Origin of the sequence: Paenimyroides viscosum (assembly GCF_003858535.1) — a bacterium.
Classification (GTDB): Bacteria; Bacteroidota; Bacteroidia; order Flavobacteriales; family Flavobacteriaceae; genus Flavobacterium; species Flavobacterium viscosum.
The window spans coordinates 1-42,334 of sequence record NZ_RQTJ01000023.1; the positions used below are offsets into that span (position 1 = coordinate 1).

The window sequence follows — 42,334 nt, forward strand, 5'->3', positions numbered from 1 at the left end:
AAACCAAAGTTATATAATTAATTTCTTAATTTCACTCCAGCTTTATAGGGGGCTAATATACTTCGTCACCTTTTTCTGATTTGACCATTTCACTCATTACATCTTTTAAATCGTCAGGTGTATTTTTACTAAACTCAACAATACCATCTTCATTACGTTTATAATCTATCGCTTTTCCGTCTGTACCTGGTATCCATTCTGCTTCCATTCCTGTGGGGTCAACCATATTCACAGGGTTGTTATGTACATAATGGTATGGTGTCCAACCTGGATACTTCTCCGCGAGTGGATCCACACTTACAAATATACTAATTCTTGGGTCATAATAACGTGCGCCGTAATAATACATTCCCGTAGCATCATCTAACTCTTTTCCGTTGAATTTATATTTGTTGCCGTAACCTACACCATTATTAGCACTTTGGTTATGTTCTACCATCATCTCCCCAAACGGCAGTGTTTCGTAGTAATGGCTTGGGCGTCCAAAGTTGTCTGTTAAGTATGTACTGCTTCCTAAATGGTCGGTATGATACCACCAAATTGGTTTGCGCTGGTCTTCATCGTAATCGTCTCTGTCCGGTAAATCGTTGTTACCGCCTTCTATAGGGCTTGGTAAATCCAAATGTGGAAAAATAATGGGTGTTTCTGGTCTTACTATTTCAGGTGTATAACATTTAAAATTATCTTGTACATACGCAAGCACTGCACAGGCATTGTTTGGCTCAAAGGTTAAATGTTTACGTATATAATTTAACGCTTGTTTGTAACAATCTAGTTCTGTACCAAAATCATAGCAGCCACAATCGGTCATTACTTCTTCGCAGCCTTCCATCCAGACGCCGTTTTCTAGATAATAATCGTAACATTCGGTAGCACGCGGATTTGGGCAGTCTTGAACACAGTTGCGTATTTCCTCTTCTTCTTCGCCGCCACCGCCTTCTTCTTCACGACAACCGCATGCTATGCTGATATCATTACATTCTGTTGTCCAAACTCCTGTTTCCAAATACCTTTCAACACACAAAGTGTTTTATAGTAAAACAGCCTCAATACGTGTATAAAGAGGCTGTTGTGTTGTATAAGTGCGGATTGTAAATCCGCGCATCGGGATTAAAAAGTCACGGTTTAGAAGCATTGTAAATTCTATCAACACATCTACATTACCAAAAACCGTTACAGATTTAATTCAGTAACGGTTTTTTTTATGTATTGTAAGTACTTAAACGCTTATTGCGCTTCCATGTCAACAGTTGTTTCTGAAGCGATTTTTTTATAAGTTCCATCTACTAATTTTCCACGAATAGCTTCAAAAGATGATAGTGTTTGATCGATATCTTCAAAAGTATGTGACGATGTAGGAATTACACGTAACAAAATGATTCCTTTAGGGATTACAGGATATACTACAATTGATAAAAAGATTCCGTAGTTTTCACGTAAATCATTCACCATTATCATAGCTTCTGGAATAGATCCTTCTAAATAAACCGGAGTAACACAAGTGTTTGTATCACCAATATTAAATCCCCGATCTTTTAAACCATTTTGTAAACGGTTTACGTTCTCCCATAATTTATCTTTTAAACTTGGGTTTTCTCTTAACAATTGCAAACGTTTTAAAGCTCCTTTTACTAAAATCATCGGTAATGATTTAGCAAACATTTGCGAACGTAAGTTATATTTTAAATAATCGATAATATCTTGATCTGCAGCAATAAATGCACCTATAGAAGCCATTGATTTTGCAAATGTAGAAAAGTACACATCAATACCATCCTGACATTCCTGCTCCTCGCCTGCTCCTGCTCCTGTTTTTCCTAATGTTCCAAAACCGTGTGCATCATCAACTAATAAACGGAAATTGTATTTTTCTTTTAAAGCAACAATTTCTTTTAATTTACCTTGTTGACCGCGCATACCAAAAACACCCTCGGTAATAACTAAAATACCTCCGTTTTGTTCTTCTGCCATTTTAGTAGCACGTTGTAAATTCTTTTCTAAAGATTCTACATCATTATGTTTGTAAGTAAAACGTTTCCCCATGTGTAAACGAACACCATCAATAATACATGCATGCGAATCAACATCGTAAACAATTACATCGTTTTTAGTAACCAAAGCATCAATGGTAGAAACCATTCCTTGGTAACCAAAATTCAATAAATAAGCAGCTTCTTTTTGTACAAAAGTAGCCAATTCGTCTTGTAATTTTTCATGCCAATCTGTATGTCCAGACATCATACGTGCACCCATTGGATAGGCTGCACCAAATTCTGCTGCTGCATCAGCATCTGCTTTCATTACTTCGGGATGTGTAGCTAAACCTAAATAGTCGTTAATAGACCAGTTTAAAACTTCTTTTCCTTGAAATTGCATTCTAGGCCCTAATTTTCCTTCTAATTTAGGAAACACAAAGTAACCCTCTGCTTGTGAAGCCCATTTACCTAATGGACCTTTATTATTGTGAATTCTTTCAAATAAATCTTTAACCATTTTATTTGTTTTTTTAAACCGTGCAAAGTTAGTGAATTTTTTATGTAATATGTTCTATAATATTATAACACTTAAAATTTTAAATAATGTAGAAATGTTATTCCCACAACTAAATAACTGTAAAGTACTATTATTAAAATTATGTATGCTGTTTTTTGATCTTTTGTATTACTGGATTTTAATGCTGTTACTAATTGTTTAAATTTAAATATACAATAAATGTTGAGTATTACAAATAAAAAATAAGTTATTAATAAAGCTATTTGAAAGCCTACCGAATGTCTTAAGGCAAAAGCATCATTTCCCTTAAATATTTTCATTTTTTCTTTAGAAGGATGCTGGTAAAGGTTAATTGCCTTTTTATCTATTAATTTATTTAAACTGCGATTGTGAATATAATCTAATTCCTTTTCTATTCTATCTTTACGAATCAAAGGTTCAAAACCTAAAATAGCATAGTGTTTAATTTCCTCCGTTTTTACTTTAAATTCCCCTTTATCATCTAAGTAATTAATGCGGATTGATGTGTAAGCTTTCTCTAAAAAATTGAAAGATGTAGAAACTTTTTTAGATGTTTCTTTATCTACGGATACAATTTCTAGTTTTTCCCAACGTGGATGTGATATTTTAAATTCAACAGATCTAAAAAAAGGCGAAAAAGTATAAAACAGTGTAAAAATCGATGTAAAAGTTAAGAACAGATTTAAAAACTGCGTGTCGGATCTTTTACGTGTTCCAAAAAAAGCGCGATCTATAATAACAATTATAAAACTTATTACAAAACCGTAAATAAATAAACGTATGCTGTTTAGTAGTACAAAAACTAAAAACAACACCCAAATAATAATTTTAAACGGATTGTATTTCATTATACATTAATAATTTATCAAATATAAAAAAAAGCACCTAAATAAGGTGCTTTATGTAATAGAAACTATTTATGATAAAGTAAAAAAATAAACGATTAACAAGTTAGTCTTTAATCTTTCGTCTATTTTCTCTTATCTGTTTAGTATAAACTTGGATATTTTTTTGGATTAGCTTCACCCATAATAGCATAAACTTTTTCGAAAACATCTTCTACAGATGGTTTAGAGAAATAATCACCATCGGTTCCATAAGAAGGTCTGTGTGGTTTTGATGCTAATGTTTCAGGTTTGCTGTCTAAGAATTTGTACCCTTCTTGAACATCTACAATTTGTTGTAAGATATAAGCCGATGCACCACCTGGAACATCTTCATCTACCACCAACAAACGGTTTGTTTTTTGAAGCGATTTTACACAATCGTGGTTTCTATCAAAAGGTAATAAAGATTGCGCATCGATAATTTCAACATCAATACCAACTTCCATCAACTCTTTTGCGGCTTGTTCTACAATTCTTAAGGTAGATCCGTAAGATACAATTGTTAAATCGTCACCTTGCTTTATGGTTTCAACCACACCAATTGGTGTAGTAAATTCGCCAATATTATTAGGCATTTTCTCTTTTAAGCGGTATCCGTTCAAACATTCAATAACTAATGCAGGTTCATCGCCTTTTAACAAGGTGTTATAAAAACCAGCAGCTTTTGTCATACTTCTTGGAACCAAAACGTGCATACCGCGAATGGCATTAATGATCATTCCCATTGGTGAACCTGAATGCCAGATACCTTCCAATCGGTGCCCACGCGTACGAACAATAAGCGGTGCTTTTTGTTTACCTGCAGTTCTGTATTGAACGGTTGCCAAATCATCGCTCATAATTTGTAAAGCGTACAATAAATAGTCTAAATACTGAATTTCTGCAATTGGACGCAAACCGCGCATTGCCATACCAATACCCTGACCTAAAATGGTTGCTTCGCGAATTCCCGCATCGGAAACTCTAGCTTCACCGTATTTTTCCTGTAATCCTTCCAAACCTTGGTTTACATCGCCAATGTTTCCAGAATCTTCTCCGAAGATTAATGTTTCAGGATAGGTTTCAAATATCTTATCAAAATTATCGCGAATAATTAAACGTGCGTCTACCATTTCTGAATTATCATCGTAAACAGGTAAAATTTCTTCTACATTTTCTGCTTTGTTTGATGATTGTGACATTAAATGCGAACTGAATTTCGGCTGAATTTCGTTTGTATAATTCTGGATCCAAGTTGCTAATGCATGCTGACCTGTTTCGCCAATAACCATACGTAAAATTTTACGTGCAGTGGTTAAATTGTCTTTACGAATTGGTTCTTTGATGCTGTTTAAATCGGCAATCATTTTTTCGATAAACACTTTGTTTGCCGATGCTGCTGCAACCGAATTTAAAACTTCAACTAACGTAGTTCTTTCTTCTTTTATAGGATTTAAATAGGCTTCCCAAGCTGCTTTTTTACCCGCTAAAACCTCTTTTTTCAATTCGGCATCTAACGTATCTAATTCTTCGCTTGTAGCAATATTGTTATCAATCATCCAAGAACGCATTTTAACAACACAGTCAAAATCGCCTTCCCACTGTAAGCGGTCTGCAGATTTATAACGCTCGTGCGAACCAGAAGTAGAGTGACCTTGCGGTTGCGTTAATTCTTTTACGTGAATTAAAACCGGAATGTGGTTTGTGCGTGCAATTTGCGCTGCTTTTGCATACGTATCAACCAACGCAGGATAATCCCAACCAAGAACGGTTAAAACTTCGTATCCGTTTGTATTTTCTTCTTTTTGGAAACCTTTTAAAATTTCAGAAATACTTTCTTTTGTAGTTTGATGACGTGCGTGAACCGAGATTCCGTACATATCGTCCCAAACACTCATAACCATTGGTACTTGCAATACACCTGCTGCGTTAATTGTTTCAAAAAACAATCCTTCAGAAGTTGATGCGTTACCAATTGTTCCCCAAGCAACTTCGTTTCCACTAACAGAAAACATATTGTTTTTATCTGCATTCGGGAATTCACGATATATTTTTGATGCTTGTGCCAAACCTAATAAACGAGGCATTTGACCTGCAGTTGGAGAAATATCTGAACTTGAATTTTTTTGTTGTGTAAGATTTTTCCACTCACCGTTTTCGTCTAAACTATGGGTTGCAAAATGCCCACCCATTTGACGACCACCAGACATTGGATCTTGTGTAATATCGGCATGACCGTATAAACCTGCAAAAAACTGCTGAATATTTAATGCGCCAATAGCCATCATAAAGGTTTGATCGCGGTAGTAACCCGAGCGGAAATCTCCGTTTTTAAAAGCCTTTGCCATTGCCAGCTGTGGAACTTCTTTTCCATCGCCAAAAATACCAAACTTTGCCTTTCCGGTTAAAACCTCTTTACGACCTAATAAACTACATTCACGTGAAATACGTGCTGTTGTATAATCGTTTAAAACCTCTTTTTTAAAGTCTTCAAAAGTTAAAGCTTCCTTTGTAGTTGCCTGATTCATAATATATAGAAACTGTTTGAAACAAAATGTAATAATTTACGAAATTACGCAATCAATCGCTAAAAAACTAATTTTATTAAAATTTATCGTTCTTAAAATCGTTTTTTATTATTGTATTGATAAAAACAAAAGTCGCTCCGAAAAGCGACTTTTGTCATTATAAGTTAGAAAAATCAGTTGTTACTCTGCTTCTTCTATATTTCCTTCTTTATTCTTTAAAGCAGCAGCACGTTCACGCTCTGCCGACCCTTTGATAGTATCAACTAAAATTGGTGTTGATATAAATAAAGATGAGTACGTACCTACACCAATACCTAATAACATTGCAAATACAAATCCACGGATTGATTCACCACCAAAAATAAACATGATTAATAATACCACAATTACTGTTGCAGATGTATTAAATGTTCGTGATAACGTAGTGTTGATAGATTTATTTACTACTTCTTCAAAAGATCCTTCTGTATCACCTTTAATGTACTCACGAACACGGTCAAATACAATTACGGTATCATTTAAAGAGTAACCAATTACGGTAAGCAATGCTGCTACCAATGACTGATCTACCTCCATATTAAACGGTGCAAATTTGTAGAAGAACGAATAAACTCCTAAAACAAACAACGCATCGTGTGTAACTGCTGCAACCGCACCTAACGAATACTGCCATCTACGGAATGATATTGCTAAGTACACAAACACTATTAACAATGCACCACCTACTGCCCAATAAGCATCGGTTTTTACGTCTTTTGCAACTGTTGGTCCAACTTTCGATGCTTGCACAATTCCAAAACCACCTTTACCAGGAGTAACAAATTCTTCGTATGTTAATGGTGTTTTAAAGTAAGGTTTTAAATTGTTGTACAATACTTGATTTACTTCTTGATCAACTTTAATGCCTTCTTCTTCAACACGGTATTTTGTAGTAATTTTTAACTTATCGTTTTTACCAAAAATTTTAGCTTCTACATTGCTATCAAACTCTTTTGACAATGTGTTAGAAACCGAAGAAGCATCAACTTCATTATCAAATTGTACTTGGAACGTTCTACCACCGGTAAAATCGGTTCCGTAGTTTAAGCCGTTAAAAAACAACGTAGCCACACAAGCAAGCATTGTTATTGATGTAAATATATATGCAATTTTCTTTTTACCAATAAAATCGAAATTCATATTAGTAAACCAATTGCGCGTAATTTTTGTACTAAACGCTAATTTAGCATCTTTAGCTGCAGCTGAATCAACCAAAATTCTGGTAATAACAATTGCAGTAAATAATGAAGTTACAATACCAATTAATAAGGTAACAGCAAACCCTCTAATAGGTCCTGAACCAAAAATAACTAATACAATACCTGTTAAAGCTGTTGTAACGTTAGCATCTACAATTGCAGACATTGCTCCACTCCAAGAGAACGAATGCTTTATAGCTTCTTTAGCGGAATGACCTTCTCGGAGCGATTCTTTTACCCTTTCATAAATAAGAATGTTTGTATCTACAGCCGTACCAATTGTTAACACGATACCTGCAATACCTGGCAAGGTTAATACAAAACCAAATGCTGTAAATACGGCAAATAAGAATAATAAGTTAACTGCTAATGCAATATTTGCAAACCAACCTGCTTTTCCGTAGAAGAATACCATCCACGCAGCAATAATAAACATTCCAACTAAAGATGAAGTGATACCAGCATCGATAGCAGCTTGCCCTAACGATGGTCCAACAATCTCAGATGAAACAATTGCAGCAGAAGCTGGTAATTTTCCAGCCTTTAAAATATTAGCTAAATCTTTTGTTTCTTGAACATCAAAATCTCCTGAAATACTAGATCTACCTCCTGAAATTGCTCCCGTAGTAACACCAGGTGCTGAGTATACAACATTATCTAAAACAATAGCAATGTTAGACTGTTGTGAATATGCTTTACCTGTTAAATCTTCCCATGATTTTGCACCACTTGCATTCATTTGCATTGATACAACTGGTTTACCTGAAACTTGGTCATAATCGTCACGAGCTTCTGTAACAACAGATCCAGATAAAGGTGCAATATTTTGAGAGTTACCTTTTAAGGCATATAACTCAACAATATTTGAATTCTTTTTTGCTTTACCCCATGCAAATTTCACATGACGTAATTCACCACTTAACAAACCTCTTACCTGCGGATCTTTTAAGTATGTATTAACTTGTGCCGTATCTTTAGTAGCAAAAAAAGCAATAATTGGCGATCCTTGATAACCAGGCGCTTGTATTAAAGATACAATTGGTCCTAAATCTTCTGTAGCTGCAGCAGCCGTATCTTTAGAAACACCCGTTAACAATTTATCTACATCGTTTTTAGGCGCTGTATTTGCCACCGTATCTGTTGTAGTTGGTTGTTTAACCTTATCTTTTAAAACGTTGTTAGCAGCCATTAAAAACTGACCAACTTCTTCGCCTTTATAGGTTTCCCAAAACTCTAATTGTGCTGTAGATTGTAAAAGGTTTTTAATACGATCGATATCTTTTGCACCAGGTAATTCAACTAGAATTCTACCTGATTCTCCAACCATTTGAATAGTAGGCGAAACAACACCAAATTGATCAATACGCTCACCAATAACTTTGTAAGCACTTTCTATTGATTCTTTTACTTTTTTGTTTAGGATGTTTTTAACCTGAGCATCACTCATTGAAGTGTTGATCTCTTGCAAGTTTCTGTTAGCAAAAATCTCTGATGAAGCCAACTTCACATTTCCTGCCGAAATTTTTTCAAAAGATTCATAGAACGATTCTAAAAATGTTTGATTTCCATCACGATTTTTTTCTGCTTTTGATAAAGCCTGATTGAAAACTGCATTTTTGGAATTGTTAGACAATCCTTTTAAAATGTCTTTTACAGAAATTTGAAGCATCACATTGACACCACCTTCTAAATCCAAACCTTTTTGAATTTGCTTTGAACGCACTTCAGCAAAAGTTTGACCTAAATAAACCTTTTCGTTTGAAATTGAATCTAAATAACGAGCTTCTTTGGCTAAATCACCATTCGCAAATTCCTTTGCTTTACTCTCGTAATGATTCGTAACAAACGTAAAGGACAATTGGTAAATACTTACCAACGCAAAAACAATCGCAATAAACTTAACGAGTCCCTTATTCTGCATTTTTAAAAAATTAATAGTTTTTAAATGATTTTGTTTGATTCTTTTTTAACTTAATAAACCAAAAAAGTATATAAAACGGACAAATATATAACTTCACAAAAGATTTAACAATAAAAAAAGTGGTTTATTTAAACACTTTCTAACGGGGTTATTAACAATGTTTGCCAATAAAAAAACCGACAAATTTGTCGGTTTTGAGTGTTTTAAGCATCGATTTTTGCGTAAACAGCATTTTTTTCAATAAATTCTCTTCGTGGTGGTACTTCGTCACCCATAAGCATTGAAAACACACGGTCTGCTTCTACTAAATTATCTAATGTAATTTGGCGCAAAGTTCTAAATTCAGGATTCATAGTAGTTTCCCACAACTGCTCTGCATTCATTTCTCCTAAACCTTTATATCGTTGAACCGATGAGCCTTGTCCCATTTGCTCCATTAAAGCAATACGTTCTTCATCGTTCCATGCATATTGCTTTTTAGTACCTTTTTTAACCATATATAATGGTGGCGTAGCAATATAAACACATCCTTTTTCAATTAATTCACGCATGTATCTAAACAAAAATGTAAGAATTAAGGTTGCAATATGACTACCATCTACATCGGCATCACACATAATTACAACTTTATGGTAACGTAATTTAGATAAGTTTAAGGCTTTGCTGTCTTCTTCGGTTCCAATGGTAACACCTAAAGCAGTGTAAATATTACGAATTTCTTCGTTTTCAAACACTTTATGTCCCATAGCTTTTTCAACATTCAAGATTTTACCACGTAATGGCATAATTGCTTGAAAGTTACGATCGCGTCCTTGTTTTGCTGTTCCGCCCGCCGAATCTCCCTCGACAAAGAAAATTTCGCATTTCTCTGGATCCTGCTCTGAGCAATCTGAAAGTTTACCTGGTAAACCACCACCACTCATAACCGTTTTACGCTGAACCATTTCACGTGCTTTTTTAGCTGCATGGCGTGCCTGTGCTGCTAAAATAACTTTTTGAACAATAATTTTAGCGTCTTGAGGATTCTCCTCTAAATAAGCTTCTAACATATCTGCAACACCTTGTGATACAGGAGAAACTACTTCACGGTTTCCTAACTTCGCTTTGGTTTGCCCTTCGAACTGAGGTTCCATTACTTTAACAGAAATAATTGCTGTTAAACCTTCACGGAAATCGTCACCCGATATTTCGAACTTTAATTTTTCAAGTAATCCAGATGCGTCTGCATATTTTTTCAATGTACGGGTTAACCCCATACGGAATCCTTGCAAATGTGTTCCACCTTCATGTGTGTTGATGTTATTTACATAAGAATAGATATTTTCTGAATAACTATCATTATAAATAAGCGCTACTTCAACCGGTATCTCTCCTTTTTCACTTTCCATATAGATTACATCACCAATAATTGGCGTACGGTTTCCGTCTAAAAAGCGAACATATTCTTTTAAACCTTCTGTTGAATGAAAAGTTTCCATTTTAGCTTTTCCTTCTTCATCAACCTCTCTTAAATCGGTCAAGGTAATAGTAATACCTTTATTCAAGAAAGCTAATTCACGCAAACGAGAAGCTAATGTATCGTAAGAATATTCTAATGTATGTGTAAAAATAGTAGCATCGGGTCTAAAAGTAACCTTTGTACCTCTTTTTGTTGTTTCACCAATTGGACGGGCTGGGAAAAGCGGTTTTCCACGCTCGTATTCCTGCTCCCATATTTTACCGTTTACATGTACTTCGGCACGTAAATGATCTGACAATGCATTCACACACGATACACCTACCCCGTGCAATCCACCAGAGACCTTATAAGAATCTTTATCGAATTTACCACCGGCACCAATTTTAGTCATTACAACCTCTAATGCAGATACGCCTTCTTTTTTGTGCATATCTACAGGAATACCACGTCCGTTATCTTGAACCGAGATAGAATTATCTTGATTAATAATTACTTGTATGGCATCACAATGACCTGCCAAAGCCTCATCGATAGAGTTATCTACAACTTCGTAAACTAAATGGTGTAAACCACGAACACCTACATCGCCAATGTACATTGACGGACGCATACGCACGTGCTCCATTCCTTCTAATGCCTGAATACTATCGGCCGAATACGAATTTTTCTTTATTTCTTCACTCATAGTTTTATGTGTACTAATAATAAACTAAACAACAAATATACGGATTTTTAGTTGATTTTTAGTGTTTAATAGGTTTTATTATACTTGAAGTTATCAACACTTGATTTGCAAAAAAGTGGTTTATATTTAAAAATTTAAACAAAATATTGTAATTAGGCAAATTGCTTAATGGAACTTAACTTTTAATGTAATTGATTCTTGTGTATTGTTTTATAACTATTTTATTTCTTAAAAGACTAAAAATCAATTAGCTTAAATTTTTTTACTCTGTTTTATTGTTCTAAAAGCACTAAAGTTAATAAATTTCGAGAATTTTATAGGGAATATTGTTGAAAGTTACCTGGTGCCCTATTTCTTTATTTAGCAAATGCTGAATTAAAGGCGCATGAACCGATACGCAAAAAACCTGTGTGTTTTTGTAGTTAACCGGCTGCATTGGAACGCTTAAATAAAAAACAGCTTTATTGGTTTTGACTATTGATCCCAACACTACTTTTTCTATTGTTTTGTTTTCGGACAGTTTTAAAGCAATTTGCTGCATATCTAAAAGCTCGATCAACTTTGCGTTTAATTTTTCTTGTTCCAAATGCATCATAGCTAAACCGGTTTCGTGTTTATCACCAGCAGAACTTTTAGCATCGTTCTGTGCGTCTTCTGATAAAGACGAAATTTGTTTTTGTATGGCTTCAATCTGATTATTTAATACATTTAAAACCAGCTGTTTTAATTCTTTTCTGTTCATAAAAAATAAAAAAGCCCTTTTCAGAGCTTTTTGTGTTATTGTTATTTATGCTTTTTATTAAAAATCGAATTTATACATAGCACCGCCTAAAACCTGTAATCCCTGCACCTGATATTGGTTAAAACGGAGATAATTTTCGTTTGCTAAGTTCATTCCTTTTACGAAAACCGTCCATTGAGCAGTTGGTCTGAAACCTACCGTTAAGTTTAAATCGTAATAATCGCCTAACTTCATATCATCTGGTCTTGGAAACGTATTAACACCACTGAATTCGTAACGCTGACCAACGTATCCTAAATTAGCATCGGCGAACCACTGCTTCGTGAAATTATACAATACATTTACATTTACTTTACCTTGTGGCAAATGGAAAGCATTATTATAATATTCTACGCTGTAATTGTTGTATTCGCCCGAAAGTGCAATTTTAGCTTTGTCTGAAAAATCGAAGTTCAATTCTCCGAACAAACTTAAAGTATTTACTTTGTCATAAATTAAACCGAACGAATTTCCGTATTGATATCCTTGTTTATTTTGTAGGTTGATGTCATACTGATTAATCGTAAACATTGCTTTATCGTCTTCAACTTTATAGTTTGCACGAACGTTGTACGATAAATTATGATACAATTTTCCTTTTAAACCTGCGTAAAAATCGTAATTTGTTTTGGTTGGTTTTAACGTTAAAGACGGAGCTACGAACGGATTTTCTTCAGCTAAATCGGCATACGAATTTTGTTTAACACCACCAACTGCACCAAAATAAGCCTGAACAATATTTGGAACCAAATTGAAATTCGCCTTAACCATTGGATAAACAACTAGTGAATTATCTTCAACGCTGTTTTCTTTTCCTAACACATACGTTAAACCTGCACCTACTTCAACCGAATAATTCGCATCGAAAAACTTGATACTTGGATTAACCGAAAGGTTTAAGTAATTATACTTATCTACCACATTATCAATACCATTATTAGCAAATTGTGTGTTTAAATAATCGGCTTCTAAATTAACATGAACCGTATTATTTGGAAGTTCGATATTAAACTTCGGAGCGAAAATAAATCGACTTTCTTTACTGTCGAACTCATCCCAGAAATATTTGTAGGATACATCTGCTTTTTCAAAAGCACCAATATAACTTTCGTAAGATCCACCAATGTGAACATTATTGTATTTCTGTAAAGGATCTACCAAATTAAAATTAAAATTCGATATATAAAAATCAGACGGAGTTCCGTACCAATTGTATTTCGATGTCATGGCACCAAACTGGGTATTCCACTGACCGTTTTCGTTACGCTGACCCAACGTAAAATCTAAATTCGATTTACTGAACGAATCATCTAACTCAACTCCGTCAATTCCTCCACCAGAAGAAATATGTTTTAAAAAACCACCCACATACATATTGTTAGAACCAATATTTTCTACAATTCCCAATTCGCCACGAATAGTATTAAAATTTCCGTAGCCTAACAAAGCATAATTGTTGTAGAAATTCGTCAACGAATCATTGTCAACCTTTGCAGCTTCGCCTTTTGCAGGAGAAAAAGTTGATGCAACCGGAACCGAGAAGATCGTATATTTCACGTCTTTTTTCTGATTGATATCTTCATCTTCAATCAACGGGTTATCGTTAATCTTAAAAGCATCATTCAACGTTGCCTGATATTCTGATGTCACGTTAACAACCTCTGTTCCTACCGTAGTGTTTTTCTTGTCTTTATCATCTTGGGCATTTGCTTTATTTGCCAACAATGCCGCTAATATAGTGATACTTAATAAGTACTTTTTCATATGAAATTATTTTACCGATGAATTACGTTTTGCCTCTTCTGATTTAATTTTTGCCAACTCTGTTTTAGCTTCTGTAACAACATCTGCAAACTCGGTTGCATTGCTAATTACACTTTCTAAAATATAAGTTGCCTGGTAACTGTCTTTTAACTGATAAAAGTTTTTAGCCAGTAAAACCAACCCTTTGGCATTGTAATACTTGTAAGCGGCGTATTCTTTCACCAATTTTTCTACTGTTTTGTTAGAAGCATCGTATTTTTTATCGGCATTTTTAAAATAAGCATCGTAATATAATGCCTCGGCTTTTAACTCGCCTGTTCCTATCGTATTTAACTGTTCGTAAAGTTTACGAGCATTTGCGGTATCGTTGTTTTTAATTGCAACTCGTGCGCTGATTGCTGTAGCATCGGCTTTAATACGCTTGTCAACTTTAGAATTTTCAGCTAAAATAGTCGCGTATTTCGCAGCAGTTGTGGTATCGCCTTCATCGTAAGCAGCTTTCATTAAGTTAGATTGCGCAAACAATTTGTTGGTATCGTTACTTGCATCGGCTTCTAACTGCGTTAAAACACGTTTTGCATTTGCCTTATCTTTTTCAGTTAGATAAATGTTAGACAAACGAACCAAACTTTGCTCGGTATACTCAGATTTTCCGCGTTTAATAACACTTTCGTAACTGCTTTTAGCATCGCTCACCTTATCTTTTCCGTAATTAATTTCGGCAATATTAAAGTGTGCTTTGGTTGCATGTAAACCATTCGGATAATTTGCAATATAATCTTTCAGACTTTTTAAAGCGGCATCGTTATTATTTTGTGCCATTTGATTTTCTGCCGAAGTATACACATCGTTTTCCAATTCGGCTGTAGAAATATCAACAAAATCCAAACCTTTTACCCATGCTGCAAATTCATTCGATCTGCCTGAATCTAAATACGCAATTCGGGCATTTTGAACAGCTTCAATAGCATCTTGTGATCCCGGGTAATCGTTCACAACTTTCTTAAATCGTTCGATAGCTTTATCCTCATCGTTCGCGTTAATGTACACAACACCCTGACGTAAAATGGCTTTTGATGCCAAATTAGATTTCGGATAATTCGTCAATAACTGATTGAATGTTTCAATTGCCTTGCTTGTTTGATTGCTGTTGGCATACGTGCTTCCCAATTCGTAGTAAGCATCATCTACCAAACTTGATGATTTATAGTTTGATATAAATTTCTGTAACTCTTCTATTTTCGTCGGATTTTTATCTACAAAACCATACGCAACCGCTTTTTGAAACGCTGCATAATCTTTGTAAGACGAATTGCTGTTTAATATGGAATTATACATTTCCATAGCCGGCCAATACTGTTTGGTAACAAAATAACCATCTGCCAAACGAAGCGTTGCATCGGTTTTCTTGGCATCGTCTTTAACAACACTTAAATAGCTTTTAAAATGTGTATTTGCGTTGCTGTAATTTTTCAATTTATAAGCTGCGTAACCTAAATTATATTCGGCACTTTTAAATTCCGGCGTGTTTTGAGCTTGTGGCAATTGCTTAAACGTTGTAAATGTTTGGTACGCATCGCTGAAACGATTCAACGCATATTCACTTTCACCACGCCAATACGTTGCACGCGCCACATATTTGTTATCCTGACGTTCGGCAATTGATTTATTGAACATTCCATTTGCTAAACTGAATTTACCTTCGTTAAAATATTCTACCCCACGGTAAAAAGTAACTTTTTGATACGCTGCTTTGTTCAAAGGTGTTCTGTTAGATTCCAAAACATCTAAAGCTGCCTGATAATTTTTGGTTGATATATATGAATCAATCAACAAATCATTTAACTCTGCTTTGTAAGGCGTTTCGGGATATTTCACCAAAAAATCGGTTATAACTTCGGGAACACTTTTGTACGGATTACCGATATCATAACTTAATTTGGCATAATTTGCAAAAGCATCTTCTTGAATTTTTGGAGAAAAAGTCATTTCAGAAGCATTTTTAAAAGCGTTCAAAGCCTGTGTTTTCTGATTTAATTTCAGATAACTTTCTCCTAAATGATAATACGCATTTTGCGCAACAGCATCGTTTCCACCAATAATTTTATTGAATTCAGAAACTGCTTTGTTGTAATCTTTCTGCTGGTAATAAGAATATCCCAACTGATAAAAATCTACATTGCTTAATTTACCACCTTTACCTTCGTAAGCCAACAAATACGGCAACGCTTTATCGTATTGTTTCAGGTTGAAATAACTTTCACCAATAATTTTAGATAATTCTGATTTTTCGGCTTCAGTAGATTTTGGCATTTGCGCCAAACCTTCTTCAACTGCTTTATCAAAATTTCCGCTTTTGAACTGCATATCGGCTTTGTAATACCCCATGCGTTCCTGGTATTTTTCCACCGATTCTACATTTGCAAAATATTCGTTTGCCTGCGTATAATCGTTATTCGCATACGAAATGTATCCTAAATAATATTTTGCCTGATTGCCGTACGTTCCCTCTAAATCTACTTTTTCAAGATAGTTTTTAGCTTTGCTGTTTTCTTTTTTATTGAAATAAGCATATCCTTTTTGGAAATTGATACGGTCTTTATCAGCCGGACTTAAAATATCTTCGTTGATTTTCTCGGCATAACGCAATGCCTGATCGTAATCGCCTTGAGAAAAATAGAAATTACTTACATCGATATACGCTTGTGCCTGTTTACTGCTTGTAGGATAATCGTAAATAAACTGACTGATCTTTTGCTCGGCACCAGGTTGACCTAATCTAATAGCACAGTTTGCACTGTAATAAGCACTTTCTGCCTGAATTTCGTCGTTATTATTTTTTATTTTGGTTTTATCGAACAAAATCTGTGCTACTGCGTACTGCTGTTCGTTGTAAAGATTTACGGCGTCGTAAAAATCTTTATTTTCTTGAGTGTAAGTGTATGATTGCTGTGCCTGTACAGAGAAACCGCCCAACAAAAACGATAAATATAGAAAATGATTCGCTTTTCGCATTTCAACTATTTTTTTAAGTATCAAATATATTAAAAATAAATCCTATTTCCATAACGGAAAAATGTATTATTAATTGTTTAAACGACTTATTTTATATTTGTTGTAAACAAAAGAAGCAACCATGAAATTTGGTTGCTTTTGATTTATGAACTATTTACAAAGTTTGTAAATTTGGTAAGGTTATTTACTTTTTAACCAACTTTTTAACTGCTAAACCGGCGTTTGTTTGTATATGCAACATATACGTACCGCTTGCTAAGTCTTCTACATTTAACTGTACTTCGGTTTGGTTATTAAAACTTTGGGTAGTTAACTGTTTACCTGTACTATCGTAAACCGTAACTTGCTCTACCAACATATTTTCACTGTTAGTTATGTTCACCATATTTGTTGCTGGGTTTGGGTACATATTAAATTTAGCCGACACTATTTCATTAGCACTTAAAATATACGACGGTACACTTGGTAGTGCCGTAAGTTTAATATTATCGTATTTAACAACGGAACCTATTTTTAAACCACTTACATACAAAAATATATTATCTTGTAATTTTATAGAAAGTATATTATCTGCTCTAAAAAGATTTAAGTTGGGTATGTAATAATATGCTTTTTTTGCATTATAATCAAAGAAGATTTCTACTTTATGCCAGGTATTGTTAGGAAAAGTAGCTGATGTATAACTCTTTAGTATTACATTGGTAATACCCGAACTTTGAGTATAGGCTTCAATTCTATAATCTGAAGATGAAATAAATCTTAAGTTAATAAAATTACCAATACCAGATAATAGGCCTCCCTCTGCAATAAAAAAACCGGTACCAAAAACTTCGTATTCAAATTTTAGCACATTATTACCAGCAGTACGGTTGTTCCACAATGCACTTATTACCCCAGTATTTTGCTTAATATTGACATATTCGTTAGAAAAAGTACCCGTTGTAGTAAAACTAAGCACGTAGCCTTTACCTGTTTCGGGAGTAACCATCGCTGTTGCACTAGCATTGGCATGCCGTTCTGTAATCCAATTACCTTGGCCTGCGGTAGTACCTGTATAATTGGTATTTAAATGTCCGGATGCGTAACTGTTAAAATCTTCGTTAAGTAATACCTGAGCAATCCCAAACTGTGTAATAAAAAAGCAGGTTATTAAAAGTATATTTTTTTTCATAATTTGTTTGTCTTAAGTAGTCAATTATATAAATATAATAAAATATTTAACAACAAAAGTAACCATGAAATTTGGTTGCTTTCGCTGTAAGATCTCTTAGCAAAGTTTATAAAATTGGTAAGGCTATTTACTTCTTAACCAACTGTTTAATTGCTAAACCTGTATTTGTTTTTATATGTAACATGTAGGTGCCGCTAGCTAAATTTTCTACGTTTATTTGTATTTGTTGTTCGCTGTTATAGTTTTGGGTAGTTACCTGCTTACCGTTTATATCGTAAACCGTAACTTGCTCTACCAACATATTTTCGCTGTTGGTTATGTTAACTACATTTGTTGCGGGGTTGGGATACATATTAAATTTTGCTGACACCATTTCGTTAGCACTTAAAATATACGACGGTACACTTGGCAGTGCCGTAAGTTTAATGTTATCATATTTAACAACTGAACCTGGTTGTATTATGTAACCAATAAAATCAATATTTTGTGGTATGTAATTGTTGGGGCTAATATTATCTGCTCTAAAAAGATTTAAAGTGGGTATATAGTAATAAGCCTTTTGATTTGTATAATCAATAAACAATTCAATTTTTATCCAGATGTTATTTGGAAAAGTAGACGCAGTATAATTTTTTAAAATTCTATTGGTATTAATTGAATTAATATGAATTGCTTCTATACTGAATGATGGAGAATTAATATATAAATCAATCAAACTTGAATTATTATATATTGCACGACCATCGGCATGAAATGAACCAGATCCATAGACTTCATATTCTAATTTTAATACATTATTACCTACCATGCGGTTGTTCCATAGCCCATCAATAACACCGATACTTTGTTGAATAGCAAGCCATCGATTAGCAACAGCCCCATTATTTGTGATGTTTAATATATTGCCTTTGCCGTTTTCGGGTGTAACCATTGCTGTTACAATAATACCAGGTTTAGTATCATTTCTTATTACCCACCCGCCTTGCCCAGGGGTATTATTGGTATAGTTGTTATTTAAATGCCCTGTAGAGTAACTGTTAAAATCTTCGGTAAACAGCACTTGGGCAATGTTAAACTGTGCAATAAAGATTGATGCTATTAAAAATATATATTTTTTCATAATTTATTTTTTTATCTGCTAAATATATCAATAATTTATTAAAAATCAATGTATTTATAATTTTATTAGTATATTTATCGTACATAATTACTAAAACCTAATAAACATGAAAAAATCTATTATTGCCCTAATGGGCTTGTTTACGCTTGTTGCGTGTAGTGAAGATGCTTATCAAGAAGTTGATGAGAGAGTAGAATCCGGATCTTTGGAAAATAATTCTGGTGGTACCATGATGCCTATGACAATATCTACAGGTTACGATTCTCCTTTTCAACCATATGGCAGTTCAGATAATGAGAATATTACAACTACTTTTAGAAATAATACACCTTTGCTACTTGAATTAACACCTTTTGGAGAAGAGATGCATGCGCAAACTTTTTTAATTGCTAATAATGTGTATTTTTTACCTCCTCCACGTACTGATTATACGTTAAATCCTATACCAAGTACAAGTTTTAATGTAATGGCAGGTACTGTAGAAACAAATCTCGATGATGGTGCTCCAATGGCTGTAAATGCACCACCTTACACTAATTCTTTGGGAAGTATAATTTACGATTTCGGAAGCTGGACACCAAATTGGCGCTTTTATCATTATGGAAAAATCTATTATTTTAAGTATAAAATTTTCGATAATCTGGGAAATGTACTTAAAGACGGTGTTATTAAACATAAATTTTATGATGATGCAGATGAAGCAAGTACTTTTCCTGCAAGTAGTAAATGGAAATTGGTAGGAGAAGTTCCTAGCTTAAAACCAATGTATGACGTTGTTGTAATGTACAATGAGGATTGGGACGAAATGTGTCTTACAAACAAAGATGGTTATTCAGCAAATGGATTTGACCCACTTCCAAGCAGTGTTGATGTAGTAGATCCTAACACAGGAACTACGCATGTACTTGAATTCACTACTGATCAATGGGGTGTTTATGTTAATTTTAATTAATTACTATATTGTTTAAATTAGATAAAACGAAAAGCAACCATAAAATTTGGTTGCTTTTTTTATTAGAAACTTTGACAGGGTTGTTTTAGTATTTGTTCTCGACTTCGCTCGAACTGACAGCTTTCTTTCTAACTGACAATATCTGCAAGAATTACTTTCTTGACTGTACTTTTTTAGCTTTTTGAATAATTGATTTAGCGTTTAAACCATATTTTTCCATTAAAGCTTCTGGTGTTCCCGATTCACCGAAAACATCGTTTACAGCTACAAATTCTTGTGGAGCCGGTTTGTTTAAAGCTAAAACACCTGAAATGCTTTCACCTAAACCACCTAAATAATTATGTTCTTCGGCAGTTACGATACAACCTGTTTTACCAACCGATTTTAAAATGGTTTCTTCATCTAGCGGTTTAATGGTGTGTACATTGATAACCTCAGCAGAAATTCCTTCTTTTTCTAATTCTTCGGCAGCTTGTAATGCTTCCCAAACTAAATGACCTGTTGCTACAATGGTAACATCGGTTCCTTCTGATAAAACCACTGCTTTACCAATTTCAAACGGTAGATCTTCCGGAATAAAATTAGGCACCACAGGGCGACCAAAACGCAAATAAACCGGACCTTTATGATCTGCAATGGCTAATGTAGCTGCTTTTGTTTGGTTGTAATCGCAAGTATTAATCACGGTCATTCCCGGCAACATTTTCATTAAGCCAATGTCTTCTAAAATTTGATGCGTTGCTCCGTCTTCACCTAACGTTAAACCGGCATGCGATGCACAAATTTTCACGTTTTTTTCTGAATAGGCAACCGACTGACGAATTTGATCATAAACACGACCTGTTGAAAAGTTGGCAAACGTTCCTGTAAACGGAATTTTACCGCCAATTGTCATTCCGGCAGCCAAACCAATCATGTTGGCTTCGGCAATTCCTACCTGAAAAAAACGGTCTGGATGATTCTTTTTAAAATCGTCCATCTTTAACGATCCAATTAAATCGGCACACAACGCAACAACGTTTTCATTCTTCTGACCTAATTCTGTTAATCCTGCTCCGAAACCAGAGCGTGTATCTTTACTACCTAAGTTTGTGTATTTTTTCATTAATCTAAATTCTTTATAAATTCTAAAAGTAATTTTTGATCTTTTTGTGATAATGAACTTCTTAATTTTTCTATTTCCAAGTAGCTTTTACGCATGCTGTTTATCGTTCCAAAATAATCTACGTATCCACCATTGTTATAAAGGTACAAATCGCAAATTTGTCCGGTTAAATTATAAACATGCTTACTTAAACTTTCATTCTGAAAATTTGGAATTTTACTTTTTAAATTATCACAATAGTCTGGTGCATATTGCTTTAATGAATCATCATGTAAAATATCATAAGCCAATGAAATTTCATCGACATTAATATTGTTGTAATTAGATTGATATTTTGTGTAATAATCGTATACTTCTGCGTAAGCTACAGTATCAGCAACTGCCCATGCAGCGTCAAAATCGGTTGCAGTCCAATCTCCGACAGTTGTTTCGGTATAATCTACTGGTTGATTAGGAACATAATTCTTTATTTTTTCGTTTTGTGTTTTAAAGAACTTATCTAATTCTTTCTTTTGATCTGCAGTAATCATTTTTGCAGATTTTAAGTTTTTCACCAACGATTTAGCTTCCTTTTTAAAAAAAGCGACTACTTGATCACGGTTTAAAGTTCCATCACCACCACCATATTCTTTTGTATTATACAAAGCACTTGTAGCTAATGAGTACACGGGTGTAATGTAATTGTACAAATTATAATCTATTAATTCACTATCATAACCATAGGTATATAATGGATCGTTATAGATACCGTAGTAATCGTCGTAAGCTGTATCAACTGCTGCTACTGCCGAATCTACTGTATAATCGGTGTAAGGTTCCATTTCTACCGGTACCGTTTTTTGATATTCTTCAATATCTGCTAAAAGTTTATCACTGTCTATATCCAACTTTAAACTTGCAGTCTGATTTGATTTGTAAACCAGTTTATACGAGTTTTCACTTTTGTATTCTACCGATAAAATCAATCCTTTTAATTTGGAATTTGGAAAAAGAGATTCTGCGTTATTGATGTTATTGCTTTCATCGATACAAAAACAGTAATCGTAACTTTCTTTATTGTTGATATCCCTTAAAATAGCGTAATACTGACAGTTTGTTCCGGCAATTGTTCCTTTACGATCTAATTTTGTAACTGACTGACCTTCGTTCAAAATTTTAAAAGCACCATACGGAGTGTAATTTACTACTTTAGAAATTCCACTAACCGTTAAAGGAGCCATCCAATTATTTGCAACAAAAAAATTAGATTCGCTACCGCCGTAACTTGCCGCAGCTGTATCATTATAATAGAAGGACAACAAACTTTGTTTATTGCTTTTATCTAAATAATGATCGTAATTGATATTTGAATAATCTTCAGCAAATTCATTTGTATCGTCATATTCAATTTTATAACTCAATTTTTTGGTAAATTCTACCGATTTATTGTTTTGTGCAAAACCTGCAAATGCGGTTAAACTTACTGCCAAACAAACAATCTTTTTCATAGCTTTTTCCGTATTAATAATCACCTAAGGTCATTAAATTTTGGTACAAAGCGTTTTCTAACTGTTCGTTATTAGGCGCTTTACCGTGCCACGCATGTGTATTCATCATAAAATCTACACCGTTGCCCATTTCGGTATGTAACAACACCATTACCGGTTTTTGATTTCCTGTTTTTGCTTTGGCTGCTTTCATTCCTTCAATAACCGATTCTACATCGTTTCCTTTTTCAATAGTTACCACATCCCAACCAAAGGCTTCAAATTTAGCTTTAAGGCTTCCCATGTGTAATACCTCATCGGTAGTTCCATCAATTTGTTTTCCGTTTAAATCAATAGTTGCAATAATGTTATCCACTTTTTTAGCCGATGCATACATTAACGCTTCCCAGTTTTGCCCTTCTTGTAACTCACCGTCACCTAAAAGCACATAAACCAGATTAGCATCGTTATTTAATTTTTTAGCCTGTGCTGCACCAATTCCTACAGATAAGCCTTGCCCTAAAGAGCCAGATGCCATACGGATTCCCGGTAAATGACTGTGTGTTGTTGGATGACCTTGTAAACGAGAATCGATTTTTCTAAAAGTAGCCAATTCGCTTACCGGAAAATAACCGCTACGAGCCAAAACGCTGTAGAAAACCGGAGAGATATGTCCGTTTGATAAAAAGAAAACATCTTCGTCTTTTCCATCCATGTCAAAGCCTTCTTTTCTGTTCATAATAACTTGATACAATGCCACGAAATATTCTGCACAGCCTAAAGATCCGCCCGGATGACCAGAATTTACTGCATGTACCATACGTAAAACATCTCTTCTTACTTGCGTTACCAAGTCTTGTAATTGTTGTGTGTTAGGTTTCATTTATAAATACATAAAATTTACAAATACAAAGATAGTTTTTTTAAAAGATTGCACACAAAAACTTACTACTTTTGTTGTTCAATAAATTTTAGCGTTTCGCACCTTTTGTCAATGAACAGTTTAAAAACTTACTGGAAAAACTACATCAGTGCCTATCAGGGTTTATCGCATGCAACTTGGTTGCTTGCGTTGGTTATGTTTATTAACCAAAGTGGATCAATGGTACTGCCTTTTTTAGGCGTTTACATGACCACGGTTTTAGAGTTTTCATTAAAAAATGCCGGTATTGTTTTAAGTACTTTTGGTGTTGGATCTATTTTAGGATCGCTTGTTGGCGGTTGGCTTACCGATAAATTTGGATCTTTTAAAATACAGTCATTTAGTTTGTTTTTAAGTATTCCGTTTTATTTGATACTGCCCTTCTTTAAAAGTTTTGAAACACTTTGTTTATCGATCTTTTTCCTGAGTTTTATTAAGGAACTATTTCGTCCGGCAAACAGTGCATCGGTTTCTTATTACGCCAAACCCGAAAATTTAACGCGTGCGTTTTCGTTAAACCGTATGGCATTGAATCTGGGCTATTCTATTGGTCCGGCTATTGGTGGATTTTTAGCAGCGGTTTCGTACAACTTTTTGTTTTACACCAATGCAGTGATGTCTTTTTTTGCAGGAACCCTTTTTATCATTTACTTTAAAAACAGAAAAGGAAATACGCCCGAAAAAGTAATTGCCGATAAGGCAGAGCAGATCATTAAAACAAAATCTGCTTATGCCGATCGTAAATTTATATTCTTTAGCATATTCATTGCCATTTACGCTTTTTGCTTTTTTCAGATATTAAACACGCTACCCCTATTCTACAAAAACGTAGCGTTGATGAACGAAAAAGAAGTGGGTTTATTAATGGCTTTTAACGGAATCGTGGTTTTTATTTTAGAAATGGCGCTGGTGCATTATGCCGAGAAAAAATTCACCTTAACCGCTAATATGATTATTGGAAGTTTGTTTTGTGGAGCCGCTTTTTTAGTGTTGATTCCATCGCATTTAGTTGTAATTTTATACATTTCGATCTTTTTAATTTCGATTTCTGAAATATTAATCATGCCCTTTGCATCAACCGTAGCCGTAAACAGATCATCACCAACTAATCGCGGATCTTACATGGGATTAAACGGCATATCGTTTTCTATAGCCTTTGTAACATCGCCGTTAATCGGAACATTTATCGCTCAAAATTACGGCTTTACCAACCTGTGGATTTTTAACTGCGTAATGATTTTAGTTGCAACCGTTGGATTTTATTTTGTAATGAAAAAAATGTAGTTATGACTGTTTTTAGAACCGAAAATTTAAGCATTGGCTATAAAGATAAAATCTTGTTTGGGGATTTGAATTTCGAGATTAAAACCGGAATTCTTACATCGTTATTGGGAAGCAACGGAATTGGAAAATCTACCTTGTTAAAAACGATTTCGGGTTTGTTGGATAAAAAATCGGGTGCTGTTTTTATTGATGATAAAAATATTGATGCTTTTTCTATTGCCGAATTTGCCAAATTGGTAAGTGTAGTGCTTACGCATGAAAACGTGAATAAAGATCTTACGGTTTACGAACTAGTTAAATTAGGCAGACAGCCTTACACCAACTGGTTAGATAAATTAACCGAAGCTGATGAAAATTTGATAAATGCTACGTTGGAAGATTGTGAAATCATCAGTTTAAAAGATCGAAAATTATCGCAGTTAAGCGACGGTCAATTACAGCGAACCTTTATTGCGCGTGCCGTTGTGCAAGATACTCCGTTTATATTTTTAGATGAACCTTCTACCCATTTAGATTTGTATCATAAAGTAAAACTTTTTAAACTGCTTAAAAAATTGTGTGTGGTTAACAACAAGTGTATTTTATTTTCTACACACGATTTAGATTTGGCATTGCAGTTAAGCGATGAAATTATGTTGTTGAAAGATGAGAAATTTTATCATAACATAACAAAAAACCTGATTAACGAAGGCGTTTTTGATCGTTTTTTTGATACTGATGATATCGTTTTTGACCGAGAGCGAAAGCAATTTGTAGTGCTTTAATTTTTTCTGTCTGCCACAGATGCACGGATATTTGTAAGAATATACAGTTTATATAATAACGTACGCTTGTCATTCTGAAAGGAACAAAGTGGAATGAAGAATCTTTACAGCAAAGAGATTCCTCCTTTGTCGGAATGACAAAATGCAATAAAAACCTACAAATTACTATTATGTTTTTTATTGAGTGAAACATTTTCAATAGTCCACTCGACTTTTTCCTCAAACGGATGTTGACGAACAGGACATTCTGTTTTTGTACATATTTTACATGAATATTCTTTGCAAGCATCTAAATGCACAAACAATTCAATACGGTCGCCAAAATGATTGATCACGGTAGCTTCTAAAGCTTCCACTTCTTTATGTCCTTCTTCTATATTAAAGTACCAGGGCACGGTCATGTGACAATCAAAATGCAAGGTACTTCCGTATTTTATAATGCGTAAATTATGCAAGTCAATCCAATTGGGTCTGCGTTCTTCATTTAAAAAGCCGACTACCTCTTTTAACAGCAATTCATCGGTTTCATCCATAATTCCTGAAATGGATTCGCGCAAAATCTTGTATCCGGTATAAATGATAAATCCTGCAAAAATTAAAGCGGTAACACTATCAATCCAAGTAATTTTAGTAAAATATAAAATGATTAATCCAATGATGATTCCAATGGTAGAATAGGTATCGGTTTGCAAATGTTTTCCGCTTGCAATCAACGCCAACGAATTGTTTTTTTTACCTTTTTTAATGGCATAAAATCCCAAGATATAATTAATGACTGCTGTAAAAGCGACCAATATCAAGCCTAAATTGAGCTGTTCTACAGTATGTGGATTTTGTAATTTATTTATAGCTTCGTAAATAATCACCACTCCGGCGATGCTGATCAAAGCTCCTTCGAGAGAAGCCGATATAAATTCGACCTTTCCATGACCGTACGGATGGTTTTGATCTCTGGGTAAAGAAGACAAATACAAACTATACAAGCCAATAAGTCCGGCAATTACGTTTATGGTACTTTCTAAAGCATCGGTTAAAATGGATACAGAATTTGTTTGATACCACGCGTATAACTTAACCAAAAACAGTATAATGCCGACAATTGCAATAATCCGTTGAAATTTAAAGTTTTCGTTTGCTTGTGTATTCATTATAATTTGCCTTAAATAAACGCCATTAATAATTTTTTCTTGAAAGCACATAGGTTACTCCCACAGAAAAATACGCTTCAACAATATTCTCTTTATAAGGAATTTGTTCTACTTGTTCAATTTCTTTTGTATATAAATTATTACGTGTTTTTTCGTAAGTAAAATTCGATCTAAAAAAAGAGGTTTTTAAATTTAGATCTACCCAAAAACGATCAGACATTTTGTAACCCATTGTAAAAGCAGGTGTTAATGTAAAATTATCTTTTGCTATTTTGCCTTGTGAATAACTAATTTTGTATTCATTATTTGTGTTTTTTTCTTTTAAATCAATTCCACCCCAATTTGAATAGAACGAGGTAACACCAATTGAAAATTTAGGGTAAAAATAAAAATGTTCTGTTTCTATTCTATAAACCATACCAAAAGAAATAACCGGAATAAAATTATTATGTATTGGAGAAGATGCTTTTACGTAATAATTGTCTCCAAATTCTTTATTCGCAAATTCCTGAAAATCGTCACCTTTACGTCTACCATCGTTAAAATAGACAAATTTTAAATCGGCTTCTACACCAAAACGCTTTCGTATAAACCAAGTGGCAGATAAAGAAGGTAGAAACTTACTTTCTGAGCTGTATTCTATAAAATAATCGGTTATTTTGTTTTGATTCATATTTGTTAAAGGGACATTTAACCCACCTTCAACTTTTAGCTGAAACCTATTAGTATATATTGTTGACGATTTTTCTTGACTAAGCATCTGATTACTAAAAACAATCGTAAACAATAAACACATAAGAATAGTTGTATTTTTCATCTTAAATTAAATTTACTGTTGTTAGTAATTCTACAGCCGGTTTGTTTTCAAAAGTGATTACAACTTTAAATTGATGCTGAACGTTAGCTTCAGCCGGAGAAACCATTAATAAAAGATCAAAATACTCTGTTTCTTTTAAAGTATATGAAAAATCGTAATTTAAACTTTTAACTAGTTCACTAACATCTTTATAAAGTTTACGCATCTTAAAATACTCGGTTATATCGCTATTAGCAGGTTTATCTATAGTAAAATCATTTAAGGTAATTATTTTAATTGATTCCACTTTATCTGTATGATCATAAGTGACTTCTGGCGGACAATCGCATGACATTGCATAAGCACCTTGCGAAAACAATGGTTGGTATGTTTCTGTTTTTATAAAGGATAAACTTTGTCTGTTTACCTGCAAACGTATCCCGTATGCTTTTTTATTAATATTTTCAGAGGCTGATTCTAAAGGTTCTTCGCCACTATTATCAATGTTTTTTAGTGCGAAACCAGAGTTTGTATAAAACTTTTCTTCTGTGTTATCACCGCAATTACAACAAGCGTAAAAAACATCTAAAAGTGGCAATGCCAACAAAATTAGGAGTACCTTATATTTACGTTTCATAATTATGTTTTTTAAGTTATAACAATCAAATATACTATTTACAACTCAATTTCCAAGACCTCACCTACTTTCATTCCTTCTAACTTCCAATCACCAATACGAATACGGATCAATCGCAACGTAGGAAACCCCACCGCAGCTGTCATTTTACGAACCTGACGAAATTTGCCTTGGGTTAATGTAATGGTGAGCCAGCTTGTTGGTCCATGACGGTCACTACGAATGCGATAGCCCTCGCCTACATAATCTGGTTTATCAATAATTGCCGCAAAACATTCTTTAGTAGTTAATCGTTCGCCCTTTACGCCTATTTCTACTCCGTTTTTAAGTTGATCTATGGCATCTTGGGTAATTATACCATCAACTTGAACAACATATTGTTTTTCGTAATGCGCACTGCGAATTTCTTCGCTTATTTTACCATCGGTTGTTAGCATCAATAAACCTTCGGAATTTTCATCTAACCTACCAATTGCCATTGTTTCTTCAGGAAAATTGTACAACTCGCCGAGTTTTTTCTTATTTCGCTTTTTTTCGTAAACAAACTGTGAAATATAACCAGCAGGTTTGTACAGCAGAAAATGTTGGTGTTGCATGGTTAATTTATATCTGATGGAAATATTTTTCCGGGATTCATGATGTTTTTAGGATCGAATATTTTTTTGATTTGATACATTAAATGGAGTTCAATTTCACTAAACACTATCGACATAAATTCTTTTTGAACCAAACCAATACCGTGTTCGCCAGAGATGGTTCCGTTGAGTGATTTTGTCAGTTCAAAAATTTCTTTAACTCCTTTAGGCACTTTGGTTTGCCATAGTTCATCGGTCATATCTAATTTTACAATATTTACGTGTAAATTTCCATCGCCTGCGTGTCCGTAACAAATACTTTTAAAACCGTTTTTTTCACCAATAGCTTTAATTCCGATTAATAATTTAGGCAATTCATAACGAGGCACAACCGTATCTTCTTCTTTATAAACCGTGTTTTGTTTTACAGCTTCGGCAACATTTCTGCGGAGTTTCCACAAAGCATTCTTTTGATCTTGAGTATCGGCAAAAAGCACTTCATCAATCTGAAACTGTTCAACTACTGTCAGGATTTTTTCAGCTTCGTTCATTAAAATCTCCGGATAATTTCCATCGACTTCAATCAACAAATGTGCTTCAATTTCTGGTCTTAAATTCAAATCGGGAACCTCGGTAAATTTCATCGTCCAATCAATCGCATCACGTTCCATAAATTCTAACGCACTTGGGACAATTCCTGCCCTGAAAATAGCCGAAACCGCTACCGCAGCTTCTTCCATCTTAAAAAAAGGTACCAAAAGCAATACGTTGTGTTGAACCGCTGGAATAAGTTTTAAAACAATTTTTGTTACAATGCCCAAAGTTCCTTCGCTGCCAACCATCAACTGCGTTAAATTGTACCCTGTAGCGTTTTTTAGCGTATTTGCAGCCGTGTTTATAATGTCGCCATTCGGTAAAACCACTTCTAAATTCAACACATAATCTTTGGTAACACCGTATTTTACAGCTCGGGCACCACCACTATTTTCAGCAATATTTCCGCCAATAAAACAGCTTCCTTTACTGCTTGGATCTACCGGATAAAACAACCCTTTTTCGGCAACAGCATTTTGTAAAACTTCTGTAATGACTCCGGGTTGAGTAATTACCTGCAAGTTTTGTTCGTCGATTTTTATTATTTGATTCAATCGTTCTAACGACAAACCAATTCCTTTATGAACAGCCAAAATTCCGCCGCTTAATCCTGTTCTTGCACCAATAGGAACAACCGGAATTGCGTGTTCAAAAGCCAATTTCATTATGGCGCTGACTTGTTGTGTTGATGCGGGTTTTACAACAATTGAAGGCGGAAAAACCAAATCTTCGGTATGATCTTTTCCATAGTCATTTAATGTTTCTTGATCGGTAAAAACATACTGTTCACCAACAACTTCGACTAATTTATTTTTTATATCAACAGTAATCATTATGCTACATCTTTATATTTAACTTTCTGCATATTTGGAAGGAAATAAGCAATAATACCGATTAGCGGTAAAAACGAACAAATGTGGTAAATGTATTGTATAGATGTGGCATCGGCCCAAAGTCCTAAAACTGCCGAACCTACGCCGCCCATACCAAATGCAAAACCGTAAAACAAGCCTGAAACCATTCCCAATTTCTTTGGCAATAATTCTTGTGCATACACCAAAATAGCCGGAAATGCCGATGAAATAATCAAACCAATAATAACAATTAAAATTCCGGTTAAGTGCATATCTACATACGGCAAGGCCAATGTAAACGGAGCTGCACCTAATACCGAAAACCAAATTACGTATTTACGTCCAAAACGATCGCCAAAAATTCCGCCTAACAATGTACCCACTGCAACGGATATCAAGAAATAGAACAAATAAACCTGTGCCTGTACTTCGTTTAAACCAAATTTATCCATGGTATAAAACTGAAAATAACTGGTAATACTTGCTACATAAAAGTATTTTGAAAAGATTAAAATAAGTAAAATAGCAATTGCCGAATTGATTTTAAAGGCAGATAAATCGGGAACCTGAATCACTTTTTTGGTTGATCTTGATGCGATTTTTAATTTATTACTGTACCATTTGGCAATGTATCCTAAAACAATCTGCGCCAAAATTGCAAAACCTACAAACCACAAAATATATAATTGTCCGTTTGGCAATACAATCCAAGCTATTAGTAACGGAGCCAAAGCTGTTCCTGTATTCCCTCCTATTTGAAAAACAGATTGTGCAAAACTCCGTCTTCCATTTGATGCCATAAACGCAACACGTGAAGATTCTGGATGAAAGATCGACGAGCCAATTCCGACCAAAATAACCGAAACCAATATCATTTCGTAATTAGGTGCATACGCCAGTAAAGCAATTCCCGCCATGGTAAATAACATTCCAAAAATCTGTGAATACGGCTTGGGATTTTTATCGGTGTAAGCTCCAACAACCGGCTGAAAAATCGATGCTGCCAACTGGTAACAAAGCGTAATCATTCCCACTTGGGCAAAAGTCAGATTAAATTTCGCTTCTAATTTAGGGTAAATTGCCGGTATAACTGCTTGTAACAAATCGTTTAACAAATGGGCTACGCTAATGGCAATTAATATAGCATACACAGGCTTTTGGCTACCTGTACTTTTTATTGATGACATTTTACATGAATTAATCAAGCAAATTTACTTAAACCCTAACAATTGAGCTTACATTTTATAAGTATTTTGTAAGTTTGTTGAAACGATTGATTATGCCAAACCAAAAGCATCCACATAAAAAATCTTTACATGAAATTGATGGAATTTCTCAACCCGATTTCATCAATCAGGATTCTATCCAAAACATTCAAAAGTTCAGAAGAAAACCTTTGAATACAGATGCTTTGATTCAAAAATTGTTACAAGGCGATATTCCTTCCTTAAGCAAAACCATTACCTTAATTGAAAGTACCAATCCAAAACATCAAGAACAAGCTCATAAAATCATTCAATCGTGTTTGCCACATGCAAATAAATCCGTTAGAATTGGCATAACTGGTGTACCTGGTGTGGGAAAAAGTACGTTTATTGAAGCTTTTGGCATGTATCTTACATCAATCGGAAAAAAAGTAGCGGTTTTGGCGATTGATCCCAGTAGTTCCATTAGTAGAGGAAGTATTTTGGGAGACAAAACACGTATGGAAGATCTGGTAAAAAATGAAAATGCGTTTATTCGTCCGTCGGCATCGGGTGAAAGTTTGGGCGGTGTTTCAAGAAAAACCCGTGAAAGTATTATTTTGTGCGAAGCTTGTGGATTTGATACTATTTTAATTGAAACGGTTGGTGTGGGGCAAAGCGAAACTGCCGTTCACAGTATGACCGATTTCTTTTTGCTATTAAATTTAGCTGGTGCAGGTGATGAGTTACAAGGAATAAAACGAGGAATTATGGAAATGGCTGATGCCATAGTAATTAACAAGGCCGACGGCGATAATATGGATCGCGCTCGAAATGCCAAGTTAGATGCCAACCGCGGTTTACAACTTTTTCCTATGAAAGAATCGCAATGGAAACCCAGAGTTTTGCTTGCAAGTGCCTATTACCGTACCGGAATTGCTGAAGTGTGGCAACTGTTAGAAAATTATTTTTCGTTGACAAAAGAAAATGGCTATTTTGAAACCAACCGTAATAATCAAAATGCGTATTGGCTTAAAGAAACTATTAATGAACAATTGTTGTTGAATTTTTATGAAAACAATGTCATAGCCGAAGCTTTATCACAAGAAGAAAAAGCGGTGCAAAACAACGAAAAATCGCCGTTTGCAGCTGCAAATGAATTGCTAGATTTGTATGAACGTATTGTAAAATCTATGTAAAAAATACCCCTAAAGCTGTAAAACTTTAGGAGTATTCACCACCCAATATCAAAATATCTTATTAAAACTTATAAAAACCGTTGGTTCCTATACTGCCTGTAAATTCTTTAATAACAGTACCGTCTTCTTTGTAAATAACAATTTTAGAATTATCGGTAAAACCATTTGCATCCGAAGTAAAGATTGTTCCATTAATCACATTAAACCCGTAAAACATAGAAAATTCTTCTCCTGTAGCTGCATCAAACAGCTTTGTACTTGCCGATGTTAATGAATTATTCATTTTATAAACTCCTGTTCCAGCTGTATAATAGATATTAGATCCTTCTGCAACAATATTTCTAACAATGGGCTGATCTAGTAATTTAGTTGATGAAATACTGGTTCCACTCACAACAGAAATACTTGTAGTTGTATCATTTGCGCTTAAAGCATACACAAATTGTCCGTTAGTAGAAATTCCATTAATCGCTTTATCAAAAGCAATATCAACCGTATTGGTATCGTTTGCAGGATTAATTACTTCAATAGCTGTACCACCACTGTAAAATTCGTTTGCAGCATAAATGTATTCGCCAGCAGCCACAATTTTTTCTGCCGTATTGTTTAATGGAATATCCTTAACAAAAGCAAAATTTTCAGCATTATAAACATTCACCGATGCTTTATTTAAACTGGTTACATACAATTTATTGTTCTTAACAACCGCAAAACGTGGCGAACTTAAGCCTTGACTAATGGTGTAAACCGATTTGAAGGTCTTTTTATTTACAACTTCAATAGTATTTGAATTATTAACAACAATGAAAACATACTTATCTGTAACAACCATAGACTGCGCTACATCGCCTAATGTACGACCGTTCGATGTTCTAAAAATATCGTTTGTAATAGCACTTATATTTCCGTGTATGTGTGAAATAGAGGCGTTTGCTTTTGTAAAGTTACCTTCATGCGATACAAAAATACCGTCTACATATTTCTCATCAGCGTTTACAGGAATTGCGTTGTCATCAGAATTACTACAGCTATACAAAAGTGTGATAGCAAACATTGGAGCTAAAATTTTTTTCATTTTAAAACTTTTTAATTATTTGTATGTGATAATTTCTGCCCGGCATAATGCGTTCTGGCATATTTGTGTAAACCGTATTTGCGGCATTTTTTATTTTTAAATTGATGAAAAACGGATTGTTTTTAATATTGATTTTCTGTTGAATATCAACATCAATAATTCCGTAACCCGCTAAGGTACTTGCATTGTCATTAGATGCTGTTGTAAATATTTCATCGACATATAAGAAAGATGGCGCAATACTGAAATTTTTAAAACCGTAAAACAATTGTACATTAAACTTATGCAATGGTGTATAGATAAGCTGTTTTTTAGTTTTTTTATCGATTGATTTGGTATAGCCGTAATTAGAATTAAACTGAACAGAATGATTATTCCACTGTTTTTTCAGATTCAAAAACATGTCGGCGCCGTAAATAGTAACTGCATCAACATTGTTTGCTTCCCAAAAACCGGTTTCGGTAGGAATCCAACGAATCATATCGGTAATTGATGTGTAATAAGTTGATATATTTAAAGTTACCGATTTATATTTAAAATTGTGATTTATATCGAACTGATAACTACTTTCGGGTTTTAAGTTTAATTTTCCGCCTGGTTGCCAGTACAAATCGTTAAAAGTTGGGATGCGGTAATTTTTAGATGAATTTATTTTTAGTTGATACAAGTCGGTATTATAATACAATCCTGCCGAAAATAAAAACGGATTTTCGTAATCTTTTGCTAGTTCATTTTTTGCACCCACTTCTATTCCAAAACGCTTGGTAAAATCATAATTTCCTAAAACACTTACGGCAAAAATTTCTTGTGTAGAAAAAAGCAATCCAGAATTATATCCTTCGCCTGCTGTTTTTTGATATTCTAAAAAGCCCGACAATTTAAAATTTTGCAATACATTATAAAAACTCTCGTTCTTAAAATACAACGTATTTGCTTTCCCGCCCGATTTACTATCTGTAGGTAACTGATCAAAATAAGTATATGCTTCTTTTACACTCGCGGCGTAAAAAGTATTTAAAAACCGGTTGGTTTTATAGTACCATTTTAATAAGTTTCTATTGTAATTATTCTGATATTTAGTTTTTGTTTGATAAGGTGTTAACAATGCAAAATGACGGTCATCATTATAGCTAGACGAATAAAACTCAACGGTATTTTTTGAATTGATCTTATAGGCAAGTTCCACACCAAAATCGGTATTGTAAAATTGTCCGTTTATGTTTTTACGATTTTTTCCGATCCATTCATAATCATTATCGCTTTTATTGTAGCCAAAATGCGCGTTAACCGCAAATTTTTCACACCCTGTCGAAATTTTATAATGAATACCCTGTGTATTAAAACTGCCATAATTTAACTGAATTTCATTTTCGGTTTCTTTATTAAACTGCAATTGATTGTTTAAATGAATTGTTCCGCCAATAGCGCTACTGCCGTACAAAACGCTTCCGCCACCCGGTTTTACAACAATGTTATCGTAACTTTTATATGATGTTGAATTAAAATCTGTTTGACCTAATAAGGCAGAGTTCGTTTTAATTCCGTTCCATAAAACACTTGTCTGTTGCGCTGTTGTTCCCCTAAAAGCAGGCGAACTAACCATACCGTAACCATTTTCTTTAAAGTAAATAGTGGTGTTTTTTTGAAGAAAATCGGTAAAAGTACCTAACGCGTTATCAATTAAAGAATCGTTAAGTATTAATGTGTGCTGAGATTTAGACCGATTGGATATTTTGTTTTGCTCAATAATAAGTTCCTCTAACTCAATAGGCTGTTGTGGTTGCGCAAACACAACCAAACCAAGAAAACACAATACTACCGAATGAAATATTTTTTTGCTCATTTGTTTAACCTTTCTTCCCGAAGGCAACTAAATTAATATTCACTAGGCAGGTCTCCTGGCTTGCATCTTGTTTTGCCTTCCCAAAAAAATTCAGTGGCGTAGTTAAAACAAGTGTTTCTTACCGAAACAAAGCTTACAGTTGCGGGAACAGCATAGGATTTGATAAAATCGCACCTATTTCCCTATTAATGCATAAAATTGCAACCTAATACACGGCAAAAGTAATCTTTTTTATTAATTATTCAAATTAAAGTTTTGTAAGACAAATTCTACAAACACTATCTGCTTTTTAAATTATATTTAAAGTATGAACATAACCAATATGAAAATGCTTTTTTGTCTTATTTTCTCTCTAATTACAATGAATTCTTTTTCAAAGAAAATTGTATAATCCCGAAGTTCATTTAACCGAAATTCCGATTTCAAATATCCAAAATTTTACTGAAACTATATCGTTTTAAATCCTCTTTAAACAATCTTTAAAGAGGTATTTACATTTAAATGATTGCACATAAGTTATAGCAATTATAAGGCAGCAATTAGCTTTTGCGAGTGGATAAATTCAAGTAATGAGTGTGCAGTAATAACATGGCAAAAGGAATACCAATTGAGTTAAATAAAATTTATAAGCACGTGTTTTTTTTCATTACGCAGTTGCAATATGGTCTGACTTTAAAAACATATCTAAAGTTAGAATGGAACGCATCTTTAAGCGTATAAACCTTATGCCTCATGAGTTCTTTCATAATAACAACCGCTACCGGGTTGGGTGGAAGGTAAATAATACTGTAAATTAAATCTGTTTTTTTAATAATTTTACTGTAGCTGGGGATAGTTTATGTAAACTTATTTCGTTCTCAATAAAAAAAATGTCTGAGCCAAAGCATGGAATGACTAAAAAGCCTGCTACATTATTACAAAAATTCTCGAAACTATTTTGATCTAAATAATTAACAGCCTGAAGAAAGTACTCATAATTATTTTTTAAATCCAAGTAATCTATTAAATCTTTGTCAGTAAAAAATTCATATTTTAAATTGCTAAAGTTTATACATATTACTAACTTAAATTGCTCCTCTACTATTAGATCACGGTAAAAGTATTCTTTTTGCATTATTTTAGGCAAATATGGAAATATATCACGGATGCTGTAGCTTTTTTTTAATTGCTCAAACTCGTTATATTTATCTTCTTTAACCAACCTTATCCTTTCATTAAAGATTTCCTCATTAGGATTCAGTTGCTTAACTTCAAACAATATTTTTTCTGAATTTACCTCAGACACCCAATCCGGTGTTTTACCCAAAATTATTGGATCGTAACGTAAATTTTCAAGTCTGTTGTGTAAATAGTATCCAAACCTTATCTCGCTAACAAAAGAAACTCTGTTTATCTGATTCATATCTTTCTCACTTTTACGAAAACCATTTTTATAAAATGGCTGTAGATAGTCATACTGATGTTTGACTTCAGGTTTGTTCACAAAAATTTTCTCTAAAATATCCATATTTTCTTTAATTGATTAATACCCAAATTTACGAATAAAATCGTCGCTCTAAATTTTTAGAAAGAACGCTTCTTTTTGTTATCCAAACAACGTCAAACTTTCATCAGGATTGCTTAAATCATAATTAGTTGTAAGTACTTCAATCTTCTTTTTGGCTGGTTTTCCTGTGCCATTAGCAACGCTTATCTTTTGCTCAATACTATTTTAGTAAACCAGCCATTTTGTTTGCTGTAATCGCTTAAAATATCACTTGGATAACTACATTAAAAACTTTCCCTTAACACCTGATAGCGCAATTAAAAGGTTTTCAAAATCTTGTTTGCTGTAACGTGCTACGCAAAGTCTCCCGACTTTACAGCTAAAAATAGAACAACTAATACAAATCGGGGACTACAAAATACAAATCTGGTCGGTAGCAATACAAATCGAGTACTACAAAACACAAATCTGATTGGTAGCAACACAAATCTGGTGCTACAAAATGCAAATCGGGTCAGTAGCAACACAAATCTGGTGCTACAAAATACAAATCGGGTCAGTAGCAAAGCAAATCTAATTCAGCGTGGCACGAAACCTACCTAAAATCGGCAATAATTAAACAGAAACTTCGAAAATACTTTTTGTTAAACTATCTTTGCGCAACTAAAAGTGCAAAAATGAATCTATCAAAATATGTATTGCTAACTGTTTTTATAGCTTTTGTAAGCTGTAAAAAAGCTCCCGAAACCACAACGGAAAAAGTTGAAAACAGCATTGAATTTGCAAACGGATTAGAAATACACAACTACACCGATTTCACCATAATAAATGTTACCAAACCCTGGCCAAATGCCACTAAAACGTTTACGTACGTTTGTGCAAAATCTAACAAAAACCTGCCCGACAGTTTGGCAAAATACACTTTTATACAAACACCGGTTAAAAATCTGGTAGCAACATCAACCACACATATTTCATCGATTGTTGCTTTAAATGAAACCGATAAACTGGTTGGTTTTCCTAATTTAGATTACATTTCATCTGCCGATGTTCGACAAAAAATCGATGCCGGAAAAGTAAAAGAATTGTCTGACAAACACAATTTAAATTTTGAAAAAACAGTAGATCTGCAACCACAATTAATCGTAGGGTTGAGTATGGACAGTGAAACGGCAAAATTCAATCAGTTCGAAAAAGCAGGCATTCCTGTTTTGTATAATGCAGATTGGGTTGAAACATCACCTTTAGGAAAAGCAGAATGGGTAAAATTTTTCGGCGTTTTATTTGATAAACAGCAAGAAGCCAACGAATATTTTAACAACATTGCTACAGAATACAACAACGTAAAAAAATTAGTAGAAAACATTAAATACAAACCTACGGTTTTAAGTGGCGCTATTTTTCAGGATGTTTGGTACGTTCCGCAGGGTGAAAGCTGGATGGCTGCCTTTATAAAAGATGCCGGCGGAAATTATCTTTGGGCTGATACTAAAGGTACCGGAAGCCTTTCTTTATCATTTGAAGCCGTTTTTGATAAAGCAATGAACGGCGACATTTGGATTGGTCCAGGCGAATTTACAACCTTTGATCAAATGCTGGCAGCCAACAAACATTATGCTAAATTTGCAGCGTATCAAAACAAAAAAATCTATTCTTATTCTACAAAAAAAGGACCAACAGGCGGAGTTATTTTTTATGAAGATGCTCCTAATAGACCTGATCTGGTATTAAAAGATTTAATTTCTATATTGCATCCTAACGTGCTTAAAAATTATAAACCAACTTTTATTGAAGCTTTAAAATAATGTCTGTAAAATATTCCAAATATCATTTACTTTTTCTTGTATTGCTTGTAGTTGCGGCGGTTTTAAACCTTGTAATTGGATCGATACGAATTCCTGTAAGCGATGTTTTGGAAATTTTAAGTGGAAATTTTTCAGGAAAAGCAAGCTGGGAATATATTGTTTTAGAGTATCGATTACCAAAATTGGTAATGGCATGCGTGGTGGGCATGTCACTTTCTATTGCAGGAATGATGATGCAGACCTTGTTTCAAAATCCAATGGCAGAACCTTATATTTTAGGCGTCAGTTCAGGTGCTAGTTTAGGTGTTGCCATTTGTATATTAGGTAAAAGTTTGTTTTCTGCAACCTTTCAAAACTATCTTACAGGTAATATTGCTATTGTATTGTTTGCTTTGTTAGGAAGCATTTTGGTAATGTTTATTGTTTTAGGCATATCGCACAAAATAAAACAAATAGCCACTTTACTTATTGTTGGATTGATGTTTAGTAGTTTTACAAGTGCATTTGTTAATGTTTTAGCTTATTTTTCGACAGCCGAAGAATTAAAAAAATTCACTTTTTGGAATTTAGGTAGTTTGGGTAATATTTCTTGGCAGCAAATTTCATTTATAGTACCCATTTTATGCGCAACATTGGCAGGTTCTTTCTTACTTAACAAATCTTTAAACACGTTGTTAATGGGCGAAGGTTATGCCAGAAGTATGGGATTAAACATTAAAAAAACTAAATTTTTAATTATATTGGTAACTTGTATGTTGGTTGCGGTTTGCACGGCCTTCGTGGGACCAATTGCATTTATTGGTTTGGCAGTTCCGCATATTACCCGTATTATTTATAAAACCACCAATCATTTTCATTTGTTTACAGGCAACATAATTATGGGCGCGTTAATTTTAGTAACGTGCGATATTATTTGTCAGCTGCCAGGTGAACAATTTATCTTGCCAATAAACGCAGTAACGTCAATTTTAGGTGCGCCTTTAGTAATTTATTTAATTTTAAGAAACCGATAAACATAAAAAAGCAAGTGTTACTTGCTTTTTTGTTCTTTTAATACCAATACGGGAACATCGGCATGATAAGATAATTGCTTACTTAAACTGGTGGTAAATAATTTTTCAAAAAAGTTTAATTGGCGTTTAACAATACACATTACATCAATTAATTGATCGTCTATAAAAAAGAATACACTTTCATCTAATTTTTCATTTAAAACGGTATGAAACGTTACATTGCTGTCGTTAAATTCTGCCTTCCAGGTATCTAAAGTATTCATTGCCTCTGTGTTTTCTTTGCGCAACACATGTAAAACCTTGACATCGGCATTTAATGCTTGTGCAATTTTTATAATCTGATGCAATCCTGGTTTATCACTATCGCGAAGCATAGTTGCAAATCCAAAATTATTCAAACGCTTAAATTCTGCTTTGCGCGGAACGCTTAATATAGGAATACTGATATTTTCCATTACATAAACGGTGTTCGATCCGAGAAGTTTCTTTTCAAAACCCGAATTTCCGTTAGTTCCCATTACAATAAAATCAATATGCTCATCCCCGATTATTTTTTTAAGGATCGAAAGCATTATTCCTTCTTCAAAAATAAAAGTCAGGTTAATATCCGCACAATCAATATCGCTTGCAATGTTCCTTAATTTGGGAACTTGTTTTTTATAATTATCAAAATTATTCAGTTCAATAGAATTATATACGTTTTGTATTAGTTCTGGTTGTCCGGCAGATGTGGTTGAAATAACCGGCATTTCGTACGTGTTTAAAACATAAATTTCAGCATCGATACTTTTAGCTAATTTTAAAGCATAAACAAATGCATTGTTTGCAGTTTCAGAAAAATCGGTTGGGAATAAAATCTTCTTCATAATTAAAGCTGTTGGTTTGTTGCTATTAAATTACGAAAAAATTAACATCTTAAAAAATAATTACGCTTTTTTTAAACAGATATCTACTTTTAAAAATTAGCGCATTTTATAAAGTTGCCGTAACTTTGTTATCAAAATTTAATTATTATGATTTTAAACGATACCATTGTGGCTTTAGCTACTCCATCAGGTGCCGGAGCCGTTGCTATTGTTCGCGTATCGGGTCCCGATGCTATTGATGTTGTTGCCAATGTTTTTGAATCGATTAAAAACAAAGATTTACGCAAGCAAAAAACACATACACTTCATTTGGGATATATTAAAGACGGTGATAAAATCATAGATCAAGTGCTGGTTTCTTTGTTTAAAGGAACAAATTCGTATACAGGCGAACCCACAGTAGAAATTTCGTGTCACGGATCAGCTTTTATTCAACAGCAAATTATACAATTGTTATTGCGCAAAGGCTGCAGAATGGCAACTGCCGGTGAATTTACCATGCGTTCTTTTTTAAACGGAAAAATGGATTTGTCACAAGCCGAAGCCGTTGCCGATTTAATTGCATCAGACAATGAAGCATCGCACCAAATTGCCATGCAACAAATGCGAGGTGGATTTAGCAACGAAATTTCGAAATTGCGCGAAGAACTATTGAATTTTGCTTCTTTGATTGAATTAGAATTAGATTTTTCGGAAGAAGATGTTGAGTTTGCCGACAGAACGGCTTTTAGAGATTTAGTAAGCCGTATTCAATTTGTTTTAAAACGATTGATTGATTCATTTGCCGTTGGAAATGTGATTAAAAACGGAATTCCTGTAGCTATTGTAGGCGAACCCAATGTGGGCAAGTCTACCCTACTGAACGCGCTATTGAACGAAGAACGCGCTATTGTTTCTGCTATTGCTGGAACCACTCGTGACACTATTGAAGATGAGTTGGTGATTGATGGAATAGGTTTCCGTTTTATTGATACCGCTGGAATTCGTGAAACAAAAGATGTGGTAGAAAGCATCGGAATTCAAAAAACGTTTGAAAAGATAGAACAAGCACAATTGGTTTTGTTTTTAGTTGAAAATTCTCGTGCGAAAGATTTAGAAGGATTAAAACGAGAAATCGAAGAAATCAAAAACAAATATCCTTTAAAAGCCTTGTTGGTAATTATGAATAAAATGGATTTGTTATCAGAAACAGAAATCTCAAATCTAACATCTAATATCTCAAATCTAATCCTGATTTCTGCCAAACAAAAAGTTGGAATTGAAGAATTAAAAGGGCAGTTATTAGGATTGGTAAATACGGGAGCACTACGCAATAACGAAACCATAATTACCAACACCCGCCATTACGATTCGTTGATTAAAGCTTTAGAGGAAATTCAAAAGGTGCAATACGGATTAGATATGAACATTTCTGCCGATTTAATGGCGATAGATATACGTCAGGCACTTTTCTTTTTCGGTGAAATCACCGGACAAGTTACAAACGATGAGCTATTGGGTAATATATTTGCGAATTTTTGTATCGGAAAGTAACAATCTTCCCTATTTAACATATTCAAAAGCCTTGATTTTTCAAGGCTTTTTTGTTTTTGTATTGATAAAATTCTCACTACGGAGAATAAGCTGTATATATATTATAGAATACCCATAGTGCATTATTAAACGAGATTAATTTTTAGGTTGTTAATATTTCTGTCGAATACA

General features: G+C 34.0%; 31 protein-coding genes and 1 riboswitch. Of the genes, 7 read left to right on the plus strand and 24 right to left on the minus strand.

The window, feature by feature from the left end; genetic code table 11:
* Positions 1-52 precede the first annotated feature (52 nt).
* The 11 genes from EG242_RS15060 to EG242_RS10400 all read right to left on the minus strand — a co-directional run bounded on the left by EG242_RS15060 (position 53) and on the right by EG242_RS10400 (position 19,062).
* Complete coding sequence (locus EG242_RS15060; protein ID WP_317124946.1) at positions 53-1,006, minus strand: RHS repeat domain-containing protein; 954 nt, start codon at positions 1,004-1,006, stop codon at positions 53-55.
* Between the two features lie 221 nt (positions 1,007-1,227).
* Positions 1,228-2,493, minus strand: coding sequence for an aminotransferase class I/II-fold pyridoxal phosphate-dependent enzyme (locus tag EG242_RS10355; protein WP_124899810.1), 1,266 nt, complete (start codon positions 2,491-2,493; stop codon positions 1,228-1,230).
* 71 nt (positions 2,494-2,564) lie between these two features.
* Entirely contained in the window at positions 2,565-3,362 is a 798-nt protein-coding gene (locus EG242_RS10360) for a hypothetical protein (protein WP_124899811.1), read from the minus strand.
* A 140-nt stretch (positions 3,363-3,502) separates the two neighbouring features.
* The gene (locus EG242_RS10365) at positions 3,503-5,908 is read right to left on the minus strand and encodes an alpha-ketoacid dehydrogenase subunit alpha/beta (RefSeq protein ID WP_124899812.1); all 2,406 of its coding nucleotides are present in this window, start codon (positions 5,906-5,908) and stop codon (positions 3,503-3,505) included.
* A 180-nt stretch (positions 5,909-6,088) separates the two neighbouring features.
* The gene (secDF, locus tag EG242_RS10370) at positions 6,089-9,067 is read right to left on the minus strand and encodes a protein translocase subunit SecDF (protein ID WP_124899813.1); all 2,979 of its coding nucleotides are present in this window, start codon (positions 9,065-9,067) and stop codon (positions 6,089-6,091) included.
* 203 nt (positions 9,068-9,270) lie between these two features.
* The gene (gene gyrB, locus EG242_RS10375; RefSeq protein WP_124899814.1) at positions 9,271-11,211 is read right to left on the minus strand and encodes a DNA topoisomerase (ATP-hydrolyzing) subunit B; all 1,941 of its coding nucleotides are present in this window, start codon (positions 11,209-11,211) and stop codon (positions 9,271-9,273) included.
* A gap of 295 nt (positions 11,212-11,506) precedes the next feature.
* On the minus strand, positions 11,507-11,953 hold the full coding sequence (locus EG242_RS10380; protein ID WP_124899815.1) for a hypothetical protein: 447 nt from the start codon (positions 11,951-11,953) through the stop codon (positions 11,507-11,509).
* 57 nt (positions 11,954-12,010) lie between these two features.
* Positions 12,011-13,756 (minus strand): TonB-dependent receptor, encoded by a 1,746-nt coding sequence (locus tag EG242_RS10385; protein WP_124899816.1) that lies wholly within the window; start codon positions 13,754-13,756, stop codon positions 12,011-12,013.
* 6 nt (positions 13,757-13,762) lie between these two features.
* Positions 13,763-16,771: a tetratricopeptide repeat protein gene (locus EG242_RS10390; protein ID WP_124899817.1), complete on the minus strand. Its 3,009-nt coding sequence runs from the start codon at positions 16,769-16,771 to the stop codon at positions 13,763-13,765.
* Positions 16,772-16,955: 184 nt separating this feature from the next.
* Positions 16,956-17,942: a T9SS type A sorting domain-containing protein gene (locus tag EG242_RS10395; protein WP_124899818.1), complete on the minus strand. Its 987-nt coding sequence runs from the start codon at positions 17,940-17,942 to the stop codon at positions 16,956-16,958.
* 127 nt (positions 17,943-18,069) lie between these two features.
* Positions 18,070-19,062, minus strand: a complete 993-nt coding sequence (locus tag EG242_RS10400; protein ID WP_124899819.1) for a T9SS type A sorting domain-containing protein — start codon at positions 19,060-19,062, stop codon at positions 18,070-18,072.
* A 106-nt stretch (positions 19,063-19,168) separates the two neighbouring features.
* Here EG242_RS10400 and EG242_RS10405 point away from each other — a divergent pair, with 106 nt between their 5' ends.
* Positions 19,169-20,014: a hypothetical protein gene (locus tag EG242_RS10405; protein ID WP_124899820.1), complete on the plus strand. Its 846-nt coding sequence runs from the start codon at positions 19,169-19,171 to the stop codon at positions 20,012-20,014.
* Positions 20,015-20,165: 151 nt separating this feature from the next.
* Here EG242_RS10405 and EG242_RS10410 read toward each other — a convergent pair whose 3' ends face one another.
* Genes EG242_RS10410 through EG242_RS10420 form a run of 3 tightly spaced genes read right to left on the minus strand, consistent with a single transcriptional unit; the run spans position 20,166 to position 23,468 of the window.
* On the minus strand, positions 20,166-21,119 hold the full coding sequence (locus tag EG242_RS10410) for a transketolase family protein (RefSeq protein WP_124899821.1): 954 nt from the start codon (positions 21,117-21,119) through the stop codon (positions 20,166-20,168).
* On the minus strand, positions 21,119-22,606 hold the full coding sequence (locus EG242_RS10415; RefSeq protein WP_124899822.1) for a hypothetical protein: 1,488 nt from the start codon (positions 22,604-22,606) through the stop codon (positions 21,119-21,121). Before EG242_RS10415 ends, EG242_RS10410 begins: the two co-directional genes overlap by 1 nt.
* A gap of 13 nt (positions 22,607-22,619) precedes the next feature.
* Positions 22,620-23,468, minus strand: a complete 849-nt coding sequence (locus EG242_RS10420; protein ID WP_124899823.1) for a transketolase — start codon at positions 23,466-23,468, stop codon at positions 22,620-22,622.
* A 111-nt stretch (positions 23,469-23,579) separates the two neighbouring features.
* Between EG242_RS10420 and EG242_RS10425 the strand changes: the two genes are divergently transcribed.
* Entirely contained in the window at positions 23,580-24,791 is a 1,212-nt protein-coding gene (locus EG242_RS10425; protein WP_124899824.1) for an MFS transporter, read from the plus strand.
* A 2-nt stretch (positions 24,792-24,793) separates the two neighbouring features.
* Complete coding sequence (locus tag EG242_RS10430; RefSeq protein WP_124899825.1) at positions 24,794-25,555, plus strand: ABC transporter ATP-binding protein; 762 nt, start codon at positions 24,794-24,796, stop codon at positions 25,553-25,555.
* Between the two features lie 155 nt (positions 25,556-25,710).
* Here EG242_RS10430 and EG242_RS10435 read toward each other — a convergent pair whose 3' ends face one another.
* The 6 genes from EG242_RS10435 to EG242_RS10460 all read right to left on the minus strand — a co-directional run bounded on the left by EG242_RS10435 (position 25,711) and on the right by EG242_RS10460 (position 31,346).
* Positions 25,711-26,703: a cation diffusion facilitator family transporter gene (locus EG242_RS10435; RefSeq protein ID WP_124899826.1), complete on the minus strand. Its 993-nt coding sequence runs from the start codon at positions 26,701-26,703 to the stop codon at positions 25,711-25,713.
* Positions 26,704-26,728: 25 nt separating this feature from the next.
* The gene (locus EG242_RS10440; protein WP_124899827.1) at positions 26,729-27,376 is read right to left on the minus strand and encodes a hypothetical protein; all 648 of its coding nucleotides are present in this window, start codon (positions 27,374-27,376) and stop codon (positions 26,729-26,731) included.
* A 145-nt stretch (positions 27,377-27,521) separates the two neighbouring features.
* Positions 27,522-28,136: a DUF5034 domain-containing protein gene (locus tag EG242_RS10445; RefSeq protein ID WP_124899828.1), complete on the minus strand. Its 615-nt coding sequence runs from the start codon at positions 28,134-28,136 to the stop codon at positions 27,522-27,524.
* A 38-nt stretch (positions 28,137-28,174) separates the two neighbouring features.
* Positions 28,175-28,732, minus strand: coding sequence for a pseudouridine synthase (locus tag EG242_RS10450; RefSeq protein ID WP_124899829.1), 558 nt, complete (start codon positions 28,730-28,732; stop codon positions 28,175-28,177).
* Between the two features lie 2 nt (positions 28,733-28,734).
* Complete coding sequence (locus EG242_RS10455) at positions 28,735-30,138, minus strand: FAD-binding oxidoreductase (protein ID WP_124899830.1); 1,404 nt, start codon at positions 30,136-30,138, stop codon at positions 28,735-28,737.
* Positions 30,138-31,346, minus strand: a complete 1,209-nt coding sequence (locus EG242_RS10460; protein ID WP_124899831.1) for an MFS transporter — start codon at positions 31,344-31,346, stop codon at positions 30,138-30,140. The genes EG242_RS10455 and EG242_RS10460 overlap by 1 nt, the downstream gene beginning before the upstream one ends.
* 92 nt (positions 31,347-31,438) lie before the next feature.
* Between EG242_RS10460 and meaB the strand changes: the two genes are divergently transcribed.
* On the plus strand, positions 31,439-32,542 hold the full coding sequence (gene meaB / locus EG242_RS10465; RefSeq protein ID WP_124899832.1) for a methylmalonyl Co-A mutase-associated GTPase MeaB: 1,104 nt from the start codon (positions 31,439-31,441) through the stop codon (positions 32,540-32,542).
* Between the two features lie 61 nt (positions 32,543-32,603).
* On the opposite strand, the gene EG242_RS10470 is transcribed toward meaB, so the two are convergent.
* The 3 genes from EG242_RS10470 to EG242_RS10480 all read right to left on the minus strand — a co-directional run bounded on the left by EG242_RS10470 (position 32,604) and on the right by EG242_RS10480 (position 36,967).
* A complete protein-coding gene (locus EG242_RS10470) occupies positions 32,604-33,617 on the minus strand; it encodes a YncE family protein (protein WP_124899833.1) in 1,014 nt (337 codons plus the stop codon).
* A gap of 1 nt (position 33,618) precedes the next feature.
* Positions 33,619-35,460, minus strand: coding sequence for a TonB-dependent receptor plug domain-containing protein (locus tag EG242_RS10475; protein WP_124899834.1), 1,842 nt, complete (start codon positions 35,458-35,460; stop codon positions 33,619-33,621).
* 28 nt (positions 35,461-35,488) lie between these two features.
* Positions 35,489-35,684, minus strand: a riboswitch (cobalamin riboswitch).
* Positions 35,685-36,253: 569 nt separating this feature from the next.
* Positions 36,254-36,967: a hypothetical protein gene (locus EG242_RS10480; RefSeq protein ID WP_124899835.1), complete on the minus strand. Its 714-nt coding sequence runs from the start codon at positions 36,965-36,967 to the stop codon at positions 36,254-36,256.
* A 656-nt stretch (positions 36,968-37,623) separates the two neighbouring features.
* Here EG242_RS10480 and EG242_RS10485 point away from each other — a divergent pair.
* Both EG242_RS10485 and EG242_RS10490 read left to right on the plus strand, forming a co-directional pair.
* Positions 37,624-38,751: an ABC transporter substrate-binding protein gene (locus EG242_RS10485; RefSeq protein ID WP_124899836.1), complete on the plus strand. Its 1,128-nt coding sequence runs from the start codon at positions 37,624-37,626 to the stop codon at positions 38,749-38,751.
* The gene (locus EG242_RS10490) at positions 38,751-39,764 is read left to right on the plus strand and encodes an iron ABC transporter permease (protein ID WP_124899837.1); all 1,014 of its coding nucleotides are present in this window, start codon (positions 38,751-38,753) and stop codon (positions 39,762-39,764) included. Before EG242_RS10485 ends, EG242_RS10490 begins: the two co-directional genes overlap by 1 nt.
* 17 nt (positions 39,765-39,781) lie before the next feature.
* Here EG242_RS10490 and EG242_RS10495 read toward each other — a convergent pair whose 3' ends face one another.
* Positions 39,782-40,630 (minus strand): universal stress protein, encoded by an 849-nt coding sequence (locus tag EG242_RS10495; protein WP_124899838.1) that lies wholly within the window; start codon positions 40,628-40,630, stop codon positions 39,782-39,784.
* A gap of 147 nt (positions 40,631-40,777) precedes the next feature.
* Here EG242_RS10495 and mnmE point away from each other — a divergent pair, with 147 nt between their 5' ends.
* Positions 40,778-42,163, plus strand: a complete 1,386-nt coding sequence (gene mnmE, locus EG242_RS10500; protein ID WP_124899839.1) for a tRNA uridine-5-carboxymethylaminomethyl(34) synthesis GTPase MnmE — start codon at positions 40,778-40,780, stop codon at positions 42,161-42,163.
* The last annotated feature ends 171 nt before the right edge of the window (positions 42,164-42,334 follow it).

What these genes read in the sequence shown, in the direction of transcription:
- EG242_RS10355 (WP_124899810.1), bottom strand. Translation starts at nt 2,493, where the DNA reads ATGGTTAAAGATTTATTTGAAAGAATTCACAATAATAAAGGTCCATTA.
- EG242_RS10360 (WP_124899811.1), bottom strand. Translation starts at nt 3,362, where the DNA reads ATGAAATACAATCCGTTTAAAATTATTATTTGGGTGTTGTTTTTAGTT.
- EG242_RS10365 (WP_124899812.1), bottom strand. Translation starts at nt 5,908, where the DNA reads ATGAATCAGGCAACTACAAAGGAAGCTTTAACTTTTGAAGACTTTAAA.
- secDF (WP_124899813.1), bottom strand. Translation starts at nt 9,067, where the DNA reads ATGCAGAATAAGGGACTCGTTAAGTTTATTGCGATTGTTTTTGCGTTG.
- gyrB (WP_124899814.1), bottom strand. Translation starts at nt 11,211, where the DNA reads ATGAGTGAAGAAATAAAGAAAAATTCGTATTCGGCCGATAGTATTCAG.
- EG242_RS10380 (WP_124899815.1), bottom strand. Translation starts at nt 11,953, where the DNA reads ATGAACAGAAAAGAATTAAAACAGCTGGTTTTAAATGTATTAAATAAT.
- EG242_RS10385 (WP_124899816.1), bottom strand. Translation starts at nt 13,756, where the DNA reads ATGAAAAAGTACTTATTAAGTATCACTATATTAGCGGCATTGTTGGCA.
- EG242_RS10390 (WP_124899817.1), bottom strand. Translation starts at nt 16,771, where the DNA reads ATGCGAAAAGCGAATCATTTTCTATATTTATCGTTTTTGTTGGGCGGT.
- EG242_RS10395 (WP_124899818.1), bottom strand. Translation starts at nt 17,942, where the DNA reads ATGAAAAAAAATATACTTTTAATAACCTGCTTTTTTATTACACAGTTT.
- EG242_RS10400 (WP_124899819.1), bottom strand. Translation starts at nt 19,062, where the DNA reads ATGAAAAAATATATATTTTTAATAGCATCAATCTTTATTGCACAGTTT.
- EG242_RS10405 (WP_124899820.1), top strand. Translation starts at nt 19,169, where the DNA reads ATGAAAAAATCTATTATTGCCCTAATGGGCTTGTTTACGCTTGTTGCG.
- EG242_RS10410 (WP_124899821.1), bottom strand. Translation starts at nt 21,119, where the DNA reads ATGAAAAAATACACAAACTTAGGTAGTAAAGATACACGCTCTGGTTTC.
- EG242_RS10415 (WP_124899822.1), bottom strand. Translation starts at nt 22,606, where the DNA reads ATGAAAAAGATTGTTTGTTTGGCAGTAAGTTTAACCGCATTTGCAGGT.
- EG242_RS10420 (WP_124899823.1), bottom strand. Translation starts at nt 23,468, where the DNA reads ATGAAACCTAACACACAACAATTACAAGACTTGGTAACGCAAGTAAGA.
- EG242_RS10425 (WP_124899824.1), top strand. Translation starts at nt 23,580, where the DNA reads ATGAACAGTTTAAAAACTTACTGGAAAAACTACATCAGTGCCTATCAG.
- EG242_RS10430 (WP_124899825.1), top strand. Translation starts at nt 24,794, where the DNA reads ATGACTGTTTTTAGAACCGAAAATTTAAGCATTGGCTATAAAGATAAA.
- EG242_RS10435 (WP_124899826.1), bottom strand. Translation starts at nt 26,703, where the DNA reads ATGAATACACAAGCAAACGAAAACTTTAAATTTCAACGGATTATTGCA.
- EG242_RS10440 (WP_124899827.1), bottom strand. Translation starts at nt 27,376, where the DNA reads ATGAATCAAAACAAAATAACCGATTATTTTATAGAATACAGCTCAGAA.
- EG242_RS10445 (WP_124899828.1), bottom strand. Translation starts at nt 28,136, where the DNA reads ATGAAACGTAAATATAAGGTACTCCTAATTTTGTTGGCATTGCCACTT.
- EG242_RS10450 (WP_124899829.1), bottom strand. Translation starts at nt 28,732, where the DNA reads ATGCAACACCAACATTTTCTGCTGTACAAACCTGCTGGTTATATTTCA.
- EG242_RS10455 (WP_124899830.1), bottom strand. Translation starts at nt 30,138, where the DNA reads ATGATTACTGTTGATATAAAAAATAAATTAGTCGAAGTTGTTGGTGAA.
- EG242_RS10460 (WP_124899831.1), bottom strand. Translation starts at nt 31,346, where the DNA reads ATGTCATCAATAAAAAGTACAGGTAGCCAAAAGCCTGTGTATGCTATA.
- meaB (WP_124899832.1), top strand. Translation starts at nt 31,439, where the DNA reads ATGCCAAACCAAAAGCATCCACATAAAAAATCTTTACATGAAATTGAT.
- EG242_RS10470 (WP_124899833.1), bottom strand. Translation starts at nt 33,617, where the DNA reads ATGAAAAAAATTTTAGCTCCAATGTTTGCTATCACACTTTTGTATAGC.
- EG242_RS10475 (WP_124899834.1), bottom strand. Translation starts at nt 35,460, where the DNA reads ATGAGCAAAAAAATATTTCATTCGGTAGTATTGTGTTTTCTTGGTTTG.
- EG242_RS10480 (WP_124899835.1), bottom strand. Translation starts at nt 36,967, where the DNA reads ATGGATATTTTAGAGAAAATTTTTGTGAACAAACCTGAAGTCAAACAT.
- EG242_RS10485 (WP_124899836.1), top strand. Translation starts at nt 37,624, where the DNA reads ATGAATCTATCAAAATATGTATTGCTAACTGTTTTTATAGCTTTTGTA.
- EG242_RS10490 (WP_124899837.1), top strand. Translation starts at nt 38,751, where the DNA reads ATGTCTGTAAAATATTCCAAATATCATTTACTTTTTCTTGTATTGCTT.
- EG242_RS10495 (WP_124899838.1), bottom strand. Translation starts at nt 40,630, where the DNA reads ATGAAGAAGATTTTATTCCCAACCGATTTTTCTGAAACTGCAAACAAT.
- mnmE (WP_124899839.1), top strand. Translation starts at nt 40,778, where the DNA reads ATGATTTTAAACGATACCATTGTGGCTTTAGCTACTCCATCAGGTGCC.